Genomic DNA, 56229 nt, shown 5'->3' on the forward strand with positions numbered 1-56229 from the left:
TGCGCGATGGTGCTCAACGCGACCGACAACACGTTCGTCGCGATCGTCGCCGCGGTCGCGGCGGGCGCGGTCATCGGCTTCGTCAACGGCGCGGTGATCGCGTATCTGCGGATCAACGCGCTGATCACGACGCTCGCGACGATGGAGATCGTGCGCGGGCTCGGCTTCATTGTGTCGAAGGGGCAGGCGGTCGGCGTGTCGTCGGAGACGTTCATCGCGCTGGGCGGCCTGTCGTTTCTCGGCGTGTCGCTGCCGATCTGGGTGACGCTCGTGTGCTTCGTCGTGTTCGGCGTGCTGCTCAATCAGACCGTGTATGGCCGCAACACGCTTGCGATCGGCGGCAATCCGGAAGCGTCGCGGCTCGCCGGGATCAACGTCGAGCGCACGCGCGTCTACATCTTCCTGATCCAGGGCGCGGTGACCGCGCTCGCGGGCGTGATCCTCGCGTCGCGGATCACGTCGGGCCAGCCTAACGCAGCGCAGGGCTTCGAGCTGAACGTGATCTCCGCATGCGTGCTGGGCGGCGTGTCGCTCGCGGGCGGACGCGCGTCGATCTCGGGTGTCGTGATCGGCGTGCTGATCATGGGCACCGTCGAGAACGTGATGAACCTGCTCAACATCGACGCGTTCTATCAATACCTTGTGCGCGGCGCGATCCTGCTCGCCGCCGTGCTGCTCGATCAACTGAAGAATCGCGGCGCACGCGATTGATTGCATCGACCGTTTTTTCGGGAATGGACAGATGAGTGAAATTTCTTCGCATCACGAATCGAGCGGCGCGCACGATGCGCAGGACGTGCAGGATATGCGTTACGCATGCTATCCGAGCCTCGCCGGCCGCACGGTGCTGATCACGGGCGGCGCGACCGGCATCGGCGCGTCGTTCGTCGAGCACTTCGCGCGGCAGGATGCGCGCGTCGCGTTCGTCGACCTCGATGCGCGAGCGGGCGAAGCGCTCGCCGCGCGATTGGCCGATGCGACGCACGCGCCCGTGTTCGTCGCGTGCGATCTCACCGACGTCTCGGCGCTGCGTGGCGCGATCGACACGATCCGCGCGCACATCGGCCCGATCGCGGTGCTCGTCAACAATGCGGCGAACGACGTGCGCCATGCGATCGGGGACGTGACGCCCGAATCGTTCGACGCCGGCATCGCGGTGAACCTGCGCCATCAGTTCTTTGCCGCGCAGGCGGTGATCGACGACATGAAGCAGTTGGGCAGCGGCTCGATCGTCAATCTCGGTTCGATCAGCTGGATGCTGAAGAACGCGGGCTATCCGGTCTACGCGACCGCGAAGGCGGCGGTGCAGGGGCTGACGCGCGCGCTTGCGCGCGAGCTCGGGCCGTTCCGCATTCGCGTGAATTCGCTCGTGCCCGGCTGGGTCATGACCGACAAGCAGCGCCGGCTGTGGCTCGACGATGCGGGCCGTGCGGCGATCAAGGCGGGGCAGTGCATCGACGCCGAGCTGCTGCCCGGCGATCTCGCGCGGATGGCGCTCTTTCTCGCCGCGGACGACAGCCGGATGATCACCGCGCAGGACGTCGTCGTAGACGGCGGGTGGGCGTAACAATCATTCGGATGACGAAGTTCGACGCAAGCAGGAGGACTGAATTATGACGGTGACGCACTCTCGCCCCTTGGCTGCCGATACGGTGCAGTCTTTGCAGACGCGCACTGCGCGGCGTGCGGCCGCCGCACATCTGGTGAGCCCGGGACCGCAAACTTCGCAGATCGCGCGCGGCGCGGGCATGGCCGATGCGCAGATCGCGACGCTCGCGAACGACGTGTTGCGGCTCGACGTCGCGCCGCATCTGGGCGGGGGCGTTACGCGCTTCGACTGGCGCGGCGATGGCGTGCTCACGCCGATCTTCCGCCGCTGCGACGCGCCGGGCGCGCGCACCGATCCGAACGAGCTTGCGTGCTATCCGCTGCTGCCGTATTCGAACCGGATCGGCGGCGGGCGCTTCGAGTGCGACGGGCGGCTCGTGCGCGTGCCGCGCAATCGCGCGACCGAGCCGCTGCCGATCCACGGCGACGGCTGGCTCGCGCGCTGGCGGCTCGACGATGCGGCCGACACGCAATTGTGCCTGTCGCTCGATCGCAGCGAAGGCGCGCCGTACGCCTATCGCGCGACGCAGGTCTACGCGCTCGACGGCGCGACGCTGACGATCGCGCTCGCGATCGAGAACATGGGCGCGGCGCGCTTGCCGTTCGGGCTCGGCGTGCATCCGTTCATCGTGCGCGACGCGTCGACCGAGCTCGCGGCGGCCGCGAGCGGGCTGTGGCTGTCGACGCCGGATTGGCTGCCGTCGCGCCATGTCGGCGCGCCGGCGGCGTGGCGCTTCGGCATTGCGTATCCGTTGCCGGACGCGCTCGTCAATCACGCGTTCACCGGCTGGGGCGGCGGCGCGACGATCGCGTGGCCGCGGCGCCGGCTCGCGCTGACGGTCACGTCCGACGCCGATTGCTATGTGCTGTATACGCCGCCCGGCGAGCCGTTCTTCTGCTTCGAGCCCGTCGATCATCCGATCGACGCGGTGAACCTGCCGGGCGGCGGCGCCGCGCACGGGATGACGCTGCTCGCGCCGGGCGAGCGTCTGACGCGGCGTTTCCGTTTCACGGTCGCGCGTACCGATGCGCGTGCGGCGCCCGCGGCGCGCGAGTCGAAGCGGCGTTCGATCGCGTAGAAAAGGCCAATGTTGCCGGCGCACGCGTGTCCGAGAGCGAGGCGAATGCCGCGCGGATCGACGCCGAGCGGGTGGCCGGTTCGGACGTGACCTGATGCGGCAGGGCTTGCGCGACTCGATCGATCGCGCGGAACCCGATCCGCCGCGCATCCGACGTCGATTCAATTTCGTCGGGCTTCGATCCGGTCGCGCGAATCCGCGTCGCGGCGTAGCATGAAGCGCCTGCGTGCGACGCCGGCGCGCCCGGCGCGACCCCGTCCGCACGATTGCCCATCCCGACGCAGGTAAAATACGCGCCTTCCCAACCGCTTAGCCGCGAGTGAGCGCCATGTCTTCCACGCCTACCTTCATCGAATCGCTGCGCGCCGCCTGGCAGCGCACGAATTCGCTGCTGTGCGTCGGTCTCGATCCGGAGCCGACGAAGTTTCCCGTGCGGTTCGAGAACCAGCCCGATGCGATCTTCGATTTCTGCCGCGAGATCGTCGACGCGACCGCGCCGTTCGCGAGCGCGTTCAAGCCGCAGATCGCGTACTTCGCCGCGCATCGCGCGGAAGATCAGCTCGAGCGGCTGATCGCGCACATCCATCTGCAGCATCCCGGCCTGCCCGTGATCCTCGACGCGAAGCGCGGCGACATCGGCAGCACCGCCGAGCAGTATGCGCGCGAGGCGTTCGAGCGCTATCGGGCGGACGCGGTGACGGTCAATCCGTACATGGGCTTCGATTCGATCGAGCCGTATCTCGCCTACGAGGACAAGGGCGTGATCGTGCTGTGCCGCACGTCGAATCCGGGCGGCTCGGACCTGCAGTTCCTCGAGACGGGCGGCCGGCCGCTCTACCAGGTCGTCGCCGATCTCGCGGCGAACAAGTGGAACGCGAAGACGGGCCAGCTCGCGCTCGTCGTCGGTGCGACGTTCCCGAAGGAGATCGAGGCGGTGCGCGGGCTCGTCGGCGACATGCCGCTCCTGATCCCCGGCATCGGCGCGCAGGGCGGCGACGTCGCGGCGACCGTCGCCGCGGGTCGCACGGCCGACGGCACCGGGATGATGATCAACTCGTCGCGCGCGATCCTGTACGCGAGCCGCGACGACGACTTCGCCGACGCGGCCGCGCGCGCCGCGCAACAGACCCGCGACACGATCAACGCGCATCGCTGAGCGTCGCAGCCGCACCTGCCGATGTCCGGCGCGCGATGCCGGGCGTCGGCGCAGGTGCGGCGCGCTTTCACGCCGATACGCATCGCGCGCGGCGCATCCCGCACGGCATGCGCCGCGCGCGAACAAATCGACGCCGCTTCGGGGCATGCCGCGCGCCGGGAAATCGCAAATCCTGCGACAAATTCGTGATCACGCCATTCCTGACGAATCCGATGACGTGGCGCGAAGGCCGGCTCGGCTCGATCGCCGGCTGGATCGCCCCGTGGAAGAAGCCCGTGCTCATCAAGAGCGGCACGCCGAAGTCCGGCGGCGACATGCCGCTCGACGCGACCGACATCGAGCACGGCGGCATGCGCGTGAGGGGCGGCAAGAAGGACCTGCCGTTGAAGGAGACCCGCGCGTGGTCCGACGAATCCGCCGCGCGGCAAGAGGCGCTCGGGCAGCCCGCGCCCGCGAGTGAATCGCAACGGGATCGTCGCCAAGCCGGACGCGATCCGGTGTAATGGCAACGCCCGCCGCGCTGGCGGCGGCGCTTCAGCGCTCCTGTTCGTCGAGCAGCTTGATGAGGCCGCGCAACGCGTGCGTGGCCGCCTGCACGCGGATCTGCTCGCGGTCGCCCTTGAACACGAGCGTTTCGACCGATGTATGCAGCCGGTTGCTCCAGCCGAACGACACGGTGCCGACGGGCTTGTGCTCGGAGCCGCCGCCCGGCCCGGCGATGCCGGTGACGGCGAGCGCGACCTGCGCGCGGCTGTTGCGCAGCGCGCCTTCGACCATCGCGCGCGCGACGGCCTCGCTGACCGCGCCGTGCTTGTCGATCAGATCGGCGGGCACGCCGATCATCTCGGTCTTCGCGAGATTCGAATAGGTGACGAAGCCGCGCTCGAACCAGCCGCTGCTGCCGGAGATGTCGGTGATCGCGGTCGCGATCATGCCGCCCGTGCAGGACTCGGCGGTGGCGAGCGTCAGGTGCCCGTCGCGCAGCTTGTTGCCGACGCGGATCGCGAGCTGATGGACGACGGAATCGGTTGGCATGCGGGAAGATCCGGTGCGAACGGGCGTGAACGAGAGCGGTGCGGCGTCACTGGACGAACGAGCGCCACAGCGCGATCACGAAGAGCGTCATCAGCGCGGCGATCAGGTCATCGAACATGATGCCAAAGCCGCCTTTCAAATTCCGGTCGAAGTAGCGGATGGGCGGCGGTTTCACCATGTCGAAGAAGCGGAACACGACGAACGCCCACAACTGTTCGACGAACGTCGCGGGCGTGACGAACAGCATCACGAGCCAGATCGCGACGATCTCGTCCCAGACCGCGGGGCCCGGGTCGGCGATGCCCATCTTCTTCGCGGTGAAGCCCGTCATCCAGATGCCGGCGACGAAGCCGACGGCGATGAGCGCCCACCATTCGGGCACGGTCAGGTAGCGGTTCAGCGCGACGAACGTGAGCCAGCCGAACAGCGTGCCGAACGTGCCGGGCATGAACGGCGCGAGGCCGCTGCCGAAGCCGAGCGACACGATGTGGACCGGGTGCGAGAACATGAAGCGCACGGTCGCGCGGCGGCGCGCGATCTTCTGCTGATCCTGCTCTTGCTCTTGCTCCTGCTGCGGCGCGGGAGCGGGCGCGAGTGCCGGGCCGGGCTGGCCGGCGGAGTCGGCGGGACGGGGCGTCGGGTCAGTTGGCATGGAAATGATCGAAACCGTGCAGCGTGAGCGAAAGCGGCGCGCCCGACGCGTCGCGCCAGATCACGGCGCGCGCGTCCGTCGGCGCGGACAAGCCGCGTATTGTACCGATCCGCGTGACGGACACGCCCGCGCGCGCGCCGGCGGCCTCGATCGCGGTGCGCGCGGACGGCGCGGCCGTGAAGCACAGTTCATAGTCGTCGCCGCCTTCGAGCATGCAGCGGCGCTGCACGTCGGCGGGCAGCGTCGCGAGCGCGGCCGAGCGCGGCACCGTGTCGACGTTCACGTCCGCGCACACGTTCGAGCGCTCGAGGATGTGCGGCAGATCGCCCGCGAGGCCGTCCGACACGTCGAGCGCCGCGTGCGCGATGCCCGCGAGCGCGACGCCGAGCGCGACGCGCGGCTCCGGCCGCTCGAGCGCCTGGCGGAACGCGGCCGCCTCGCGTTCGCCCGCCCGCCACTCGCCGCGGATCATGCCGAGGCCCGCGCGTGCGTCGCCGAGCGTGCCGGACACCCACACGTCGTCGCCGTCGCGTGCAGCATCGCGACGCAGCGCGGCGTCGGCTTCGACGTCGCCGAACACGGTGACGCACAGGTTGAGCGGCCCGCTCGTCGTGTCGCCGCCGATCAGCTCGCAGCCGTGGCGCTCCGCGAGCGCGAAGAGGCCGTCGGCAAACGCCTCGAGCCAGTCCGCGTCGGCGCGCGGCAACGCGCACGCGAGCGTGAACGCGCGCGGCGCCGCACCCATCGCAGCCAGGTCGGACAAATTGACGGCGAGCGTCTTGTGGCCGAGCGCGCGCGGATCGACGTCGGCGAGAAAATGCCGGCCTTCGACCAACATGTCCGTCGAAATCGCCAGCATCTTGCCCGGTTGTGGTGCAAGCAGCGCGCAATCGTCGCCGATGCCGAGCGCCGCGCGCGCATGCGGACCCTTCGCGCGGCGCGCGAAGAAGCGGTCGATCAGCGAGAATTCCGAAAGGGGGGGATGAGCCACGGGCGCGGGTGTCCGAGCGTTGAGATGACGCCCATTGTAAGGCGCTTCGCGTCGGCGTCCGGCGGGGCGGCGGCCCGCGCGCGGCTGATTCGTGACGTTTCGGTCGCGGCAGTCGAACCCTAATCGGCGATTTTGGCTGTGGGATTGGCGCTACAATGCGTCGAACAGGTATTCTAATCCGCAGCCCCCCGTAGAGACACATGTCCACCACGTCCTCCTCTTCCAAAGAAAAGCTCCGCGAAGCCGCCCTCGACTACCACGAATTCCCGACGCCGGGCAAAGTTGCGATCGCGCCAACCAAGCAGATGATCAACCAGCGCGATCTCGCGCTCGCCTATTCGCCGGGCGTCGCGTTCGCGTGCGAGGAGATCGTCGAGAATCCGCTGAACGCCGCGCGCTTCACCGCGCGCAGCAACCTAGTCGGCGTCGTGACGAACGGCACCGCGGTGCTCGGCCTCGGCAACATCGGCCCGCTCGCGTCGAAGCCGGTGATGGAAGGCAAGGCGGTCCTCTTCAAGAAGTTCGCCGGGATCGACGTGTTCGACATCGAGCTCAACGAGTCCGATCCGCACAAGCTCGTCGACGTGATCGCCGCGCTCGAACCGACGTTCGGCGGCATCAACTTGGAGGACATCAAGGCGCCGGACTGCTTCATCGTCGAGCGCGAATGCCGCAAGCGGATGAAGATTCCCGTGTTCCACGACGACCAGCACGGCACCGCGATCGTCGTCGCGGCGGCGGTCACGAACGGGCTGAAGGTCGTCGGCAAGAGCATCAAGGAAGTGAAGCTCGTCGCGTCGGGCGCGGGCGCCGCGGCGCTCGCGTGTCTCGACCTGCTTGTCGACCTCGGCCTGCCGATCGAGAACATCACGGTCACGGACCTCGCGGGTGTCGTCTACAAGGGCCGCACCGAGCTGATGGATCCGGACAAGGAGCGTTTCGCGCGCGAAACCGAGGGGCGCACGCTGTCGGACGTGGTCGGCGGCGCGGACATCTTCCTCGGCCTGTCGGCGGGCGGCGTGCTGAAGGCCGACATGGTGAAGGTGATGGCCGAGCGGCCGCTGATCCTCGCGCTCGCGAATCCGACCCCGGAAATCCTGCCGGAAGTCGCGCTCGAAGTGCGGCCGGACGCGGTGCTCGCGACGGGCCGAACCGACTATCCGAACCAGGTCAACAATGTCCTGTGCTTCCCGTTCATCTTCCGCGGCGCGCTCGACGTCGGCGCGACGACGATCACGCGCGAGATGGAGATCGCCGCCGTCAATGCGATCGCCGAGCTCGCGCAGCAGGAGCAGAGCGACATCGTCGCGACCGCTTATGGGATCCAGGATCTGTCGTTCGGCCCCGAATATCTGATTCCGAAGCCGTTCGATCCGCGCCTCATCGTGAAGATCGCGCCGGCCGTCGCGCAGGCGGCGATGGACGGCGGCGTCGCGACGCGTCCGATCGAGGACATGGAAGCGTACAAGGTCCACCTGCAGCAGTTCGTCTATCACAGCGGCACGACGATGAAGCCGGTGTTCCAGCTCGCGCGCAGCGTGCCCGCCGAGAAGAAGCGAGTCGTGTTCGCGGAGGGCGAGGAAGAACGCGTGCTGCGCGCGGTGCAGATCGCCGTCGACGAAAAGCTCGCGAAGCCGATCCTGATCGGCCGGCCGACCGTGATCGAGCACCGGATCCAGCGCTACGGCCTGCGTCTCACGCCTGGCGTCGATTTCACGATCGTCAACACCGAGCACGACGAGCGCTACCGCGATTTCTGGCAGACCTACTTCAAGATGATGTCCCGCAAGGGCATCAGCGAGCAGCTCGCGCGCGTCGAAATGCGCCGCCGCACGACGCTGATCGGCTCGATGCTCGTCAAGAAGGGCGAAGCGGACGGGATGATCTGCGGGACGATCAGCACGACGCACCGCCATCTGCACTTCATCGACCAGGTGATCGGCAAGCGCGAGGGCTGCAGCGTGTACGGCGCGATGAATGCGCTCGTGCTGCCGGGTCGCCAGATTTTCCTCGTCGACACGCACGTGAACGTCGATCCGACCCCGGAGCAACTGGCCGAGATCACGATCATGGCGGCGGAAGAAGTGCGCCGGTTCGGCATCGAGCCGAAGGTCGCGCTGCTGTCGCACTCGAACTTCGGCACGAGCAACGCGCCTTCCGCTCAGAAGATGCGCGATACGCTCGCGATCCTGCACGAACGCGCGCCGGAACTGCACGTCGACGGCGAGATGCACGGCGACGTCGCGCTCGACGCGGCGCTGCGCAAGGAAATCCTGCCGGAATCGACGCTCGAGGGCGAAGCGAACCTGCTCGTGCTGCCGAACATCGACGCGGCGAACATCGCGTACAACCTGCTGAAGACGGCCGCCGGCAACAACATCGCAATCGGGCCGATCCTGCTCGGCGCGGCGCAGCCGGTGCACGTGCTGACCGAGTCGGCGACCGTGCGCCGGATCGTCAATATGACAGCGCTGTTGGTTGCCGACGTGAACGCTGCGCGTTGAGCGAAGTTATCGATAGATAAAAAAACGGCGCGCCCATTGCGGGCGCGCCGACGGGCATGGCGGAGATAGCGCCTTCCCGAAGCCGACGACGCCACCCTTGGGCCGCAAGAGGCGGCGAGGAGGCAGAAACCCGCCGCAGCTGACGCCGTCCCGGTGATTTTACCCTATATAAGTTACTTTTATCCCATTAAAGATAAAAATAACGTCAACGAGCGTCATTTCATCCTTTCATCTGCCTAACGAGCATTGATTCCCGCGTGCATTAGCGCTACGCTTACGCCTTTCTTGGTCGTCAACTTATTGATTTAACAGCGGGAACCTTCGTTTATGGCACGCAAGTGGCTCCGCAACGGCGCGCTCGCGTCCGTCTTCGCGATCGTCGCGATAGGCAACTTCGGCGTTTCGCCGGGCAGTCTGGTTTCCGCCGCATATGCACGGGAAGCCGCCGCGGTAAATGGGGCGGCAGCGCAGATCGACACGGTCCCCGCGTCCCGGTTGCCGCGCGAGGCAGCGATCACATTGAGCGTGATCGCCGCAGGCGGCCCCTATCCGTACGAGAAGGACGGTGCGGTATTCGGCAACTACGAACGGATTTTGCCGAAGATGCGGCGCGGCTATTACCACGAGTACACCGTGCCGACACCGAGGGCCCGCAATCGCGGCGCACGGCGCATCGTCTGTGGCGGTCCCTTGAGGCGCGTCGACAATTGTTATTACACCGGCGACCACTACAACAGTTTCAAACGTATCGTTGATTGACTTCGGGATGAGCGGCATGAGCGACAACATCTACGCGCGCGACACGACGGCTGCGGCGGATCTTTTCGCGGCCGGCGACGGCAACCTGTTTCAGCGCGTCATGAAGATGCGCATGGCGGCGCACGCCGGCGGAGCGCCTGACGGCGCGGCCAGCCCCGGGCTTTCATCCATCGAGGAGCCTATGAGCCTTTTTACGACCGTGCGACCGAATCTCGTGCAGTCGATCCGTGCATTTCGCGTGCAGGATCTCGCTGACGAAGCGAATCAGCTCGGCCAGCATTTCCTGTATGCGTACTGCGGGAATGCCCAATCGAAGCAGGAAGTGCTGGAAACGATCGCGACATCGTTCCTGTTCCCGAAGCACTTCGGCAAGAACTACGACGCGCTGTACGACTGCCTGACGGACCTCGTCCACAAGGCGGGCATGCAGCCCGGTTTCGTGATCGTGCTCGAAGCGCTGCCGATCGCGCACAAGTTCGACAAGGAGGGGCGCGAGACGCTGCTCGACGTGTTCCGCGAGGCGGCGGAATTCTGGGCCGAGCGCAAGGTCGCGTTCCGCGTCTTCTACTCGTTCGCCTGAGCCGGCGCTGTAGCCGGCTTCAGCCCGCAAGACGCGAAGGCCCGCATGCAGCGGGCCTTTTCTTTGGGTTTTGTCGTTATCCGATCCGCGACGCGCGGCGGCGGCTTCACATCACCACCCGCCCCAGCGCGCGGCGAGCGCGGCGAGCATCGCGATCCCGGCCGTTTCGGTGCGCAGCACGCGCGGGCCGAGCAGGATGGACGCGAAACCGCGCTCGCGCGCGGCCTCCTCTTCGTCCGGCGCGAGCCCGCCTTCCGGGCCGATCAGCAGCGTGACGCCGCCCACGGGCGGCGTGCCCGGCAGATCGGCGAAGCCGACGCTCGCGCGCGGCGACAGCATCAGGCGCAGTTCGTCGGGCGCCGATGCGGCGGGCAGGGCGGCGAGCCACGCGTGGAAATCGCGGACGGGCGCGACGTTCGGCACGCGATTGCGCCCGCATTGCTCGCACGACGCGCGCACGACGCCCTGCCAATGCGAGACGCGCTTTTGCGCGCGCTCGCCACACAGGCGCACGACGCCACGCGCGGTCGACAGCGGCGCGATCGCCGCCGCGCCCAGCTCGACCGCCTTCTCGATCAACCAATCCATCTTGTCGCCGCCCGCGATGCCCTGCGCGAGCGTAATCCGGTACGGCGCCTCGACATCGGCGGGCGCGAACGCGCCGATGCGCACGAGCGCCGCGCGCTTGTCGAGCTCGACGATTTCCGCCCGATACTGGCCGCCCGCGCCGTTGAAGAGCGTGATCGCATCGCCTGTCGCGAGGCGCAGCACCTGGACGTGACGCGCGACGTCGGCGGGCAGCGCGAGCGTCGCGTCGCTTTGCAGCTTGGCGTCGACGAAAAAGCGCGGAATGGCGGACGTGCTCGCCGTCATGCGGCAATGCGCCGCGCGAGCGCCCAGCGGTACCCGTCGAGATCCTCGATCTGCGCGAAGCGATCGCCCCAGAACTGGTCTTGCGGCGCGGTCAGCGATTTCGCGCCCGCGTCGAGCGCGCGTCCGTAGGTCGCATCGACGTCGTCGACATACAGATAGAACGACTGCGGCGCGGTCGCGCCCGAATTTTTCGGCGTGCGGGCCGTCGAGCCGAACGCGCCCTCGGGCGCGAACATCACGATCAGCTGGCCGCGGTACGACATCTCGACGTGCATGATCGCGCCGTCTTCGTCGATCAAATCGCGCTTTTCGAAGCCGAATGCATCGCTAAAAAATTGAATTGACGCCTGCGCGCTGCGCACCGTCAGATAAGGGGTCAACCATGGCACGTCGGCCGGCCGTGGGTCGGTCATACGGGTTCTCCTGCGGGAAAGGCGGGGCTTCGCCGAACTTAGCGATGCATGCCGAGAGTATCGCGCAGCGCGCGCGGCAGCGTGAAGAGTGCGGGATGCAGCTTCGCGTCGTAAAAGCGCAATCCGTCGATGCGCCGCTCGGCGAGCCGCTCTTCGATGTCGTGCGAGAACAGCGACGCCGCGTCGAGCGTATCGCTCGCGATCGCCATCAGCCACGGCGAGCCGTACAGCGGCACATGCGCGCACAGCGGCGCGACGACCGCGAAGCGCGTGCGAAGCGCGGCGAGCAGCGCCGTGATGCGCGCCCCGTGGAAGAGCGTTGAGCCGAGGTGCAGCGACACCGCGCCTTGCGGCGTCAGGATGCGCTTCAGGTGCGCGTAGAACTCGGGCGTGTAGAGGCTCGCAGCGGGGGAGTCGGGCGGCGTCAGGTCGAACACGGCGAGGTCGAAGTGCTCGCATGCGTGGTCGACGTAGCGTGCGGCGTCGCCGATCACGAGCTCGACGCGCGGATCGTCGAGCGCGCCCTGATGGACGTCGCCGAGAAAGTGGCGCGCCATGTCGACGACGGCCGGATCGAGCTCCGCGACGACGATCCGCTCGATGCACGGATGCTTGAGCAACTGGCGCGCGGCGCCGCCGTCGCCGCCGCCCAGCACGAGCGCTTTCCTGGGCGCCGGGTGCGCGAGCGCGGCCGGGTGCGTCATGCACTCGTGATAGACGAATTCGTCGCCGACCGACGTCATCGGCCGGCCGTCGAGCGTGAAGAGCCGTCCGAGCAGCGACGTTTCCCACACCTCGATTTCCTGATGCTCGGATGCGATGCGCGCGAGCCGCCGGGCGTTCGGAAAGCCGTAGGCGATGTCGGGGGTCGGATGGAAGAGGAGGGTGGAGCTCAAGGCGGCGGGTGCGGGTGGCGGGGCGGTTCGATGGTGAGAATTATAGAGGGTGGGAAGACGGACGAGAAACCGCGCGGACCGGCGGATTCGGACAAGGCCCGCACGGAGGGCATCTGTTAAAATGACGAGCTTTGCAGCCTCGTCCGTTTGCTTGTCCGCTTCGCGTCCTGCCGGCGCCGCACCACGCGCCGGGAACGGTTGGCCCGCGAGCTTTCGGATGCCGCCCGTGCCCCGTTTCCTCGACTCGTTCTCCGGACTCGACATGACGACTTCGTCTCCCGCTCCCACCACTTTGATGGCCAACGCGATCCGTGCGCTCGCGATGGACGCCGTTCAGCAAGCGAACTCCGGCCACCCCGGCATGCCGATGGGCATGGCCGAGATCGGCGTCGCGCTTTGGTCGCGCCATCTGAAACACAATCCGGCGAACCCGCACTGGGCCGACCGCGACCGCTTCGTGCTGTCGAACGGCCACGGCTCGATGCTGCTGTACGCGCTCCTGCACCTGACGGGCTACGCGCTGCCGATCGAGGAGCTCAAGAACTTCCGCCAACTGCACTCGAAGACGCCGGGCCACCCGGAATACGGGATCACGCCGGGCGTCGAGACGACGACGGGCCCGCTCGGCCAGGGTCTCGCGAACGCGGTCGGCATGGCGCTCGGCGAGGCGCTGATGGCGGGCGAATTCAACCGCGACGGCGCGAAGATCGTCGATCACCACACATACGTGTTCCTCGGCGACGGCTGCCTGATGGAAGGCATCTCGCACGAAGCCTGCTCGCTTGCCGGCACGCTGAAGCTGAACAAGCTGATTGCGCTGTACGACGACAACGGAATCTCGATCGACGGCGACGTCGTCAACTGGTTCCACGACGACACGCCGAAGCGCTTCGAGGCGTACGGCTGGAACGTGATTCCTGATGTGAACGGCCATGATGTCGACGCGGTCGACGCGGCGATCGCGAAGGCGAAGCAATCGGACAAGCCGACCCTCATCTGCTGCAAGACGCGCATCGGCAACGGCGCGGCGACGAAGGCGGGCGGCCATGACGTGCACGGCGCGCCGCTCGGCGCGGAGGAAATCGCGAAGACGCGCGAGGCGCTCGGCTGGAAGTGGGCGCCGTTCGTGATTCCGCAGGAAGTCTACGCGGCGTGGGACGCGAAGGAAGCGGGCAAGCGCAGCGAAGGAGACTGGAACGCGGCGTTCGCGCAATATCGCGCGAAGCACCCGCAGGAAGCGGCCGAATTCGAGCGCCGGATGGCGGGCAAGCTGCCCGCCGACTGGGCGGCGAAGGCAGCGGCGATCGTCGCCGGCGCGAACGAGCGCGCCGAGACGGTCGCGACGCGCAAGGCGTCGCAGCAGACGATCGAAGGGCTCGCCGCCGTGCTGCCCGAGCTGCTCGGCGGCTCGGCCGACCTGACGGGCTCGAACCTCACGAACTGGAAGGCGTCGAAAGCGGTGCGCGCGAACCAGGACGGCCCGGGCGTCGCGTGGGGCAACCACATCAACTACGGCGTGCGTGAGTTCGGCATGAGCGCCGCGATCAACGGCCTCGTGCTGCACGGCGGCCACAAGCCGTTCGGCGGCACGTTCCTGACGTTCTCCGACTACAGCCGCAACGCGCTGCGCGTCGCCGCGCTGATGAAGGTGCCGTCGATCTTCGTGTTCACGCACGATTCGATCGGCCTCGGCGAAGACGGCCCGACGCACCAGTCGGTCGAGCACGTCTCGAGCCTGCGCCTGATCCCGAACCTCGACGTCTGGCGTCCGGCCGATACGGTCGAGACGGCCGTTGCGTGGACCCACGCGGTGTCGCACCAGATCCCGTCGTGCCTGATTTTCAGCCGCCAGAACCTGGCGTTCAACGCGCGCACCGACGCGCAGATCGCGAACGTCGAGAAAGGCGGCTACGTGCTGCGCGACTGGAACGAAGAGATCGTCGCGCGCAAGGTCATCCTGATCGCGACGGGCTCCGAAGTCGAGCTCGCGATGAAGGCGGTCGAGCCGCTCGCGCAGCAGGGGATCGCCGCGCGCGTCGTGTCGATGCCGTCGACGACCGTGTTCGACCGGCAGGACGCCGAATACCGCGAGCGCGTGCTGCCGCACGGCGTGCGCCGCGTCGCGATCGAAGCGGGCGTCACCGGATTCTGGCGCAAGTACGTGGGCCTCGAGGGCGGCGTGGTCGGCATCGACACGTTCGGCGAGTCGGCTCCGGCTGGCGTGTTGTTCAAGCATTTCGGCTTCACCGTCGAGCACGTGGTCGAAACGGCGAAGGCGGTGCTCGCGTAATCCATTCCACGCCCGGACGGCCGCGCCCCGCGTCGGCCGGGCGCGCGTGAAGCTGCACGAAGTATTTTTTCAGCCATCAGGAGATACATCATGACGATTCGCGTTGCAATCAACGGTTACGGCCGCATCGGCCGCAACACGCTGCGCGCTTTCTACGAAAACGGCAAGAAGCACGATCTCGAGATCGTTGCGATCAACGATCTGGGCGACGCGAAGACCAACGCGCACCTGACGCAGTACGACACGGCGCATGGCAAGTTCCCGGGCGAAGTGAAGGTCGACGGCGACTACCTCGTCGTCAACGGCGACAAGATCCGCGTGCTCGCGAACCGCAATCCGGCCGAGCTGCCGTGGGGCGAGCTGGGCGTCGACGTCGTGATGGAATGCACGGGCTTCTTCACGACGAAGGAAAAGGCGAGCGCGCACCTGAAGGGCGGCGCGAAGAAGGTGATCATCTCGGCGCCGGGCGGCAAGGACGTCGACGCGACGATCGTCTACGGCGTGAACCACGACGTGCTGAAAGCCGAGCACACGGTGATCTCGAACGCATCGTGCACGACGAACTGCCTGGCTCCGCTCGTCAAGCCGCTGAACGACAAGATCGGCCTCGAAACCGGCCTGATGACGACGATCCACGCGTACACGAACGACCAGGTGCTGACGGACGTCTATCACGAAGACCTGCGCCGCGCGCGCTCGGCGACGCACAGCCAGATCCCGACGAAGACGGGTGCGGCGGCCGCGGTCGGCCTCGTGCTGCCGGAACTGAACGGCAAGCTCGACGGCTACGCGATTCGCGTTCCGACCATCAACGTGTCGATCGTCGACCTGTCGTTCATCGCGAAGCGCGACACGACGGCCGAGGAAGTCAACGCGATCATGAAGGAAGCGTCGGAAGGCGCGCTGAAGGGCATCCTCGGCTACAACGATGCGCCGCTGGTCTCGATCGACTTCAACCACAACCCGGCTTCGTCGACGTTCGACGCGACGCTGACGAAGGTGTCGGGCCGTCTCGTCAAGGTGTCGAGCTGGTACGACAACGAGTGGGGCTTCTCGAACCGCATGCTGGATACGGCGATCGCACTCGCGAACGCGAAGTAAGCCCGTCGAGCGACGCCCGTTTCCGCGCGCCGACGGCGCGCCGGAAGCGGCGGCTCGAACGAACCGCGCCGATCAGTTTTCACCGGCGCGGTTTTTTTTCGTCGAGCGGTGTTGCTGTTCGGCGGCGCTGGGCGTGGCGATCGTCGTCACGCTGTTTCCGGCACGTGCATCGTGTTCCACGCGGGCAACGACAATCCGATGCCAGATGCCTGACGCCCGATGCCCGACGCCCGACGCCCGATGCCCGACGCCCAACGCCCAACGCCCAACGCCCAACGCCCAACGCCCGACGCCCGACGCCAAGTGCTCGGCGTCCGGGCCCGATACCCGGACCCACCCGTCAGCGGGCGGCGCGCCTCACGCGCATGCCATGCGTCACGCACCACAGCGCGACGAGCATGCTCGACAGCGCGCCGCCCGCGGTGCACACGCCGCGCCAGCCGTCGAAGCGGTACGCGGCGCTCGCGACGGCCGACCCGAGCGCGCCGCCGATGAAGTAGCTCGTCAGATAGACGGTCGTGATGCGGCTGCGCGCGTCGGTGGCGAGCGCATAGATGACGCTCTGGTTCGAGATGTGCAGCCCTTGCACGCCGACGTCGAGCAGCAGAATCCCCGCGACGAGCGCGACGAGCGACTGCGCGCCCGCCGCGATGAATGCGAAGGACACGAGCACGGCGGCCGCGAAGAGGCCCGTCGCCGCATGGGCGTGGCCGCGATCGACGAGCCGGCCCGCCGCGCCCGCCGCGAGCGCGCCCATCGCGCCGACGACGCCGAACAGACCGATCGCGCCTTCGCTGAAGCGATAGGGCGGCGCGCTCAAGAGGAACGTGAGGCCCGTCCACAGCAGGCTGAAGCACGCGAACACGAGCGCGCCGTAGGCGGAGCGCAGCGCGAGCGTCGGCTCGCTGCGCACGAGCGTCGCGAGCGAGCCCATCAGCTTTCGATAATCGAGGCGCTCCGTGCGGCGATCCTTCGGCAGTTTCGTCGCGAGCACGCCGGCGAGCGCGAGCACGAGCGCCGCCGCGATCGCATAGACGGCGCGCCAGCCGAGCCAGTCGGCGATCGCGCCCGACACGACGCGCGCGAGCAGGATGCCGAGCAAGAGGCCGCTCATCACGGTGCCGACCGCGCGGCCGCGCGATGCGTCGTCGGCGAGCGATGCGGCGAACGGCACCAGCAACTGCGTCGAGCACGTGACGAAGCCGACACATACGTTCGCCGCGATGAAGAAGCCGTAACTCGTGCTCGACGCGACCGCGACGAGCGCGACGACGTTCGCGCACAGCAGCCGCACGATCAGCGTGTGGCGATTGACGACGTCGCCGAGCGGCACGACGACGAGCAGGCTGCACGCATAGCCGAGCTGAGTCAGCGTGACGAGATAGCCGAGCTCGGCCGGCTTGCGCCCGAAGCTCGATGCGATCGCCGCGAGGAGCGGCTGCGAGTAGTAGAGGTTGCCGATGACGATGCCGCAAGCGCACGCGAACAGCAGCGTCATCCCGCGCGTCAGCGCGGGCGGGGTGGCGGTGACGGAATTCATGGGGCGCGTAGCGAAAAAGGACGGAGTCGGGAGAGACGAACGAAACCGAAGCGAGCGGCGCGCGCGGTGGGCCGCGTGAAGCCGGCCCGCCGCGGCGCGCTGCACATCGGAACGGCGATCAGAACGGCCTCGTCGGCAGATATTTGCCGTCGAGCGTGATGACGGCGCGCGAGCCGCCTTCGGGATCGTCGACCTTCTTGATGTCGAGCTTGAAGTTGATCGCGCTGACGATGCCGTCGCCGAACTGCTCGTGGATCAGCGCCTTCAGCGTCGAGCCGTAGACCTGCACGATCTCGTAGAAGCGGTAGATCGTCGGATCGGTCGGGATGCCGCCCGGGATGCTGCCGCGCACGGGGATCGTCTGCAGCAGGCGCACTGCGTCGTCTTCGAGGCTGAGCTTCGCGGCGACGACGCGCGCGGCGTCGCCGGGCAGCGGATGCTGGCCGAGCAGCGCAGCCGTCGTGAACGCGACGCTCAGGCCGGTGCCTTCGTTGATCTGCTCGAACGTGAGGTTCTTGCGCGTCTTCGCGTCGACGATGCGATCGGTGAGCGCCTGACGCGCGGATTGGCTGTGTTGCGATTGGGTCATGTGGACTCCTTGCGGTGAGGGATCGGTAAGGGGATGGAGAGTGCTGCAGCGGGACGCGACACGTTGCGTGACTTGCGTCACATGCCACATGCCACGCGTCACGCGTCACGCGTCACGCGGCGCGATCGAGCCGCCGCCGCGTCGCACGCACGTCCGGATGGTCGGCGAGCGAGACGAAGCGGCCCGTCGCGCCGTCGAGCGCGTCGATCGAGCCGGTTTCGATGTCGTACACCCAGCCGTGCAGCGCGAGGCGCCCTTGCTCGAGCGCGAGCCGCACGGAAGGGTGCGTGTTGAGATTCGCGAGCTGCGCGACGACGTTTTCGCGCACCATCGAATCGACGCGCGCCTGTTCGCCTGCATGCTCGCGCGCTTCGTTCACGCATTTCGCGGCGTCCGCGTAGCGCAGCCAGCCGCGCACGGCGGGCAGATGGTCGAGGCATGCGCACGACGCGATCGCGGTCATCGCGCCGCAGTCCGAGTGGCCGCACACGACGACGTCGGCGACTTCGAGCACGGCCACTGCGTATTCGACGGACGCCGACACGCCGCCCGGCTCGGGGCCGAACGACGGCACGATGTTGCCCGCGTTGCGGATCACGAACAGGTCGCCCGGTTCGCGCTGCGTGACGAGCTCGGGCACGAGACGGCTGTCCGAGCACGAGATGAACAGCGCGCGCGGCCGCTGGCTCGCGGCGAGGCGCTTGAACAGTGCGGAGCGCTGAGGAAACGCGTCGCGCTGGAACTTCAGAAATCCTTCGATGATGTCCTGCATCGTGTGCTCCTTGATCGATGGCGAGAGCCGTTGACCGAAGGATGAGGTAAACGATTCATAGCGTCCAAGACCGGTTTATTATTGTTCGTATAGGAAAAACCAATACATGGGACGCGATGCTGCTCCGACATATTCGCTATTTCCTCGCCGTCGCCGAGCAGGGGAATTTCACGCGCGCGGCCGAGGCGCTGCACGTGTCGCAGCCGACGCTGTCGCAGCAGATCCGTCAGCTCGAGGACACGCTCGGCGTGCAACTGTTCGACCGCTCGGCGCGCACGGTACGGCTGACCGAGTTCGGCGCCGCGTATGCGCGGCATGCGCGGGCCGCGCTGCAGCAGCTGGAGGCCGGGCGGCGTGCGGTGCATGACGTCGAGAATCTTCAGAGCGGGTTGCTGCGGCTCGCAATGACGCCGACCTTCTCCGCATACCTGATCGGCTGGCTGATCGATGGTTTCAACGCGCGCTATCCGAACCTGAAGCTGACGATCCGCGAGATGCCGCAGGAGCAGATCGAGCCGCTGCTCGCCGACGACGAGCTCGACGTCGGGATCGCGTTCGACCCAACGCAGTCGCCGGAAATCGAAGCGACGCCGCTGTGGATCGAGACGCTCGCGCTCGTCGTCGGCCGCGATCACCGATATGCGCGGCGCCGCAAGCCGCTTTCGCCCGGCGAGGCCGGCGACGAGCCGCTGATTCTACTGAGCCGCGCGTTCGCGACGCGCAGCAAGGTCGATCAGTATTTCCATCGCAACGGCGTGACGCCGCGCGTCGCGATCGAGGTGAACTCGATCAGTGCGATGCTCGAGATGGTGCGCGGCGGCCGGATCGCGACGGTGTTGCCGTCGGCGATCGCCGCGCGTCGTGACGACTTGCGCGCGATCCGGCTCGAGCCGCCGCTGCCGCGGCGCACCGCCGCGCTGCTGACGCGCAAGGGCGGTTATCGAAGCGCGGCGATGCGTGCGTTCATCGACTACGCGCTGGCGAGGCGGCATGAAGTCGGCAAGAACGGCGGCGCGTCCAGGGGCGACGAGGCGTCGGGGGACGACGAATAGGCGCGAAGCGCACCGAGCCTCGCGCGTGCCCCCTTCTTGCGGCACGTTCAATCAGAGAGGCGGTAACGAGGGGTGAAGCGGTTTCGATACGCGATTCGCCACGAAAACATGAGGAATCCGAGGCATCGCGCAATGCGTGCATCGTTGTTGCCGACCGCCGACCGCCGACCGCCGACCGCCGCGCCGAACCGTCGAAGACGGCGCGCGAAGCCGAGCGATCCGTGGAGAGAGAGGCAGCGGAAAGCGTGTGCGTTGAGCGCGCCGCCGCACGTTTCGACGACGCGAAACGCACGAACTGCCGGCGCGCCGCGCGTCAGCCCTTCGGCGTCGGAAAGAACACGCCGGCGCGCCGCGCGGCGTTCGAGATGTGCGCTTCGATCGCCGCGCCCGCCGCGGCGGGGTTCCTCGCGATCAGCGCGTCGAGAATCGCGCGATGCTCGTGATACGTCGACAGCACGAGCTCGCGCCGATAGAACGGCATCCGCTGGCTTTCCTTCATGATGTCCGCGCTGCCGCGCAAGATCGACTCGATCGCCGCGTTCCCGGCAAGATTGACGATCCGCATGTGGAAGTCGAAGTCGAGCTGCGACGCGTAGTCGAGCTCGTCGTTCGCGAGCGCTTCCTGCAGCGCGGCGACGTTCTCCTCGAACCACGCGAGATCCTGCTCGCTGACGGCGAGCGCGGCCATCCGCGCGGCGAAGCCTTCGAGCGCGTAGCGCATCTGATAGGTGTCGGGCAGCGACGATTGCTCGGCGAAGCGCCAGGCGTGCGCGGCGTTCGCCTGCGCGCTCTCGACGTACACGCCCTTGCCCGGACGGATGCGCAGCATCCCGAGCGCTTCGAGCGTCGACAGCGCCTCGCGCAGCGACGCGCGGCTGATCTCCAGTTCTTCCGACAATTGACGTTGCGCGGGCAACAGGCTGCCGACGGGATAGAAGCCGCTTTCGATCCGGTCGCGGATCGTGGCGATGGCAGCGTCGGTGACGGTGTGCGGAACGTTCTTCATGCGATTGTTCGATTGCGCGGTCTGACCGGCATTGTAAACCGCCCCCGGCGCGCGCGCTCCCGCTTCGGGAAAGCGATGATCCGGCGTGCGCCGCTGCATCGAAACCGCAGCCGAAAAGCGCGGGTAATCCCTATTTCTGGCGTTCTTGACTCGACTATATCGGCTTCCTACTATCGTCCATAACAGTACTGGTCGGACCAGTATGAACAGACGAATCCGCAACCGTTGTGCCGGGAGAGCGCCGTGTCGAAGTTTCTCAATTCGCTATTTGGTCGAGTGGTCATCGCGCTTTTGATCGGCGTGGCGCTCGGCGCCTTTTTTCCGCACTTCGCGCAGTCGCTGCGACCGTTGGGTGACGGATTCCTGAAGTTGATCAAGATGGTGATCGGGCCGATTGTGTTTTGCGTCGTCGTGAGCGGCATGGCGAACGCGGGCGATCTGAAGAAGGTCGGCCGCGTCGGCCTGAAGGCCATCGTCTACTTCGAAGCGATGACGACGCTCGCGCTCGGCATCGGCCTCGTGCTCGCGTATCTGACGAAGCCGGGCGTCGGGATGAACGTCGATCTGCACACGCTCGATCCCGCGTCGCTCGCCGATTACGCGAAGAACGCGCAGAGCCTGAAGGATACGGCCGGCTATCTGCTGAAGATCATCCCCGAGACCGCGTTCGACGCGTTCGCGAAGGGCGACATCCTGCAGATCCTCGTGTTCTCGGTGTTGTTCGGCTCCGCGCTGTCCCTCCTCGGCGACAAGGCGAAGCGCGTGAACACGCTGATCGACGAATTCACGCAAGTGTTCTTCCGCGTGATGGGCTTCATCATCAAGCTTGCGCCGCTCGGCGTGCTCGGCGCGATCGCGTTCACGACCGGCAAGTACGGCGTCGCGTCGCTCAAGCAGCTCGGGCTCCTCGTGATCGTGTTCTACGTGAGCTGCGCCGCGTTCGTCGCGATCGTGCTCGGCGCGGTGATGAAGCTCGCGGGCTTCTCGGTGTTCAAGCTGATCCGCTACCTGCGCGAAGAGCTGCTGATCGTGCTCGGCACCGCGTCGTCGGACGCCGTGCTGCCGCAGGTGATGCGCAAGCTCGAATGGCTCGGCGTGAAGGATTCGACGGTCGGCCTCGTGATCCCGACCGGCTACTCGTTCAACCTCGACGGCTTCTCGATCTACCTGACGCTCGCCGTGCTCTTCATCGCGCAGGCGACCAACACGCCGCTGTCGATGCACGACCTGATCGTCGTGCTGCTTGTATCGCTCATCACGTCGAAGGGCGCGCACGGAATCCCCGGCTCGGCGATCGTGATTCTCGCCGCGACGCTGTCGGCGATCCCCGCGCTGCCCGTGCTCGGCCTCGTGCTGATCCTGCCCGTCGACTGGTTCGTCGGCATCGCCCGCGCGCTCACGAACCTGCTCGGCAACTGCGTCGCGACGATCGTCGTCGCCGTGTGGGAGAACGACATCGACAAGGTCCGCGCGAAGCGCGTGCTGAACGAGGAACTGCGCTACGTGCCGGCGGGCGAGGAAGGCGCGAGCGGCGCGAGCGGCGCGATCGCGGACGGCGGCGCGCGCGCGCTCTGACGCCGGCCGCCCGGCATCGCGCGCAGGCGCGGCGGTTCGCGCCGGCGCTTTATTTTTTCCGGTTTTCCGGTTTTCGGCTTTTCGGATGCACACCCAACAATAGGAGACGACATGGCCGCCCCGATTCTCGATCCGAACGCGCCAGCGTTCACGCGCCGCTACATGAATCTCGCCGATCCGCGCCTGGGCGCGAAGGCGCTCTTCGCGAGCGACGAATTCTTCGCGCCGAAGGAGCGGATGCTCGATCCGGAGCCCGCCGTGTTCATCCCCGGCAAGTACGACGACCACGGCAAGTGGATGGACGGCTGGGAGACGCGCAGAAAGCGCACGACGGGCCACGACTTCTGCGTAGTGAGGCTTGCGCGGCCGGGCGTCGTGCACGGCGTCGATCTCGACACGAGCCACTTCACCGGTAATTTTCCGCCCGCCGCGTCGATCGACGCGTGCGTGTCGGATACGGCCACGCCGCCCGACGACGCCGACTGGCAGGCGCTCGTGTCCGCGACGACGCTGTCGGGCAACCAGCATCACTACGTCGAGGTGAGCAATCCGCAGGCTTATACGCACCTGCGCGTCAACCTGTATCCGGACGGCGGGCTCGCGCGGCTGCGCGTGTACGGCCAGCCGCAGCGCGACTGGCGCCGCGCGTCGAGCGGCGAGCGCGTCGATCTCGCCGCGATCGAGAACGGCGCGTACCTCGTCGCCGCGAACAACGAGCACTTCGGGCCGGCGTCGCGGATGCTGATGCCCGGGCGCGGCGTGAACATGGGCGACGGCTGGGAGACCCGCCGCCGCCGCGAGCCCGGCAACGACTGGGCGATCGTCGCGCTCGCGCGGCCGGGCGTGATTCGCACGGTCGAAGTCGATACCGCGCACTTCAAGGGCAATTTTCCGGACCGCTGCTCGCTGCAGGCGGCGCGCGTCGCGGGCGGCACCGACGCGTCGCTCGTCACGCAAGCGATGTTCTGGCCGGCGCTGCTTCCCGAGCAGCCGCTCAAGATGGACAGCGTGCACACGTTCGAGGCGGAGCTCGCCGCGCTCGGTCCCGTCACGCACGTGCGCTTCAACATCCATCCGGACGGCGGCGTGTCACGGCTGCGCCTCTGGGGCGAGCTCGCGTAACGGAGGATGCGCATGGAAATGGTGCATACCCTGCGCCTCGAGCGCCTGACGCGGGAAGCGTTCGCGCCGTTCGGCGACGTGATCGAGCTGGCCGGCGCGCGCCGCATCCTGATCAACGGCGGGACGACCGAGCGCTTTCACGATCTCGCGTCGATCGACGTTGCCGAAGCGGGCGGGCGGCCGCTCGTCAGCCTATTTCGCGCGCAGCCGCGCGCGTGGCCGATCGAGATCGACATGATGGAGCGCCATCCGCTCGGCAGCCAGGCGTTCGTGCCGCTCGCGGCGGTCGCGCGCTACGCGATCGTCGTCGCGCCGGCCGGCGAATTCGATCCGACCCGGATGCGTGCGTTTCTTGCGCAAGGCTGGCAAGGCATCAATTACGCGAAGGGCGTGTGGCACCATCCGCTCCTCGCGCTCGACGCGCTCAGCGACTTCGTCGTGGTCGACCGCGGCGGCGCGCAGCCGAACTGCGACGAGATCGCGCTCGATGCGCGCTGGCGGCTCGTCGCGGGCGACGCGCACGCGAACGCCGCCTGACGCGCACGCTGCGTGCGACGCAAAAAGGCCCGGTCAGGCTTGCGCCGGCCGGGCCTTTCGCATGCGCGGCGGGCATGCCGCGCCGCAAGCGTTCAGGTTGCGCTCAGTGCTTGCGATACGGGCAGTTTTCCGTCGTGCACGAGCCGTACATCGCGAGCGAATGCTCCTGCAGCTTGAAGCCGCGTTCCTTTGCGATCGATTGTTGACGGGTTTCGATCTCGGCGTCGAAGAACTCTTCGACGCGGCCGCAGTCGAGGCACACGAGGTGGTCGTGGTGCGAGCCTTCGTTCAGCTCGAACACGGCCTTGCCGGATTCGAAGTTGCTGCGCGACAGCAGACCCGCCTGCTCGAACTGGGTGAGCACGCGGTAGACGGTCGCGAGGCCGATGTCGAGTTCCTCGTGCAGCAGGTTGCGATAGACGTCTTCAGCCGTCAGGTGGCGCACCGGGCTCTGCTGGAAAATTTCGAGAATCTTGAGGCGCGGTAGGGTGGCCTTGAGCCCGATGTTTTTGAGATCGGTGGGATTGGTCATGGCTAGGCGTCCCTAGAGTACAATGCAGGGCTTCAATAGTACCGGCTTTTCGCCTTTTCAGTCATCTGTGACATTCTCGCGCGGCCTCGGACAAGGGCCAGCACGGTGAGGGAAATGATTCCAAGATCTCTTTTGCAACTTCAGAGGAGCCGCATGCGGAGCACCGTCATCGCAGCTGTCGCCGTGGTCGGACTGGCCGCCTGTTCGTCGTACGACAGCGTGACTCAGCGGATCGCTCAGAGCATCACGCCATATCGGATCACCGTCGTCCAGGGCAATTTCGTGTCGCAGGAAAAGGCCTCGCAGCTACAGGCCGGCATGTCGCGGGACCAGGTGCGCACGCTCCTCGGCACGCCGCTTCTGACCGACATGTTCCATGCGGATCGCTGGGATTACATCTTCTACTTCAAGCGCGGCTCGACGTCGGTCGTCCAGCAGCGCGATCTCGTGCTGAACTTCTCGGGCGACCGCCTCGCGAGCTGGTCGGGCGCCGACAACCTGCCGTCCGAGCTCGATCTGCTCGCCGACATCGACGGCGATCGCCGCGGCAAGAAGGCGAAGAAGGCGGCAGCCGCCGTGGCCGCGAGCGCCGCCGCGTCGGAAGTCGCCGCGGCCGCTCCGGCTCCCGAAGCCGAGCAGGCGGCGGACCAGAACGACGCGAACGCGCAGGCGGCGCGCGCGGCGAACCGCGCGACCGCGCAGGTGTCGGGCCAGGGCGGCGCAGCAGGCCGCTTCTCGCCGTCCGCGCAGGCTGCGCTGAACGCGCCGACCCCGGGCGGCCTGCCGCCCGGCGCGGCGCCCGCGATCCAGCCGCAGTTCCAGTTCCATCGTCCGCCTCCGCCGCCGACGCCCGGCGGCGCGAGCCAGCCGGTCGGCCCGCAGGGCGCCGACAGCCTGCCGAACCAGCCGCTCACGGCGCCGGCGCCCGCATCCGGCGTGCCGGGAACGGGCGGTTGATCCGGCGTCCGAATCAAACCGGGGCGGCACGCGCCGCCCGTCTTTCATTCGTAGCAGGTAGCGCATGTCGTCCATGAAGATTGCGATTGCTGGTGCATCGGGCCGGATGGGCCGGATGCTGATCGAGGCGGTGCTCGCCGCACCCGACGCGACGCTCGTCGGCGCGCTCGACCGCGCGGGTTCGCCGCAGCTCGGCCAGGACGCGGGCGCGTTCCTCGGCACGCAAACCGGCGTCGCGCTCACCGACGATATCGAGCGCGTGTGCGCCGAGGCCGACTACCTGATCGATTTCACCCGCCCCGAAGGCACGCTCGTCCACCTGGACGCGGCGCTGCGCCACGACGTGAAGCTCGTGATCGGCACGACGGGCTTCAGCGAGCCGCAGAAGGAGAGTCTGCGCGCGGCGGGCGAGAAGATCGCGCTCGTGTTCTCGGCGAACATGAGCGTCGGCGTGAACGTCACGACAAAGCTGCTCGAATTCGCGGCGAAGCAGTTCGCGCAGGGCTACGACATCGAGATCATCGAGGCGCACCATCGGCACAAGGTCGACGCGCCGTCCGGCACCGCGCTGATGATGGGCGAGACGATCGCGACCGCGCTCGGCCGCTCGCTCGACGATTGCGCGGTCTACGGCCGCCACGGCGTGACGGGCGAGCGCGATCCTTCGACGATCGGCTTCTCGGCGATCCGCGGCGGCGACATCGTCGGCGACCACACGGTGCTTTTCGCCGGCATCGGCGAGCGCATCGAGATCACGCACAAGTCGGCGAGCCGCGTGTCGTATGCGCAGGGCTCGCTGCGCGCGGCGCGCTTCCTCGCCGGCCACGCGACCGGCTTCTTCGACATGCAGGACGTGCTCGGCCTGCGCTGAGCGTCACTCCGCGGGCACCGATGGCGACCCCGACCGGCATCCTCCATTACCTCGAGAGCGGCGACGCGGTCACGCACGCGGTCGCGTACGTGCTCCTCGCGATGTCGGTCGCGAGCTGGTGCTTCCTGCTCGTGAAGGCGTGGGTGCTCGTGCGCGCGAAGCGCCAGGGGCCTGCCGCGCTCGCCGCGTTCTGGCGGGCGGCGACGCTCGACGACGGGATCGCCGCACTGCGCGCGACCGACAAGGAGCGTGTGTTCGCGCCGCTCGCGGAAGCCGCGCGCGACGCCGACATCGCGTCGCGCACCGAGCCGCAGGCGCTCGCCGCCCGCGTCGAGCGCGGCGAGCGGGTGCTGCGCGCGCTGCGCCACGCGCTGCGCACGTCGCAGCGGCGGCTCGAGTTCGGCCAGGTGCTGCTCGCGTCGATCGGCAGTACCGCGCCGTTCGTCGGCCTGCTCGGCACGGTCTGGGGGATCTATCACGCGCTCGGCAGCATCGCGGCGAGCGGGCAGGCGCAGATCGAGAACGTCGCCGGCCCGGTCGGCGAGGCGCTCATCATGACCGCGTTCGGCCTCGTCGTCGCGATTCCGGCGGTGCTCGCGTACAACATTCTCGGGCGGCTCGTGCGCCAGCTCGTCGAGGAGCTCGACGGCTTCGCGCGCGATCTGCACGTATTCGTCTGCGGCGAGCCGGCCGCCACCCCGGCCGCCGACTCGGCCGCCACCGCTTAGGCGGCGTTTCGATCCCGATCCAGCGAGGAGGGCGGCATGGCGTTCGGCGGACTCGATCACCAGCACACATCGCAGCCGATGGCGGACATCAACATGACGCCGCTCATCGACGTGATGCTCGTCCTGCTCGTCATCTTCATCATCACGGCGCCGCTCCTCACGCACGCGATCCGGCTCGATTTGCCGAAGGTCGCGGCGGCGCCTGCGCGCGAGACGCCAGAGACGATCACGGTGTCGATCGATGCGGCGGGCAAGCTGTACTGGGACGACGCGCCCGTCGCGTCCGACGCGCTCGCCGCACGGCTGCGCGACGCGGCGGCGGGCGGCAAGGACCCGGAGCTGCATCTGCGCGCCGCACGCGACACCCGCTACGACACGATCGCGCAAGTGATGGGCGCGGCGCAGCGGGCGGGCATCGCACGGATCGGCTTCGTCACCGACGCGTCCGCGCGGCCGTCGCCGCAGCCGCAATCGCCGCTCGCGCCGTCCGCGCCGCGCTGATCACCGCCCCCCGCTGCGCGGACGGCCTTGCCGGCCGGCTCGGACGGTATAATCGACGTTTTCCCCGCGCCGCCCCCGGCCGCCGGGGAAGCGCGACTTTCGATCCACTCGAGCGCGCGTGCGCTCGGCTCATCGCGTCGCGCGCCGCTCAACGCCCAGCCCGAACCATAACCATGCACGAAAGATACGTACCCGCCGACGTCGAAGCCGCCGCCCAGAGCGACTGGCGCGCAGCCGATGTCTACCGTTCGAAAGAGGACACGGAGCGCAAGAAGTTCTACTGCGTGTCGATGCTGCCTTATCCGTCCGGCAAGCTGCACATGGGTCACGTGCGCAACTACACGATCAACGACGTGATGTACCGCTATCTGCGGATGAACGGCTACAACACGCTGATGCCGATGGGTTGGGACGCGTTCGGGATGCCGGCCGAGAACGCCGCGATGGCGAATGGCGTGCCGCCCGCGCAGTGGACGTACGACAACATCGCGTACATGAAGAAGCAGATGCAGTCGATGGGTCTCGCGATCGACTGGTCGCGCGAGGTCACGACCTGCAAGCCCGACTACTACAAATGGAACCAGTGGCTGTTCCTGAAGATGCTCGAGAAGGGCATTGCGTACAAGAAGACGGGCACCGTGAACTGGGACCCGGTCGACCAGACCGTGCTCGCGAACGAGCAGGTGATCGACGGGCGCGGCTGGCGCTCGGGCGCGCTCGTCGAGAAGCGCGAGATCCCGATGTACTACATGCGGATCACGCAGTACGCGGACGAGCTGCTGAACGATCTCGACGGCCTCGGCTGGCCCGAGCGCGTGAAGATCATGCAGCAGAACTGGATCGGCAAGAGCTTCGGCGTGAACTTCGGCTTCCCGTACGAGCTCGACGGCGAGAAGAAGCTGCTGCGCGTGTTCACGACGCGCGCCGACACGATCATGGGCGTCACGTTCTGCGCGATCGCGGCCGAGCATCCGCTCGCGTCGCATCTCGCGCGGGATTTGCCCGAGCTGCAGGCGTTCATCGACGAATGCAAGCGCGGCGGCGTCGCCGAGGCCGACATCGCGACGATGGAGAAGAAGGGCGTCGCAACGGGCTTTACGGTATCGCATCCGCTGACGGGGGAGTCCGTCGAGGTGTGGGTCGGCAACTACGTGTTGATGAGCTACGGCGAAGGCGCGGTGATGGGCGTGCCCGCGCACGACGAGCGCGACTTCGCGTTCGCGAAGAAGTACGGTCTGCCGATCAAGCAGGTGATCGAGGTCACCGGCGAGGCGTACTCGACCGACGCCTGGCAGGAATGGTACGGCGACAAGACGCGCGCCGTCTGCGTGAACAGCGGCAAGTACAACGGCCTCGCATACGAAGCGGCCGTCGACGCGATCGCGGCCGACCTGAAGGCGGGCGGCTTCGGCGACAAGCAGGTCACGTATCGCCTGCGCGACTGGGGCATTTCGCGCCAACGCTACTGGGGCACGCCGATTCCGATCATCCACTGCCCGTCGTGCGGCGACGTGCCGGTGCCGGAGCAGGATCTGCCCGTCGTGCTGCCGGAAGACCTCGTGCCGGACGGCACGGGCAACCCGCTCGCGAAGTCCGAAGCGTTCGTGAACTGCACGTGCCCGGCATGCGGCGCGGCCGCGAAGCGCGAAACCGACACGATGGACACGTTCGTCGATTCGTCGTGGTACTTCTCGCGCTACGCGGCGCCGGACGCCGAGACGATGGTCGATGCGCGCACCGACTACTGGATGCCGATGGATCAATACATCGGCGGCATCGAGCACGCGATCCTGCATCTCTTGTACTCGCGCTTCTGGGCGAAGGTGATGCGCGACCTCGGCCTCGTGAAATTCGGCGAGCCGGCGAAGAACCTGCTCACGCAAGGGATGGTGCTCAACGAGACGTTCTATCGCGAGGACGCGTCGGGCAAGAAGACCTGGTACAACCCGGCCGACGTCACCGTGTCGTTCGACGACAAGGGCCGGCCTATCGGCGCGGTGCTGAAGTCGGACGACCAGCCGGTGGTGCTCGGCGGCATCGAGAAGATGTCGAAGTCGAAGAACAACGGCGTCGATCCGCAGATGCTGATCGATCATTACGGCGCCGACACCGCACGTCTTTTCACGATGTTCGCGGCGCCGCCCGAGCAGCAGCTCGAATGGTCGGGCGCGGGCGTCGAAGGCGCGAGCCGCTTCCTGCGCCGCGCGTGGGGCTTCGGCCATGCGAACGGCGACGCGCTCGCCGCGCGCGCGACATTCGACGCCGCGCAGCTCGGCGAAGCTGACAAGACGCTGCGCCGCGAGATCCACGGCGTGCTGAAGCAAGCCGACTTCGACTACCAGCGTCTGCAGTACAACACGGTCGTGTCGGCCGCGATGAAGATGCTGAACGCGCTCGAAGCCGCGAAGGGCGCGACGCCCGCCGTGCTGCGCGAAACTTACGGCGTGCTGCTGCGCGTGCTGTATCCGGTCGTGCCGCACATCACGTTCGAGCTGTGGAAGGTGCTCGCCTACGCGGACGAATTCGGTCCGATCCTCGACGCGCCGTGGCCGAAGGTCGACGAAGCCGCGCTCGAGCAGGCCGAGATCGAGCTCGTGCTGCAGGTGAACGGCAAGGTGCGCGGCGCACTGAAGGTCGCGAAGGACGCGACCCGCGACGCGATCGAGGCGGCGGCGGTCGCCGACGAGATGTTCGCGAAGTTCGCCGAAGGCAAGCCGGCGAAGAAGATCATTGTCGTGCCCGGTCGTCTCGTGAACGTCGTCGTCTGACGGCGCACGGCGGCGCAGGCACGCATCAGCAAGGAGCGAAGGTGATCCGCAGATCGTTTTTGATGCTCGTGGGCAGCGCGGTGCTGTTGTCCGCGTGCGGTTTCAAGCTGCGCGGGCAGCAGGACTACGCGTTCAAGCGCCTGTTCATCGCCGGTGCGCCGCCCGCCGCGGCGGCGCGGCTCACGCGCCTCGTCGAGGCCGGCAGCGACACGAAGCTCGTCAAGACGGCCGACGAGGCGGACGCGGTGCTGAACGTGTCCGAGTCGCGCGGGCAGGGCACGCTGACGCTCGACCGGTTCGGCACGGTCCAGGAGTACCAGCTCAACTACTCGCTGAACTACACGCTGTTCGGCAAGGACGGCACCGCGCTGATCCCGCCGAGCACGATCGCGCTCAACCGCGCGATGACGTACAGCGCGCAGTACACGAACGCGAAGGCGCAGGAGTCCGAGATCCTGTTCGCGGACATGCAGAACGACGCGATCGATCAGCTGATGCGCCGTCTCGCGATCGTGCGCTCGCTGCATCCGGAGCCGGGCCAGGGCGTGCCGGCTGTCGCGCCGCGCGCGCCGCTGCCGCCGCCGCCGCTGTGATCGCCGCGTTTTCCATGTCTTGTTCAACGATGAGCGCAGGAACCGATGCAACTGCGACTTGACGCGCTGGAGCCGCATCTCGCGAAAGGGCTCGCCGGACTGTACGTCGTCTATGGCGACGAGCCGCTGCTCGCGCAGGAGGCGTGCGACCGGATCCGCGCGGCCGCGCGCGCGGCGGGCTTCACCGAGCGCTCGGTGCATACCGTCGAGCGCGGCTTCGACTGGAGCACGCTGATCGGCGCGAGCCAGGCGATGTCGCTGTTCGGCGACCGGCAACTGGTCGAGCTGCGGATTCCGTCCGGCAAGCCCGGCAAGGACGGCGCCGACGCGCTGAAGACGCTCGCCGGCGCGGACAATCCGGACGTGCTGATGCTCGTCACGCTGCCGCGGCTCGATTCGGCGACGCAGAAATCCGCGTGGTTCACCGCGCTCCTGAACGCGGGCGTTGCACTCAAGGTCGATCCGGTCGACCGCGCACAATTGCCGAACTGGATCGGCCAGCGGCTCGCATTGCAGGGCCAGCGGGTCGCGCCGGGCGAGGACGGACGGCGCGCGCTCGCGTTCGTCGCCGAGCGCGTCGAGGGCAATCTGCTCGCCGCGCACCAGGAGATTCAGAAGCTCGGCCTGCTGTATCCGGCCGGCACGCTGAGGTTCGAGCAGATCCAGGATGCGGTGCTGAACGTCGCGCGCTACGACGTGTTCAAGCTCAATGAAGCGATGCTCGCGGGCGACGCCGCGCGGCTCGCGCGGATGATCGACGGCCTGAAAGGCGAGGGCGAGGCGCTCGTGCTCGTGCTGTGGGCGGTCGTCGACGAACTGCGCACGCTGCTCAAGATCAAGCGCGGCGTCGCGGCCGGCAAGCCGCTTGCCGTGCTCGTGCGCGAGAACCGCGTGTGGGGGCCGCGCGAGCGGCTCGTCGGGCCCGCGCTCTCGCGCGTGTCCGAAGCGGAGCTCGAGCACGCGCTCGCATTCGCCGCGCGGCTCGACCGGCAGGTCAAGGGGCTCGCCGCGGTGTCGCGCGGCCCGGCGCGCGGCGAGCCGCCGCCTGACCCGTGGGACGGCCTGTTCCAGCTCGCGATGACGGTCGCGCGCACGGCCGGACCAGGCGGCGACATGCCGCGCCGGCCAGCCTGAGCGCGCTTTCGCGCCGGCGCTTACAATCCGGCATGGGGCGGCTGCGCGTCGCCGCGCGGTTGCCGGCGCGGTGCACGGCGCCCGGCCTGCGGCCGGTATTCCGACAATCGTTTTTCCGCCGCTCGACGCGGCTTGCATTGCGAGTCTCACGATGGATATCGATCAGTACATGACGGACGTCGGCCGCCGCGCGCGGCGTGCCTCGCGCGCAATCGCGCGCGCGTCCACCGCTGCGAAGAACGCCGCGCTCGAAGCGGTCGCGCGGGCGATCGAGCGCGACGCCGACGCACTGAAGGCGGCCAACGCGCGCGACGTCGCACGTGCGAAGGAGAAGGGCCTCGACGCGGCGTTCGTCGATCGCCTGACGCTGTCCGACAAGGCGCTGAAGACGATGATCGAAGGATTGCGCCAGGTCGCGACGCTGCCGGATCCGATCGGCGAGATCAGCAACCTCAAGTACCGGCCGAGCGGCATCCAGGTCGGCCAGATGCGCGTGCCGCTCGGCGTGATCGGGATCATTTACGAATCGCGGCCGAACGTGACGATCGACGCGGCCGCGCTGTGTCTCAAGTCCGGCAACGCGACGATCCTGCGCGGCGGCTCAGAAGCGCTCGAGTCGAACACCGCGCTCGCGAAGCTGATCGGCGAGGGGCTCGAGGCCGCGGGGCTGCCGCAGGACGCGGTGCAGGTCGTCGAGACCGCCGATCGCGCGGCGGTCGGCAAGCTGATCACGATGATCGAGTACGTCGACGTGATCGTGCCGCGCGGCGGCAAGAGCCTGATCGAGCGCCTGATCAACGAGGCGCGCGTGCCGATGATCAAGCATCTCGACGGCATCTGCCATGTGTACGTCGACGATCGCGCGAACCTGACGAAGGCGCTCACCGTCTGCGACAACGCGAAGACGCACCGCTACGGCACGTGCAACACGATGGAGACGCTGCTCGTCGCGCGCGGGATCGCGCCCGCCGTGCTGTCGCCGCTCGGCCGGCTGTATCGCGACAAGGACGTCGAGCTGCGCGTCGATCCGGACGCGCGCGCGGTGCTCGAGGCGGCGGGCGTCGGCCCGCTCGTCGACGCGACCGAGGAGGATTGGCGCACCGAATATCTTGCGCCCGTGCTCGCGATCAAGATCGTCGACGGCATCGATGCGGCAATCGAGCACATCAATCATTACGGCTCCCATCACACCGACGCGATCGTCACCGAAGATCACGACCGCGCGATGCGCTTCCTGCGCGAAGTCGATTCGGCGAGCGTGATGGTGAACGCGTCGACGCGCTTCGCCGACGGCTTCGAGTTCGGCCTCGGCGCGGAGATCGGCATCTCGAACGACAAACTACACGCGCGCGGCCCGGTTGGGCTCGAAGGGCTCACGTCGCTGAAGTACGTGGTGCTCGGGCACGGCGAAGGGCGTCAGTGACGGAGGCGACCGATCGATGGCTATGCTCTGGGTCAAGACTTTCCATATCGTGCTGATCGCGTCGTGGTTCGCGGGGCTCTTCTATCTGCCGCGCATCTATGTGAACCTTGCGATGGAGACCGATCCCGCCGCGGTCCGGCGTCTGCTCGCGATGGCGCGCAAGCTGTTCCGCTTCATGACGATCATCGCGGTGCCGGCGCTCGCGTGCGGCCTGTGGCTGTGGCTCGTGATCGGCATCGGACAGGGGCAGGGATGGATACACGCGAAGCTCGCGGTCGTGCTGCTGCTCATCGTGTATCACGCGTACTGCGGGCATCTGCTGAAGGTGTTCGAGCGCGGCGAGAACCGCCGCTCGGACAAGTGGTATCGCGTGTTCAACGAACTGCCGGTGCTCGGGATGCTCGCGGCCGTCGCGCTCGCGGTGATCAAGCCGTTCTGAGCGCGGGCGGCGGGCGGCGTGGCCGCTGTCGCTGACCTGTCACGGTTTCGGCGGATTCGCCGTCTAGAAAGCCCCGGTCCCTGCGGCCGGGGTTTTTCGTTGGGAAATCGCGTCGGGCGAAGTGGCGGTGGCGCGCGTCGCATGGCTGTCGGGCTGTTGGCTCCGGCTCTGGCTCTGGCTCTGGCTCTGGCTCTGGCTCTGGCTCTGGCTCTGGCTCTGGCTCTGGCTCCGGCTCCGGCTCCGGCTCCGGCTCCGGCTCACGGCTCACGGCTCACGGCTCACGGCTCACAGCTCACAGCTCACAGCCGCGCGTCGGAATCGTTCTCGCGTGTGCGCCGCCTAGCCTTTCACGCCCTCGACGTCTCGCGCGATCTTTACCGCGTTCTTCGCCGCTTCCTTGGGCGCATCCTTCGCCGCTTTCGCATCGACGCCGATCCGCCGCCGCGTGATCGCCTCCTTCGCGCGGCCGAGCCGGTCGACGAGTTCGGGGCCGCGCCGCAGCGCGACGCCGACCGCGAGGATGTCGCCGATCGCGAGATGCGACATCCGCGAAGTCATCGGCGAGAACACGTCGGTTTCCTCGGCGACGTTCGACGCGAGGCTCACTGTCGAGAGCTGCGCGAGCGGCGAGTGGCTGTGCGTGATTGAAATCACTTTCGCGCCGCACGCGAGCGCCGCGCGCGCGGCGTCGACGATGTCGCGCGTGCGCCCGGTGTTCGAGATCGCGACGACGACGTCGTTCGCGCCGAGGAGCGCCGCCGACATCGAGAACGTGTGCGGATCCGAATACGCGACGCTCGGCACGCCGAGCCGGAAGAACTTGTGCTGGATGTCCTGCGCGGCGATGCCGGAGCCGCCCGCCCCATAGAACTCGATCCGCGACGCGCGCGACAGCAGCTCGATCGCATCGGCGACGCTCGTCGCCGACAGGCTGTTGCGCACCTCGATCAGCGCGCCGATCGTGCGATCGAACACCTTGCCGATGATGCCGGGCGCGCGCTCGTCGGGCTCGACGTCGCGATAGACTGACGCGACGCCCGGCGCGACGCTTTGCGCGAGCCGGATCTTGAACTCGCGAAAGCCGCTGCAGCCGAGCGCCTGGCAAAAGCGCGCGATCGTCGGCTGGCTCGCGCCCGCGAAGGCGGCCAGCTCGGTCATCGACAGATCAAGCACCTCGCGCGGCGCGGCGAGCACGAAGTCGGCAAGCTTGCGCTCGGACGGGCGGAGCTGGGCGCGGATTGCCTCGATACGGGGGAGCATGGTGCGAAAGGGCGCGTGGAATGACGGAATGGGCGCTAGTATCGCGATAGTTTTGTAGAAAATCTACAAGAATTTTCTAGCGATTCAAGTGGCGAAAGTTGCGATGGATCAGGGTTAACGCTAACAAATTATCCGGTATTTATAGGCCATAGCGTTTCGTTATCGATTCTCTTGCTGCGTTGCGAGATTGCGGGCATGTAGTTTTTCTACTAAACTCGCGCCGTTCGTCCGCCGAATCGGACGTCCCCACGATTCCAGCTTGCCGGCCTCGCCCGGCTCATGTGAGGAGCGCCCAGCATGGCCACGCTGCACCCCACTCTTGCGTCCGTCACCGAGCGCGTGATCGCGCGCAGCCGACCGACCCGCCAAGCCTATCTCGCTCGCATCGACGCCGCGCAAGGCCGCTTTCCGGCGCGCGGCGCGCTGTCGTGCGCGAACCTCGCGCACGGCTTCGCGGGCCTCGAAGGCAACGACAAGTTTGCGATCAAGGCGATCCGCGAGCCGAACATCGGCATCGTGTCGGCGTACAACGAGATGCTGTCCGCGCACGCGCCGTACAAGAACTTTCCCGACATCATCAAGGCGGCCGCACGCGAGCGCGGCGGCGTCGCGCAGTTCGCGGGCGGCGTGCCGGCGATGTGCGACGGCGTCACGCAGGGCAATCCGGGGATGGAGCTGTCGCTCTTCTCGCGCGAAGTGATCGCGATGAGCACGGCGGTCGCGCTCACGCACAACATGTTCGATGCGGCCCTTTGTCTCGGCATCTGCGACAAGATCGTGCCGGGCCTCTTGATCGGCGCGCTGCAGTTCGGCCATCTGCCGACGATCTTCGTGCCGGCGGGCCCGATGACGAGCGGCCTCTCGAACGACGACAAGGCGAAGATCCGCCAGCAGTTCGCGACCGGCCAGGTCGGCCGCGACGCGCTGCTCGAAGCGGAATCGGCCGCGTATCACGGCCACGGCACCTGCACGTTCTACGGCACCGCGAACAGCAACCAGATGCTGATGGAAGTGATGGGGCTGCATCTGCCGGGCGCCGCGTTCATTCATCCGCACACGCCGCTGCGCGACGCGCTGACGGCCGAAGCCGCGCGCCGCGCGCTCGATCTGACGGTCGAGCGCGGCAACTACACGCCGATCGGCCACGTGATCGACGAGAAGGCGATCGTCAACGGGATCGTCGCGCTGCTCGCGACGGGCGGCTCGACGAACCACACGCTGCACCTCGTCGCGATCGCGCGCGCGGCGGGCATCCTGATCGACTGGGACGACTTCGACGCGCTGTCGGCCGCGGTGCCGCTCCTCGCGAAGATCTATCCGAACGGCAAGGCCGACGTGAACCATTTCCACGCGGCGGGCGGCATCGCGTTCCTCGTGCGCAACCTGCTCGAAGGCGGGCTGCTGCACGAAGACGTGACGACGGTCGCGGGCAAGGGTCTCGCGCACTATACGCACGAGCCGCGCCTCATCGACGGCAAGCTGACGTGGGTGCCGGGCGTCGACGCGAGCGCCGACGACAAGGTGCTGCGGCCGATTGACGCACCGTTCCAGCCGGACGGCGGGCTGCGCCTGATGCAGGGGCGTCTCGGCCGCGGCGTGATCAAGATTTCGGCGGTCGCGCCCGAGCACCGCCAGGTGAAGGCCCCGGCGATCGTGTTCGATTCGCAGGAAGCGGTGCAGGCCGCGTTCGACGCGGGCGAATTGACGCGCGATTTCGTCGCGGTGGTGCGCTTCCAGGGCGCGCGCGCGAACGGGATGCCGGAGCTGCACCGGCTCACGCCGCTGCTCGGCGTGCTGCAGGACCAGGGCTTTCGCGTCGCGCTCGTGACGGACGGCCGGATGTCCGGCGCGTCGGGCAAGGTGCCGGCCGTGATCCACGTGTCGCCCGAGGCGCTCTTGAGCGGCCCGCTCGGCAAGGTGCAAACCGGCGATACGATCATGATCGACGCGGCAGCCGGCATACTCGACGTCGCCATCGACGACGCGCAGTGGGCGGCGCGCGCGGTCGCGCAGCCCGCGCATCAGGCGGAAAACGAAGTCGGCTTCGGCCGCGAGTTGTTCGGCGTGTTCCGCGCGGCGGCCGCGCCGGCGGAACAGGGCGCGTCGGTGTTCGGCGCGTTGGTGGGCGAAGCGGCCCACGTCACCGTATAAGCGAAAAGGAGTCGCATTGATGAAGACGATTAGCGAGATCGTGAAGCTGGGCCCGGTGATTCCGGTGCTCGCGTTCGATTCAGCCGAACAGGGCGAACACGTGTCGCGCGCGCTCCACGCGGGCGGCGTGAAGGTGCTCGAGATCACGCTGCGCACGGCAGCCGGCCTCGAAGCGATCCGGCGCGCGAGCGAGCTTGCCGACGACATCGTCGTCGGCGTCGGCACGATCACGAAGCCCGAGCAGTGCGCGCTCGCGAAGCAGGCGGGCGCGAAGTTCGGCGTGTCGCCGGGCCTCACGAAGGAGATGCACCAGGCGGCCGTCGACGCCGGGCTGCCGCTGTTGCCCGGCGTGATGACGCCGACTGACATCATCGTCGCGCTCGAACTCGGCTACGAGATCGTCAAGTTCTTCCCCGCGCAGCAGGCGGGCGGCGTGCCGATGCTGCAAGCGTTCCACGGCCCGTTCCCGACGCTCGGGTTCTGCCCGACGGGCGGCATCACCGCCGAGACCGCGCCCAACTTCCTGAAGCTGCCGAACGTCGTGTGCGTCGGCGGCTCGTGGCTGACGCCGAAGGCGGCGCTCGCCGCGCAGGACTGGGCGGCGGTCACGCGCCTCGCGCAGGCCGCGAGCCGCCTTGCACGCTGAACGCAATCGAGTGGGCGCACGCGGAAAACCCTCGAATGAAACAATCGATCTGGTTGTTTTCGAGGGTTTTTGCTTATGGAACCGGTTCTATCGCAGCCCGTTAAACAAAAGTAAAATTCAGCGTCCTGACGGGCGGGCGACCGCCTCGTTTCGGAGACCTGCATAGTCGGACGGCGGCTCGCCGCGTCCGGCCCGATAATCCCAAGGAGGAGTGCTACATGGGGGCTGTCCAAGGCAGCATGCTGCTGATTTACACCGTGATCGCGATCGCGGTGCTGATCCTGATGATCGCGCGCTACAAGGTCTATCCGTTCCTCGTGCTCATCATCGTGTCGCTCGGTCTCGGCCTCGCGGTCGGCATGCCGATGGACAAGATCGTGAAATCATTCGAAGCGGGGACGGGCGGCACGCTCGGCCATATCGCGATCGTCGTCGGTCTCGGCACGATGCTCGGCAAGATGATGGCCGAGTCGGGCGGCGCCGAGCGGATCGCGACCACGCTGATCGACTGGTTCGGCGAGAAGAACATTCACTGGGCGATGATGTTCGTCGCGATCATCGTCGGCCTGCCGGTCTTCTTCGAAGTCGGCTTCGTGCTGCTGATCCCGATCGCGTTCAACGTCGCGAAGCGCACCGGCAAGTCGCTCCTCGTCGTCGGCCTGCCGATGGTCGCGGGCCTGTCCGTCGTGCACGGCCTGATTCCGCCGCATCCGGCGGCGCTCCTCGCCGTCCAGCAATACGGCGCCGATATCGGCAAGACGATCGCGTACGGCCTCATCGTCGGCGTGCCGACCGCGATCGTCGCCGGTCCGCTTTTCGCGCTCACGATCTCGAAATTCGTGAAGCTGCCGGAAAACAACCCGCTCGCCGCGCAATTCGTCGAGACGCGCGCGCCGGGCGAGCAGCGCGAGCTGCCGGGCTTCGGCATCACGCTGTTCACGATCCTGCTGCCCGTCGCGCTGATGCTCGTCGGCAGCTGGGCCGATCTCGTCTTCGCGCCGAAGTCGCTGCCGAACAATCTGCTGCGCTTCGCCGGCAACTCGGACGTCGCGCTCCTGATCGCCGTGCTCGTGAGCTTCTTCACGTTCGGCAAGCTGCAGGGCTTCAAGCGCGACCAGATCCAGAAGTTCTGCGGCGAATGCCTCGCGCCGATCGCGGGCATCACGCTGATCGTCGGCGCGGGCGGCGGCTTTGGCGGTATCCTGCGCGACAGCGGCATCTCGCAGCAGATCGTCGCGACCGCGACGCACGCGAACCTGTCGCCGCTCCTGCTCGGCTGGTTCGTCGCGGCGCTGATCCGTCTCGCGACGGGCTCGGCCACCGTCGCGATGACGACCGCCTGCGGCATCGTCGCGCCGATCGCGGCGGCGTCGGGCGTCACGGTCAAGCCGGAGCTGCTGGTGCTCGCGACGGGATCGGGCTCGCTGATCTTCTCGCACGTGAACGACGGCGGCTTCTGGCTCATCAAGGAATATTTCGGGATGACCGTGGGCCAGACGTTCAAGACCTGGACGCTGCTCGAAACGATCATCTCGCTGCTCGGCCTGACGTTTACGCTGGTGCTGAGCGCGGTTCTGTAACAAGGGGTAGGCAATGATTCTGATCGCAATGGGCGTGTCGGGCGCGGGCAAGTCGCGGATCGGCGAGATGCTCGCGGAACGCCTGTCGTGCAGCTATACCGACGGCGACGCGTTTCACAGCGCCGCCAACAAGGAAAAGATGCACCACGGGATTCCGCTCACCGACGAGGACCGCCGGCCGTGGCTCCAGTCGATCCGCGACGCCATCGAGGCGAAGCAGCGCGCGGGAGAGACGGCCGTGTTCACGTGCTCGTCGCTCAAGCGCGCGTATCGCGACATCCTGCGCGGCAACGATCGCGATGTGCGCTTCGTCTATCTGAAGGGCTCGTTCGACATGCTGCGCGAGCGGCTGAAGTCGCGCACCGGACACTTCTTCGATCCGTCACTGCTGCAAAGCCAGCTCGACACGCTCGAGGAGCCGGGCCCGGACGAGGCGATCGAGGTCGGCATCGAGCTCACGCCCGACGAGATCGTCGATCGCGTGATGAGCCAGCTCGGCGGCGAGCGGCAGCAACAGCAACAACAGCAGCAGTGACGGCGTGCGGCCGCATCGCGGCCGCCGCTGCCGATCGCTGCAGCCGCAGCAACAAGAAAGGCGCCCCGCGGGGCGCCTTTCTCATGGCGTCGTCGACGCGCGTGACGCGTTATGCGATGCGCTTCGCGAGCTCGACCGCCTTGCCGATGTACGACGCGGGCGTCATCGCGAGCAGGCGTTCCTTCGCCTCCTGCGGGATCGCGAGCGTGCCGACGAACTGCTGCAGCGCGTCGCGCGTGATGCCCTTGCCGCGCGTCAGCTCCTTCAACTGCTCGTACGGGTTCTCGATGCCGTAGCGGCGCATCACCGTCTGCACCGGCTCGGCGAGCACTTCCCAGCAGTTGTCGAGGTCTTCGTTCAGGCGCTGTGGGTTCACCTCGAGCTTGTCGAGGCCGCGGATCAGCGAGTCATACGCGAGCAGCGAATAGCCGAGCGCGACGCCCATGTTGCGCAGCACCGTCGAATCGGTGAGGTCGCGCTGCCAGCGCGACACCGGCAGCTTGTCGGCGAGGTGGCGCAGCGTCGCGTTCGCGAGGCCGAGGTTGCCTTCCGAATTCTCGAAGTCGATCGGGTTGACCTTGTGCGGCATCGTCGACGAGCCGATTTCGCCCGCCTTCGTCTTCTGCTTGAAGTAGCCGACCGAGATGTAGCCCCATACGTCGCGGTCGAGGTCGAGCAGGATCGTGTTCGCGCGCGAGACGGCGTCGAACAGCTCGGCCATGTAATCGTGCGGCTCGATCTGAATCGTGTACGGATTGAACGTGAGCTTCAGGCGGTTCTCGATCACGTCGCGCGAGAACGCTTCCCAGTCGAACTCCGGATACGCGGACAGGTGCGCGTTGAAGTTGCCGACCGCGCCGTTCATCTTGCCGAGGATCTCGACTTTCTCGATCCGCTCGATCGCGCGCGCGAGACGCGCGGCGACGTTCGCGATTTCCTTGCCGAGCGTCGTCGGGCTGGCCGGCTGGCCGTGCGTGCGCGACAGCATCGGCTGCTCGGCGTGCGCGTGCGCGAGCGCGACGAGGCGGCCGTGGACCGTGCGCAGCGCGGGCAGGATCACATGCTGGCGCGCGCCGGCGAGCATCATCCCGTGCGACGTGTTGTTGATGTCTTCCGACGTGCACGCGAAGTGGATGAACTCGCTTGCCTTCTCGAGCTCGGCCTGGCCTTTGACCGATTCCTTCAGCCAGTACTCGACGGCTTTCACGTCGTGATTCGTCACGCGCTCGATTTCCTTGATGCGCGCGGCATCGTGCGCGGTGAAGCGCTCGACGAGTTGCAGCAGGAACTGCTCGGCGGCTTCCGAGAAGCGCGGCACTTCGGCGAAGCCGGCGCGCGACAGCGCGATCAGCCAGTGCGCTTCGACGGTGACGCGGTGGCGCATGAAGGCGGCCTCGGAGAGCCAGTCGCGCAGCGCTTCGGTCTTGCTGGCGTAGCGGCCGTCGATGGGCGAGAGCGCGGTGAGGGCGAAAAGGGTATCGGGACGGGTGTCGGACATGATCGGGCTTAGGCTCGCGGCCGCGGTTCAAACGTGAAGGGGAGAACCGCGAATTTTACCATCGGCGCGCGGCCGCCCGGCCGCCGCGCGCCGTCATCGAAAAAGCTCAGTCGCCGACGCGTGCCGCGCCGCCGATCGGCATCCCGGTTCCGGCCGCCGGCTCGGCGGCCGCCGCGAGCTCGGGCGACGCCCAGCGCAGCCACTGCGCGCGCAGCATGGCGAGCGCGACGAGCGCGCAGGTCGACAGCGCGCCGAACGTCGCGAAGCCGAGCTGATAGCTGCCCGTGCTTTCCTTCGCGATGCCCATCACGACGGGCAGATAGAAGCCGCCGACGCCACCCGCCGCGCCGACGATGCCGGACAGCAGGCCCGTCTTGCCTTTCCAGCGGTGCGGGACGAGCTGGAACGTCGAGCCGTTGCCGAGGCCGAACGCGATGTACAGGCACACGAGGAGCGCGATTCCGCCCGCGAGCGGCGGCATCACGGCCGCGAACGCGAAGTCGGCGGCGGCGATCGCCGCGAGGATAACCATCAGCGCGCGCACGCCGGTGACGCGGTCGGCGAGGTGGCCGCCGAACGGGCGCACGATCGCGCCCAGGAACGCGAGCAGCGACATGAAGAGGCCCGCTTCGATCTTCGGCATCTGGTAGAGCGTCGTGAGGAGCAGCGTCACGTACGACGACATCCCGACGAAGCCGCCGAACGTGATGCTGTAGATCAGCATGATGACCCACGTGTCGCGCTCGGCGAGCACCGAGCGGTAGCGGCCGGGCAGCACGGCGATCGCGAGGAGCGCGCCCATCACGGGGAGCAGCAGCACGCCCGTCTTGCCTGCGCCGAACACGCCTTCGTGCACGGCGAGCACGAGCGCGATCAGCCCGACGAGCGTGAGCGCGAACGCGCCGAACGCGCGCTTCGCGCTGCCCGATTTCTCGCCGCGGTCGTCGGCCCACGCGAAGAGCGCGAAGCCGGCGATCGCGAGCAGCGGCAGCGCGGCCGCCGTCGAGAACTTCCAGCCGAGCGCGGCCGCGATGTGCGGGAACATGAAGCCGTCGAGCACCGCGCCGATGTTGCCTGCCGCGGCGAGGCCGAGCACGAGGCCCTGCACCTTCGGCGGATAGCTGCTGCCCGCCATCGGCAGCGCGACCGCGAAGCTCGCGCCGCCGATCCCGAGGAACACGCCGAGCACGAGGAGCAGCGTGTACGACGGCGTGCCGGGCAGGAGCGGCAGCACGACGGCGGGCACGGCGGACAGCAGCACGCCCATCAGCGAGATGCGCCGGCCGTCGGCGGACTGATACAGGTTGCCGAGCGTGACGCGCAGGATGGCCGCCGCGAGCACCGGCACCGCGACGAGGAAGCCCTGTTGCGCGGCCGTCATCGTGATGTCCTTGCTGATGAACGGCGCGAGCGGGCCGTACAGCACCCAGACGGTGAAGCCCGTATCGAAGTAGAGGAAGCACGCCAGAAGCGAGCGCCAGTTGCCGCTCCGGAGGGAGGTGCGCAAAGTATCCATCGGTGAAGCCTCGCGTATGCCGGTCGACGGCGGATGGTGGAAAGGGGCGAAAAGCCGCTTCGCGATGCGCGAAACAGGCCGGCACGCTGTTCCGCAAGCTTTATGCCAATGAAATGCATGTTTCGATCCAAATGGCGCGATCGCGCGCCCGGCAAGGCTCGCGGGAAACACGGCGAAGCCGGGAGGCGGGCCGCCGAATGCGAGGGCGCCGCGTTCGCGCGCACCGGCGGCAGGCGCGCGCGATGGCCCGCGGCACCGCGCCTGTGCGCGCGGCGCGGCGTTGGTGCGGCGCGGAAAGTGTGAAGAATCGGGAGCGTGGCGACGCGGCCGGGCGCCGCCGGATCGCTCGTTGGGGCGAAAGGCGCCGCCGGCTTCGACCTGCGAGCGCCGCACGCCCGCGCGTGGAGCGGCCGACGCCCCCGGCCGTTAGAATGCGAGCTTCCACTCCCGCACTCGCTTCCCGCAGCAAAGGCACGCATGGAACTCAAATGGCTCGAAGACTTCGTGTCGCTCGCGGAAACGCGCAGCTTCAGCCGCTCGGCCGAGCTGCGGCACGTGTCGCAACCCGCGTTTTCGCGCCGGATCCAGGCGCTCGAAGCGTGGCTCGCGACGGAACTGATCGATCGTTCGGTTTATCCGACCCGCCTCACGCAGGCGGGCCAGGTGTTCTACGAGCAGGCGCTCGTGATGCTGTCGCAGGCGCACGAGGCGCGTACGCTGCTGCGCGGCCACGTCGGCGCGCCGGTGCCGACGATCGAGTTCGCGGTGCCGCACACGCTGTCGCTCACGTACTTTCCGCGCTGGCTTCAGCGGATCGAGGCGAAGATGGGGCCGATCCACACGCGGCTGCGCGCGCTGAACGTGCACGACGCGGTGCTGTCGCTCGTCGAGGGCGGCTGCGATCTCGTGATGGGCTATCACCATCCGAGCCATCCCGTTGCGCTCGATCCGGCCCGCTACGACATGCTGACGCTCGGCGCCGAGCCGATCAGCCCGTTCTCGGCGCCCGGGCGCGGCGGCCGCGCGCGCTATTCGCTGCCCGGCACGGCCGACGCGCCCGTGCCGTATCTGTCGTACACGCCGAACGCTTACCTCGGCCGGATGACCGAGGTGATCATTGCGAACGCTCGTGCGCCGCTCTATCTCGACAAGGTCTACGAGACCGACATGGCCGAGGCGCTGAAGGCGATGGCGCTCGCCGGCCACGGCGTCGCGTTCCTGCCGCACAGCGCGGTCGAGGACGCGGTCGCGGGCGGGCGCCTCGTCCGGCTCGGCCGCGCGGCGAAGGGCGGCGCGGAGCCGTTTACGCTGACGATGGAAATCCGGCTCTATCGCGACAAGCTCGCCGTACAGGGCGACGAGTCGCGCCAGAAGCTCGTGCGCGAGCTTTGGGATGTCGTGCGCGAGGAGCTCGGCGCGGCGTGACGAGGCCGCGGCGCGAGCCGGCGCGGATTGGACCACCGCGTCGCACGGGCGGTGCGGCGCGCACTTCGCGCCCGCTCGGCGCGTGCGCGTGAGGGCGCGCACGAAAGTTGCGCCGACGAATCGCATCGGGATTGCCGCCGTTCGAACGGCGAACGTACGGTTTTTCGCGCAAAAGCCCGATCATGCACGAAACGCATAATCGAATAAGCAAACGGCATTGGATTTCGAAATTCGCTTTTTCGACAATGTGCGCATTCTTCGACCGTTGGAGATTCCATGTCTTCGCAATCGCAGTCCCCGTCCGCGGTGCAAACCATTCCGTCTTACCTGCACGCGGACGACCTCGGCCCCTGGGGCAACTATCTGCAGCAAGTCGACCGCGTCGCGCCGTACCTCGGCTCGCTGTCGCGGTGGCTCGAAACGCTGAAGCGCCCGAAGCGCATCCTGATCGTCGACGTGCCGATCGAGCTCGACAACGGCACCGTCGCGCACTTCGAGGGCTATCGCGTGCAGCACAACGTGTCGCGGGGCCCGGGCAAGGGCGGCGTGCGCTATCACCAGGACGTGACGCTCTCCGAGGTCATGGCGCTGTCCGCTTGGATGTCGGTGAAGAACGCAGCCGTGAACGTGCCGTACGGCGGCGCGAAAGGCGGCATCCGTGTCGACCCGCGCAAGCTGTCGCGCGGCGAGCTCGAGCGCGTCACGCGCCGCTACACGAGCGAAATCGGCATCATCATCGGCCCGAACACCGATATTCCGGCGCCTGACGTCAACACCAACGAACAGGTGATGGCGTGGATGATGGACACGTATTCGATGAACCAGGGCCAGACCGCGACGGGCGTCGTGACCGGCAAGCCGATCTCCCTCGGCGGTTCGCTCGGCCGCAAGGAAGCGACAGGGCGCGGCGTGTTCGTCGTCGGCTGCGAAGCCGCGAAGAAGAAGGGTGTTGAGATCGAAGGCGCGCGCATTGCGGTGCAAGGCTTCGGCAACGTCGGCGGGATCGCCGCGCGTCTGTTCCAGGAAGCAGGCGCGAAGGTGATCGTGGTTCAGGATCACACGGGCACGATCTACCGGCCGGCGGGCATCGATACGATGAAGCTGCTCGAGCACGTGGCGAACACGGGCGGCGTCGCCGGTTTCGAAGGCGCGGAACCGATGCCGAACGACGAGTTCTGGACGGTCGAAACTGAGATTGTGATCCCGGCTGCGCTCGAAAACCAGATCACCGAGAAGAACGCATCGAAGATCCGCACGAAGATCATTGTCGAAGGCGCGAACGGCCCGACGACGACGGCGGCGGACGACATCCTGAACGCAAACGGCGTGCTCGTGATTCCCGACGTGATTGCGAACGCGGGCGGCGTGACCGTGTCGTACTTCGAGTGGGTGCAGGACTTCTCGAGCTTCTTCTGGACGGAAGACGAGATCAACCATCGTCTCGAGCGCGTGATGCGCGAAGCGTTCGCCGGCGTGTGGGCGGTCGCGGAAGAGCACAAGGTGTCGGTGCGTACCGCGGCGTTCATCGTTGCGTGCAAGCGTATCCTGATGGCGCGCGAAATGCGCGGCCTGTACCCCTGATCGATCGGTTTTGATCGATCGACGGCGCGGCTCGACGAACCGCGCCGTGATTTACCCGCGGGCGGCACCGGAACCGGTGCCGCCCGCGCGCGCATGCGGACGCGACACGCGTTCGGCGATGCGCGCGCCACCCGGTCAAAAGTGTGGTTAACAACCATTACTTTCATAAAAATTACTTTGCTAAACTGGCGCGGGTTTTCGCCAAGGAGATGACAACGATGAAATTCCCGAAAGCAATGCTGATGGTCGCGGCGCTGAGCACGTTTGCCGGCGGCGCCATCGCTCAAGAAACGGGCACGCTGAAGAAAATCAAGGACACGGGCGTGATCGCGCTGGGGCACCGCGAATCGTCGATTCCGTTCTCGTACTATGACCAGAACCAGCAGGTCGTCGGCTACTCGCGCGACTTCCAGATGAAGATCGTCGACGCGGTCAAGAAGAAGCTGAACCTGCCGAACCTGCAGGTGAAGAACCTTCCGGTGACGTCGCAGAACCGCATTCCGCTCGTGCAGAACGGCACGGTCGACATCGAGTGCGGCTCGACGACGAACAACCTCGATCGCCAGAAGCAGGCGGCGTTCTCGAACACGATCTTCGTGATCGGCACGCGTCTGATGACGAAGAAGGATTCGGGCGTCAAGGACTTCGCCGACCTGAAGGGCAAGACCGTCGTGACGACGGCGGGCACGACGTCCGAGCGTCTGCTGCGCGAGATGAACAACAAGAATCAGATGGGGATGAACATCGTCAGCGCGAAGGATCACGGCGATTCGTTCCAGACGCTCGAGACGGGCCGCGCGGTCGCGTTCATGATGGACGACGCGCTGCTCGCGGGCGAGCGCGCGAAGGCGAAGCAGCCGGGCGAATGGGTGATCGTCGGCAAGCCGCAATCGCAGGAGGCGTACGGCTGCATGATGCGCAAGGACGATCCGGCGTTCAAGAAGGTCGTCGACGACGCGATCACCCAGGTCGAGAAGTCGGGCGAAGCGGCGAAGATCTACTCGAAGTGGTTCGAGAATCCGATTCCGCCGAAGGGCCTGAATCTGAACTTCCCGCTCTCCGACGAGATGAAGAAGCTCTACGCGAACCCGAACGACAAGGCGCTCGACTGAGCGCGCGGCGGTTCGAGCTAACAAGCGCTGACGAAACGGAAGAGGCACGGCTTCTTCCGTTTCTTTTTGTTGGAGTCTGGCTATGTCTTACCACTGGAACTGGGGCATCTTCCTGAGCCCCGTTTCGACGGGCGAACCGACGACCTATCTCGGCTGGCTGATGTCGGGATTCTGGGTGACGGTCAAGGTGTCGCTCGTCGCGTGGCTGATCGCGCTCGTCGTCGGTTCGCTGTTCGGCGTGCTGCGCACCGTCCCGAACAAGTGGCTCTCGGCGATCGGCACCGTCTACGTATCGATCTTCCGCAACATCCCGCTCATCGTGCAGTTCTTCGTCTGGTACCTCGTCGTACCCGAATTGCTGCCCGTGTCGATCGGCACCTGGATCAAGCAGTTGCCGCCCGGCACGCAGTTCTTCACGGCGTCGATCGTCTGTCTCGGCCTCTTCACCGGCGCGCGCGTCTGCGAGCAGGTGCGCTCCGGCATCAATGCGTTGCCGAAGGGCCAGCGCGCCGCCGGCCTCGCGATGGGCTTCACGCAATGGCAGACGTATCGATACGTGCTGCTGCCGGTCGCCTACCGGATCATCGTGCCGCCGCTCACGTCGGAATTCCTGAACATCTTCAAGAACTCCGCGGTCGCGTCGACGATCGGCCTGCTCGACCTGTCCGCGCAGGCGCGCCAGCTCGTCGACTACACCGCGCAGACCTACGAGTCGTTCATCGCCGTCACGCTTGCGTACGTGATCATCAACCTCGTCGTCATGTCGTTCATGCGCTGGGTCGAGAGCAAGTCCCGGCTGCCCGGCTACATCGGAGGCAAGTGATGCATCAGTTCGACTGGAGTAGTATTCCCGGCGCGCTGCCGACGCTCTGGACCGGCGCGATCATCACGCTGCAGATCACGCTGCTCGCGATCGTGGTCGGGATCGTCTGGGGCACGCTGCTTGCGCTGATGCGGCTGTCGGGCGTCAAGCCGCTCGCGTGGTTCGCGCAGGGCTACGTGACCGTGTTCCGCTCGATCCCGCTCGTGATGGTGCTCTTGTGGTTCTTCCTGATCGTGCCGCAGGTGCTGCAGGGCGTGCTCGGCCTGTCGCCGACGATCGACATCCGGCTCGCGTCGGCGATGGTCGCGTTCTCGCTGTTCGAGGCCGCGTATTATTCGGAGATCATTCGGGCCGGCATTCAGTCGGTGCCGCGCGGGCAGGTCAATGCGTCGTTCGCGCTCGGCATGAACTACGCGCAGGCGATGCGCCTCGTGATCCTGCCGCAGGCGTTTCGCGCGATGGTGCCGCTGTTGCTCACGCAGGCGATCGTGCTGTTCCAGGACACGTCGCTCGTCTACGTGATCAGCCTGGCGGACTTCTTCCGCACGGCCGCGAACATCGGCGATCGCGACGGCACGAGCGTCGAGATGATCCTGTTCGCGGGCGCATGCTATTTCGTCGTGTGCTCGGTCGCATCCGCGTTGGTCAAAGGTCTCCAGAAAAAGGTCACAAGATGATTTCCATTAAGAACGTGTCGAAGTGGTACGGCCAGTTCCAGGTGCTGACCAACTGCACGACGGAAGTGAAGAAAGGCGAAGTGGTGGTCGTGTGCGGGCCGTCGGGCTCGGGCAAGTCGACGCTGATCAAGACGGTCAACGGCCTCGAGCCGTTCCAGGAAGGCGAGATTCTCGTCAACGGGCAGTCGGTCGGCGACAAGAAGACGAACCTGTCGAAGCTGCGCTCGAAGGTCGGAATGGTGTTTCAGCACTTCGAACTGTTTCCGCACCTGTCGATTACCGAGAACCTGACGCTCGCGCAGATCAAGGTGCTCGGCCGCAGCAAGGACGAGGCGACCGAGAAGGGATTGAAGCTGCTCGATCGCGTCGGGCTGAAGGCGCATGCGCACAAGTATCCGGGGCAGTTGTCGGGCGGCCAGCAGCAGCGCGTCGCGATCGCGCGCGCGTTGTCGATGGATCCGATCGCGATGCTGTTCGACGAGCCGACGTCGGCGCTCGATCCGGAGATGATCAACGAGGTGCTCGACGTGATGGTCGAGCTCGCGAAGGAAGGCATGACGATGATGGTCGTCACGCACGAGATGGGCTTCGCGAAGAAGGTCGCCCATCGCGTGATCTTCATGGACCAGGGCTTGATCGTCGAGGACGACCGCAAGGAAGATTTCTTCGCGAATCCGAAGTCGGATCGCGCGAAGGATTTTCTGGCGAAGATCCTGCATTGATCGCGTGGGCGGCGCGGCGCGCCGCTCGCGATGCGAAGGCCGTCCGGCGAGAGCCGGGCGGCTTTTTTGTTGGCTGGATGGCAGCGCGTGGCCGAGCTGAATCGGCGGGCCGGTCTTGCTGTGGGTCGAGCAGAATGATCTCTATGCGGCAGCAGGCGGCGGAGCAAGAAGTGGGGCGGGGAGGCGCATGCGGCGTCGTTGGCGTGTTCGGCTTGCTATCGCTATCGCTATCGCTATCGCTATCGCTATCGCTATCGCTATCGCCATCGACGTGACATTCCGCGTGCGAGATAAGAGGGAATTGGCAGTCGCTTCGCAGCCTTCATTCGAACGAATGCGCGTCGCGCGCCGCCGCGATACGCTCACCAACGCTGATGCTCGACGCCGCCGCCTGCAAGTCGGCATCATGGCATCACATTCGTGTTGTGCGCATCGCTCGACGACGCTGCGTGCAGCAGCCCGGACGTTTCAACAGCGAATGCGCCGCCGCTGATGCGTCCAACCGAGCGATGTGGAATCAGAAATCGACCGGATCGTCGCCGAGATCGCCGCCCGCCGCGAGCGCCGCCGTCTGGCGCGGCGCCGACGCGGACGCGTCGAGCTCCGGATTCCTGAGCTTGTCGAGCACGGCCTCCGGCACCGGGATGCGCATCGTCGCCGCGACGTCCCCGCACTGGAACATCACGAGTTCGCCCGGCTCGATCGCGGTCCACACTTCGTCGTCGGTGAGCGGCTGCGTCGCGATCACCGCGACGCGGTCTTCCGGCGTCGTGTATTTCGCGAAATCGATCGAAACGTCCTCGTCGATCAGGTGCGCGGTCGAGAACGGCCAGCGCCGCACGAGGTAATGCAGGCGCGTCGAGCAGTGCGCGAACAGCGCCTGCCCGTTCGACATCAGGAAGTTGAAGACCCCGTGTCGCGTGATGTCGCGCGTGAGCTCGCCGACCTGCTCGAACAACTCGGGCAGCGGCGGCTGCGCGCCGGGGAACGCGTCGCGCAGGCCCTGCATCAGCTTGCAGAACGCCTTCTCGCTGTCGGTCGTGCCGACCGGCTGATAGACGCCGCCTTCGAGATCGGGCGCGTAGCCCCGCAGATCGCCGTTGTGCGCGAAGATCCAGTGGCGGCCCCACAGCTCGCGCATGAACGGATGGCAGTTCTCGAGCAGGATGTGCCCCTGCGTCGCCTTGCGGATGTGCGCGATCGTGTTCTTCGACTTGATCGGGTAGCGCTTGACCATCTCGGCGATGGGCGACGTCGCGGACGACTGCTGGTCGATGAAGAGGCGGCACGCCTTGTCCTCGAAGAACGCGATGCCCCAGCCGTCCGCATGGTGGTCGGTGAGCCCGCCGCGGGCCGCAAAGCCGGTAAACGAGAACGTCACGTCCGTCGGCTCGGCGCAGTTCATTCCGAAGAGTTGGCACATATCGCGGGTGCGGCTGGGGCTGGCGAGGAGTACACCGGACAGAACCGGTACAATGTCGGCTTCAAGCATATCACCGAGCCCGAAGCGGCAAAAGGCGAAAACCGCGCGCAAGCGGTTCCGTGTTGCGGTTTGCCGTCAATCGGCGCCGCGCGCGGCCGGCGCGCCGCGCATCGCCCGTCGCCGCGCGCCATTCCCACGACATCATGAATGCTTTTGCTCCCGCCACGCTGACCCTCGCACGCCCCGACGACTGGCACTTGCACGTGCGCGACGGCGCGATGCTCGCGGCCGTCCTGCCGCACACCGCCCGCCAGTTCGGGCGCGCGATCATCATGCCGAACCTGAAGCCGCCCGTCACGACGACCGCCCAGGCGCAGGCGTACCGCGAGCGCATCCTGGCCGCGCTGCCGGCCGGCATGACGTTCGAGCCGCTGATGACGCTGTACCTGACCGACAACACGCCCGCCGACGAGATCCGCCGCGCGCGCGAAAGCGGCTTCGTGCACGGCGTGAAGCTGTATCCGGCGGGCGCGACGACGAACTCGGACGCCGGCGTGACCGATCTGCTCGGCAAATGCGCGAAGACGCTGGAAGCGATGCAGGCAGTCGGGATGCCGCTCCTCGTGCACGGCGAGGTGACGGACGCGTCGATCGACCTGTTCGATCGCGAAAAGGTGTTCATCGACCGCGTGATGGAACCGCTGCGCCGCGCGCTGCCGGGGCTCAAGGTGGTGTTCGAGCACATCACGACGAAGGACGCGGCCGACTACGTGCGCGACGCCGACGCGGCGCCGGGCCTCCTCGGCGCGACGATCACCGCGCACCATCTGCTGTACAACCGCAACGCGATGTTCGTTGGCGGGATACGGCCGCATTACTACTGCCTGCCGGTGCTTAAGCGCGAGACGCACCGGGTCGCGCTCATCGCCGCGGCGACGTCGGGCAATCCGCGCTTCTTCCTCGGCACCGACAGCGCGCCGCACGTGAAGGGCGCGAAAGAGGCCGCGTGCGGCTGCGCGGGCTGCTACACGGCGCTGCACGCGCTCGAGCTGTATGCGGAGGCGTTCGACCAGGCGGGCGCGCTCGACAAGCTCGAAGGCTTCGCGAGCTACTTCGGCGCGGATTTCTACGGGTTGCCGCGCAGCGGCGAGGCGGTGACGCTGCGCCGCGAGACGTGGGAGCTGCCGCGCGAGATCGGCGCGGGCGACGCGTCTGTCGTGCCGCTGCGCGGCGGCGAGCCGATCGGCTGGCGGCTCATCTGACGCACGGAACGCGGCGGTCGGCACGGTTGCCGCGCTCGGCGGATTCGGTGCGAACGAGATGGGCGATGCGGACGGCATGAACGATGCGGGCCTGCCGCGTTCGGGTGAGACGGGTGCCGCCGGCCGCGCAAGCGATTCGCGCGGCGCCGGCGAGCCGCCGGCTGCGGCGCGCCCGGCCGCCGTGGGCGCAACGGAAATCGCGGGCGAATCGTGCGCTTCGGGCGACCGAGGCGCGCCGGATTCGGTCCCCACATGCTCCGTTTTCGAACGAATCGACTGGTCCGCGCCGTGGCTCGCGCCGTTCGCCGCGCGCGGCAGGCGATGGACGCACGCCGCACAGCGAGGCGAAGCGGCGTGGCTGCGCATGTTGAACGACGACGCGCAAGCCGAGCGAATCGCGACGGGCCGCGGCCTGCCGCTGCGCTTCATCGAACAGGCGGCACTGCCGGCGGGCGTCGCGTACGAGACGCACATTGCCGAGACGGGCGCCGTCCCGACCCGCCACAACCTGCACGATTTCTTCAACGCGCTCGTCTGGTTCGCGTATCCGCGCATCAAGGCGACGCTCAACGCGCGCCAGGCCGCGGCGATCGACGCGACGGGCGTCGGCCCCGTGCGTGGTGCTGTCCGCGATGCGCTCACGCTGTTCGACGAGAACGCGGCGCTTTTCGCGACATCGAATCCGGCGCTCGCGGTCGCGCTGCGCGGCTTCGACTGGCCGACGCTGATGCGCGCGTCGCGCGCCGCATGGGGGGCGGGCTGCGAAGCGCGGATCGTCGGCCATGCGCTGCTCGAAAAGCTCGTCGATCCATACAAGGGCTGCACCGCGCACACGTGGATCGTCGACGCGCCAGCCGCATATTTCGAGTGGGCCGATGCCGAGCGTTGCGCGTGGCTCGACGAACGCGTCGCGGCGGCGCTCGCCGGGGCCGAGCCGGCGAGCCGCGCGTTCGCGCCGTTGCCGGTGCTCGGCGTACCGGGCTGGTGGCCGGCGAACGAGTCGCCGTCGTTCTACGACGATCCGCAGGTGTTCCGCAGCGGCCGCCGCTCCCGTGCCGACTGAGACGAAGGCGCGCTGAGCGGTTGTCCAATCAAGCGGTCAACCGATCATTTGCCAGCGCCAAGCGCCACCGCAAAACAGCGAGTCCCGAGCGAGCGCCGCCCCACAGTGCTAGAATCCCGCTCGCAAAGCGGGCCAGGCAGTCGCGGCCTTTGCGGTTCGCCGCGAAGGGCGAGGAAAGTCCGGACTCCGACAGGGCAGGGTGATGGCTAACGGCCATCCGTGGCGACACGCGGAACAGGGCAACAGAAAGCAAACCGCCGATGGCCCGGCGCAAGCCGGGATCAGGTAAGGGTGAAACGGTGCGGTAAGAGCGCACCGCGGCTGCGGCGACGCAGACCGGCACGGTAACCTCCACCCGGAGCAATTCCAAGTAGGCAGACGCGCATCCTCGGATGCAGGGCGGTGCCCCCGCCTCGTCTGCGGGTAGGAAGCTTGAGCGCGTCAGCAATGGCGCGCCTAGAGGAATGGCTGCCACGGGCCGCGCGTCTTCGGGCGCGCGGCGCGCACAAAATCCGGCTTATCGGCCCGCTTTGCCGCACGATGACGAAAGGCCGGCGCCGCATGCGGCGCCGGCCTTTTCCTTTCGGGCCCTGCATGGCCTTGCGGTCGCGCTCGCGCCGCGAGCGGCGCGTTACGCGGCGATGATTTCGAACGAGTGCGACAGCTCAGCCGTCTTCGCGATCATGATCGACGCCGAGCAGTATTTGTCGTGCGACAGATTGATCGCGCGCTCGACAGTCGCGGGATTCAGGTTGCGGCCCGTCACCGTGAAATGGAAGCGGATCTTCGTGAACACCTTCGGGTCTTCGCTCGCGCGCTCCGCGTGCAGCGTCACCGAGCAGCCCGTCACTTCCTGGCGGCTCTTCTTGAGGATCAGCACGACGTCATAGGCCGTGCAGCCGCCCGTGCCGACGAGGACCATCTCCATCGGACGCGGCGCGAGATTGTGTCCGCCGCCTTCGGGCGCGCCGTCCATCGTGACGAGGTGGCCGCTGCCCGTTTGGGCGGCGAATGCCATGCCATCCTGTCCCATCCAGCTTACTTTGCATTCCATGCACGAGCTCCAGCGTTGCTTGATTCGATTGTGAACCGGCATTGTAGCCCCGCCCGAAACAGTCGGCTGATGCACTGCAAGACGGGCAAAAGCGGTGCCCGGCGGAGCTTCGCATGTGATCAGGACAGCACCGAATGCCCTCTGATCTTTAGGGGTTTTACTCTAGACGAAAAAGATATTTCTTCAGGTGAATTCATGTATCTTTTTGATTATAAAGGGAAAATTGATTTTCTGGTAGGCTGGGTAACTTTCCGTATTATGAGGGTGCATTTCTCTATGCGGTTTTTCTTGTGCTGACGAGACCGGGTTCGTATAATGGCAATCATTGGTTGTCGCGCTGCGGCGACCTCCGCATGTCTCCTCCACCCTCCTCCTTTGGTGGATTAAGCCCGAACCAGCGGTTCGGGCTTTTTTTCGTCCAATGCAAGCTTCGGCGGTCTCTCGCCAGCGATTTCGCGCCCGCGATGCGCGCTTCACGTCGGGGTGTGGTGGCGAATGTCGGATTCTTTTGACCTGCCGGCTCGAATTCCTTTATAATTCAGGGCTTTTCCGCAATCATGCCCACGGAAAAAGAACAGGGAGAGCCTGCATCGCGCCACGAAGCGCCTGCCAAGAGCAGACAAGCAGGGAAGAACGCTTGGGCATAAGCAATCAATTTTGGATCGATCATGAAGACGTTTTCCGCAAAAGCCCATGAGGTGACGCGCGAATGGTACGTGATTGACGCGACGGATAAGGTTCTCGGCCGTGTCGCCAGCGAAGTGGCACGCCGTCTGCGCGGCAAGCACAAGCCCGAGTTCACCCCGCACGTCGACACCGGTGATTTCATCATCGTTATCAACGCGAGCAAGCTGAAGGTCACGGGCAACAAGACGCTGGACAAGAAGTACTACCGTCACTCGGGCTACCCGGGCGGCATCTATGAAACGACGTTCGGCAAGATGCAAGAGCGCTTCCCGGGCCGCGCGCTCGAGAAGGCGGTCAAGGGCATGCTGCCGAAGGGCCCGCTCGGCTACGCGATGATCAAGAAGCTGAAGGTCTACGCTGAAGCCACGCATCCGCATTCGGCGCAACAGCCGAAGGCGCTCGAGATCTAAGGGGAGCCCACATGATCGGTAACTGGAATTACGGTACGGGCCGCCGCAAGAGCGCAGTCGCTCGTGTCTTCATCAAGGCTGGCAAGGGCGACATCATCGTCAACGGTAAGCCCATCGCTGACTACTTCTCGCGCGAAACGTCGCTGATGATCGTGCGTCAGCCGCTGGAGCTCACGAGCCACAGCCAGACGTTCGACATCAAGGTGAACGTGTCGGGCGGCGGCGAAACGGGTCAAGCGGGCGCAGTGCGTCACGGCATCACCCGCGCGCTGATCGATTACGATGCGACGCTGAAGCCGACGCTGTCGAGCGCGGGCTTCGTCACGCGTGACGCGCGTGAAGTGGAGCGTAAGAAGGTTGGTCTCCACAAGGCACGCCGCGCCAAGCAGTTCTCGAAGCGTTAATCGCTCGTGCTGCGCGCCGCTTTCGGGCGGCGCCGCTGCAAGAAAAACCGCCAGCTTTCGCGCTGGCGGTTTTTTTATGTGCGCGCGGCTTGCGTCTGCGCAACGAATGTGCGAAAAACGCCGGCGCGCCACTTGATTTCGCCTGCGCCAGCACGATCTAAGGATCGGCCCTACAATAGCAGGCAATGGCTTTTTGGAGAGTTCGCATGAACGCTGTCACCGAATCCGCGGCAACCACCGAGATGCCGGCTCCGTTCGTCTTCACCGACGCGGCGGCCGATAAGGTCAAGCAATTGATCGACGAAGAAGGCAACCCTGAGCTCA

54 protein-coding genes, 1 other RNA gene and 1 pseudogene (2 of these 56 cut by a window edge) are annotated in these 56229 nt (G+C 67.0%); 39 read left to right on the plus strand and 17 right to left on the minus strand.

Translation table 11 applies throughout. The features are described 5' to 3' along the window. The 5 genes from araH to WS62_RS28655 all read left to right on the plus strand — a co-directional run. Nucleotides 1-711, plus strand: the 3' portion of a protein-coding gene (araH, locus tag WS62_RS28630; protein ID WP_066578143.1) for an L-arabinose ABC transporter permease AraH. The gene continues 294 nt to the left of window position 1, outside the view; the window shows 711 of its 1005 coding nt (coding positions 295-1005); its start codon lies beyond the left edge, outside the window; it ends in the stop codon at nt 709-711. A gap of 40 nt (nt 712-751) precedes the next feature. Next, a complete protein-coding gene (locus tag WS62_RS28635) occupies nt 752-1567 on the plus strand; it encodes an SDR family NAD(P)-dependent oxidoreductase (protein ID WP_082721378.1) in 816 nt (271 codons plus the stop codon). A 46-nt stretch (nt 1568-1613) separates the two neighbouring features. Continuing rightward, entirely contained in the window at nt 1614-2687 is a 1074-nt protein-coding gene (locus tag WS62_RS28640) for an aldose 1-epimerase (RefSeq protein WP_066578145.1), read from the plus strand. A 328-nt stretch (nt 2688-3015) separates the two neighbouring features. Continuing rightward, complete coding sequence (gene pyrF / locus WS62_RS28645; RefSeq protein WP_066578148.1) at nt 3016-3843, plus strand: orotidine-5'-phosphate decarboxylase; 828 nt, start codon at nt 3016-3018, stop codon at nt 3841-3843. A gap of 185 nt (nt 3844-4028) precedes the next feature. Beyond that, nucleotides 4029-4346, plus strand: coding sequence for a hypothetical protein (locus tag WS62_RS28655; protein WP_197422943.1), 318 nt, complete (start codon nt 4029-4031; stop codon nt 4344-4346). Nucleotides 4347-4377: 31 nt separating this feature from the next. Here WS62_RS28655 and WS62_RS28660 read toward each other — a convergent pair whose 3' ends face one another. Genes WS62_RS28660 through thiL form a run of 3 tightly spaced genes read right to left on the minus strand, consistent with a single transcriptional unit; the run spans nt 4378 to nt 6521 of the window. After that, nucleotides 4378-4878, minus strand: coding sequence for a CinA family protein (locus WS62_RS28660; protein WP_066578152.1), 501 nt, complete (start codon nt 4876-4878; stop codon nt 4378-4380). 46 nt (nt 4879-4924) lie between these two features. After that, entirely contained in the window at nt 4925-5530 is a 606-nt protein-coding gene (locus WS62_RS28665) for a phosphatidylglycerophosphatase A family protein (RefSeq protein WP_066578160.1), read from the minus strand. After that, the gene (thiL, locus tag WS62_RS28670; protein WP_066578163.1) at nt 5520-6521 is read right to left on the minus strand and encodes a thiamine-phosphate kinase; all 1002 of its coding nucleotides are present in this window, start codon (nt 6519-6521) and stop codon (nt 5520-5522) included. Before thiL ends, WS62_RS28665 begins: the two co-directional genes overlap by 11 nt. Nucleotides 6522-6721: 200 nt before the next feature. Here thiL and WS62_RS28675 point away from each other — a divergent pair, with 200 nt between their 5' ends. The 3 genes from WS62_RS28675 to WS62_RS28685 all read left to right on the plus strand — a co-directional run bounded on the left by WS62_RS28675 (nt 6722) and on the right by WS62_RS28685 (nt 10364). Then, the gene (locus tag WS62_RS28675) at nt 6722-9025 is read left to right on the plus strand and encodes an NADP-dependent malic enzyme (protein WP_066578169.1); all 2304 of its coding nucleotides are present in this window, start codon (nt 6722-6724) and stop codon (nt 9023-9025) included. A 327-nt stretch (nt 9026-9352) separates the two neighbouring features. Then, nucleotides 9353-9784, plus strand: coding sequence for a ribonuclease (locus tag WS62_RS28680; protein ID WP_066578171.1), 432 nt, complete (start codon nt 9353-9355; stop codon nt 9782-9784). Nucleotides 9785-9800: 16 nt separating this feature from the next. Further along, nucleotides 9801-10364, plus strand: coding sequence for a barstar family protein (locus tag WS62_RS28685; RefSeq protein WP_066487826.1), 564 nt, complete (start codon nt 9801-9803; stop codon nt 10362-10364). Nucleotides 10365-10475: 111 nt separating this feature from the next. Here WS62_RS28685 and WS62_RS28690 read toward each other — a convergent pair whose 3' ends face one another. From WS62_RS28690 to speE, 3 genes are read right to left on the minus strand one after another with little or no spacing between them, the layout of a single operon-like run. Beyond that, on the minus strand, nt 10476-11237 hold the full coding sequence (locus WS62_RS28690; protein WP_066578173.1) for a 16S rRNA (uracil(1498)-N(3))-methyltransferase: 762 nt from the start codon (nt 11235-11237) through the stop codon (nt 10476-10478). Beyond that, a complete protein-coding gene (locus tag WS62_RS28695) occupies nt 11234-11650 on the minus strand; it encodes a VOC family protein (RefSeq protein WP_066578175.1) in 417 nt (138 codons plus the stop codon). Before WS62_RS28695 ends, WS62_RS28690 begins: the two co-directional genes overlap by 4 nt. Before the next feature lie 38 nt (nt 11651-11688). Beyond that, nucleotides 11689-12546 (minus strand): polyamine aminopropyltransferase, encoded by an 858-nt coding sequence (gene speE / locus WS62_RS28700; RefSeq protein ID WP_066578178.1) that lies wholly within the window; start codon nt 12544-12546, stop codon nt 11689-11691. A gap of 217 nt (nt 12547-12763) precedes the next feature. Here speE and tkt point away from each other — a divergent pair, with 217 nt between their 5' ends. Both tkt and gap read left to right on the plus strand, forming a co-directional pair. Further along, nucleotides 12764-14836, plus strand: a complete 2073-nt coding sequence (gene tkt, locus WS62_RS28705; RefSeq protein ID WP_066578181.1) for a transketolase — start codon at nt 12764-12766, stop codon at nt 14834-14836. A 90-nt stretch (nt 14837-14926) separates the two neighbouring features. Next, nucleotides 14927-15937: a type I glyceraldehyde-3-phosphate dehydrogenase gene (gene gap / locus WS62_RS28710; RefSeq protein ID WP_066578184.1), complete on the plus strand. Its 1011-nt coding sequence runs from the start codon at nt 14927-14929 to the stop codon at nt 15935-15937. A gap of 340 nt (nt 15938-16277) precedes the next feature. Here gap and WS62_RS28715 read toward each other — a convergent pair whose 3' ends face one another. The 3 genes from WS62_RS28715 to WS62_RS28725 form a co-directional block, all read right to left on the minus strand. After that, the gene (locus WS62_RS28715) at nt 16278-17477 is read right to left on the minus strand and encodes an MFS transporter (protein ID WP_066578185.1); all 1200 of its coding nucleotides are present in this window, start codon (nt 17475-17477) and stop codon (nt 16278-16280) included. A 118-nt stretch (nt 17478-17595) separates the two neighbouring features. Continuing rightward, nucleotides 17596-18066 carry a cyanase gene (gene cynS / locus WS62_RS28720; RefSeq protein WP_066578187.1) on the minus strand — a complete coding sequence of 157 codons (471 nt, stop codon included), beginning with the start codon at nt 18064-18066 and terminating at the stop codon, nt 17596-17598. 112 nt (nt 18067-18178) lie between these two features. After that, on the minus strand, nt 18179-18838 hold the full coding sequence (locus WS62_RS28725; RefSeq protein ID WP_066578188.1) for a carbonic anhydrase: 660 nt from the start codon (nt 18836-18838) through the stop codon (nt 18179-18181). Between the two features lie 116 nt (nt 18839-18954). Here WS62_RS28725 and cynR point away from each other — a divergent pair, with 116 nt between their 5' ends. Beyond that, nucleotides 18955-19890: a transcriptional regulator CynR gene (cynR, locus tag WS62_RS28730; protein ID WP_066578190.1), complete on the plus strand. Its 936-nt coding sequence runs from the start codon at nt 18955-18957 to the stop codon at nt 19888-19890. Nucleotides 19891-20203: 313 nt separating this feature from the next. Here cynR and WS62_RS28735 read toward each other — a convergent pair whose 3' ends face one another. After that, nucleotides 20204-20896, minus strand: a complete 693-nt coding sequence (locus WS62_RS28735) for a FadR/GntR family transcriptional regulator (RefSeq protein ID WP_066487824.1) — start codon at nt 20894-20896, stop codon at nt 20204-20206. A 243-nt stretch (nt 20897-21139) separates the two neighbouring features. Between WS62_RS28735 and WS62_RS28740 the strand changes: the two genes are divergently transcribed. From WS62_RS28740 to WS62_RS28750, 3 genes are all read left to right on the plus strand, one after another. Beyond that, nucleotides 21140-22471: a C4-dicarboxylate transporter DctA gene (locus WS62_RS28740; protein ID WP_066578290.1), complete on the plus strand. Its 1332-nt coding sequence runs from the start codon at nt 21140-21142 to the stop codon at nt 22469-22471. Nucleotides 22472-22582: 111 nt separating this feature from the next. Then, a complete protein-coding gene (gene alc / locus WS62_RS28745; RefSeq protein WP_066578192.1) occupies nt 22583-23593 on the plus strand; it encodes an allantoicase in 1011 nt (336 codons plus the stop codon). Between the two features lie 12 nt (nt 23594-23605). Beyond that, nucleotides 23606-24130 (plus strand): ureidoglycolate lyase, encoded by a 525-nt coding sequence (locus WS62_RS28750; protein WP_066578195.1) that lies wholly within the window; start codon nt 23606-23608, stop codon nt 24128-24130. 103 nt (nt 24131-24233) lie between these two features. Here WS62_RS28750 and fur read toward each other — a convergent pair whose 3' ends face one another. Then, nucleotides 24234-24662, minus strand: coding sequence for a ferric iron uptake transcriptional regulator (gene fur, locus WS62_RS28755; RefSeq protein WP_010106437.1), 429 nt, complete (start codon nt 24660-24662; stop codon nt 24234-24236). A 153-nt stretch (nt 24663-24815) separates the two neighbouring features. Between fur and WS62_RS28760 the strand changes: the two genes are divergently transcribed. From WS62_RS28760 to WS62_RS28800, 9 genes and pseudogenes are all read left to right on the plus strand, one after another. Further along, entirely contained in the window at nt 24816-25619 is an 804-nt protein-coding gene (locus WS62_RS28760) for an outer membrane protein assembly factor BamE (protein ID WP_066578200.1), read from the plus strand. Nucleotides 25620-25692: 73 nt separating this feature from the next. Next, a complete protein-coding gene (gene dapB, locus WS62_RS28765; protein WP_066578293.1) occupies nt 25693-26490 on the plus strand; it encodes a 4-hydroxy-tetrahydrodipicolinate reductase in 798 nt (265 codons plus the stop codon). 20 nt (nt 26491-26510) lie between these two features. Continuing rightward, nucleotides 26511-27218 carry a MotA/TolQ/ExbB proton channel family protein gene (locus tag WS62_RS28770; protein ID WP_066578203.1) on the plus strand — a complete coding sequence of 236 codons (708 nt, stop codon included), beginning with the start codon at nt 26511-26513 and terminating at the stop codon, nt 27216-27218. Between the two features lie 36 nt (nt 27219-27254). Further along, nucleotides 27255-27716 (plus strand): annotated as a pseudogene (locus WS62_RS28775) (ExbD/TolR family protein); the annotation flags it as partial. Nucleotides 27717-27892: 176 nt separating this feature from the next. Continuing rightward, complete coding sequence (leuS, locus tag WS62_RS28780; RefSeq protein WP_066578207.1) at nt 27893-30487, plus strand: leucine--tRNA ligase; 2595 nt, start codon at nt 27893-27895, stop codon at nt 30485-30487. Nucleotides 30488-30528: 41 nt separating this feature from the next. After that, nucleotides 30529-31080: an LPS-assembly lipoprotein LptE gene (locus WS62_RS28785; RefSeq protein WP_059470753.1), complete on the plus strand. Its 552-nt coding sequence runs from the start codon at nt 30529-30531 to the stop codon at nt 31078-31080. A gap of 45 nt (nt 31081-31125) precedes the next feature. Further along, a complete protein-coding gene (gene holA / locus WS62_RS28790) occupies nt 31126-32214 on the plus strand; it encodes a DNA polymerase III subunit delta (protein ID WP_066578213.1) in 1089 nt (362 codons plus the stop codon). Between the two features lie 151 nt (nt 32215-32365). Next, complete coding sequence (locus tag WS62_RS28795; protein WP_066578216.1) at nt 32366-33637, plus strand: glutamate-5-semialdehyde dehydrogenase; 1272 nt, start codon at nt 32366-32368, stop codon at nt 33635-33637. A 16-nt stretch (nt 33638-33653) separates the two neighbouring features. After that, nucleotides 33654-34076 (plus strand): CopD family protein, encoded by a 423-nt coding sequence (locus tag WS62_RS28800; RefSeq protein WP_082716100.1) that lies wholly within the window; start codon nt 33654-33656, stop codon nt 34074-34076. A gap of 339 nt (nt 34077-34415) precedes the next feature. Here the strand turns inward: WS62_RS28800 and WS62_RS28810 are convergent, their stop codons facing one another. After that, nucleotides 34416-35336 carry a MurR/RpiR family transcriptional regulator gene (locus tag WS62_RS28810; RefSeq protein ID WP_066578222.1) on the minus strand — a complete coding sequence of 307 codons (921 nt, stop codon included), beginning with the start codon at nt 35334-35336 and terminating at the stop codon, nt 34416-34418. Nucleotides 35337-35633: 297 nt separating this feature from the next. On the opposite strand from WS62_RS28810, the gene edd reads away from it, so the two are divergent. The 4 genes from edd (at nt 35634) to WS62_RS28830 (ending at nt 40248) form a co-directional block, all read left to right on the plus strand. Further along, on the plus strand, nt 35634-37487 hold the full coding sequence (gene edd / locus WS62_RS28815) for a phosphogluconate dehydratase (protein ID WP_066578225.1): 1854 nt from the start codon (nt 35634-35636) through the stop codon (nt 37485-37487). A gap of 19 nt (nt 37488-37506) precedes the next feature. Beyond that, the gene (eda, locus tag WS62_RS28820) at nt 37507-38133 is read left to right on the plus strand and encodes a bifunctional 4-hydroxy-2-oxoglutarate aldolase/2-dehydro-3-deoxy-phosphogluconate aldolase (protein ID WP_066578228.1); all 627 of its coding nucleotides are present in this window, start codon (nt 37507-37509) and stop codon (nt 38131-38133) included. A gap of 218 nt (nt 38134-38351) precedes the next feature. Next, nucleotides 38352-39713: a GntP family permease gene (locus WS62_RS28825; RefSeq protein ID WP_066578231.1), complete on the plus strand. Its 1362-nt coding sequence runs from the start codon at nt 38352-38354 to the stop codon at nt 39711-39713. 13 nt (nt 39714-39726) lie between these two features. Beyond that, a complete protein-coding gene (locus WS62_RS28830; RefSeq protein WP_066578233.1) occupies nt 39727-40248 on the plus strand; it encodes a gluconokinase in 522 nt (173 codons plus the stop codon). A 109-nt stretch (nt 40249-40357) separates the two neighbouring features. Here WS62_RS28830 and purB read toward each other — a convergent pair whose 3' ends face one another. Beyond that, nucleotides 40358-41746 (minus strand): adenylosuccinate lyase, encoded by a 1389-nt coding sequence (purB, locus tag WS62_RS28835; RefSeq protein WP_066578236.1) that lies wholly within the window; start codon nt 41744-41746, stop codon nt 40358-40360. Between the two features lie 106 nt (nt 41747-41852). Continuing rightward, a complete protein-coding gene (locus WS62_RS28840) occupies nt 41853-43262 on the minus strand; it encodes an MFS transporter (protein ID WP_066578243.1) in 1410 nt (469 codons plus the stop codon). A gap of 477 nt (nt 43263-43739) precedes the next feature. On the opposite strand from WS62_RS28840, the gene WS62_RS28845 reads away from it, so the two are divergent. From WS62_RS28845 to WS62_RS28870, 6 genes are all read left to right on the plus strand, one after another. After that, complete coding sequence (locus WS62_RS28845) at nt 43740-44687, plus strand: LysR substrate-binding domain-containing protein (RefSeq protein WP_066578246.1); 948 nt, start codon at nt 43740-43742, stop codon at nt 44685-44687. A gap of 276 nt (nt 44688-44963) precedes the next feature. Beyond that, nucleotides 44964-46268, plus strand: coding sequence for a Glu/Leu/Phe/Val family dehydrogenase (locus tag WS62_RS28850; protein ID WP_066578249.1), 1305 nt, complete (start codon nt 44964-44966; stop codon nt 46266-46268). 218 nt (nt 46269-46486) lie between these two features. Further along, nucleotides 46487-47380, plus strand: coding sequence for a glutamate/aspartate ABC transporter substrate-binding protein (locus tag WS62_RS28855; protein ID WP_066578296.1), 894 nt, complete (start codon nt 46487-46489; stop codon nt 47378-47380). An 82-nt stretch (nt 47381-47462) separates the two neighbouring features. Next, a complete protein-coding gene (locus tag WS62_RS28860; RefSeq protein WP_066578251.1) occupies nt 47463-48203 on the plus strand; it encodes an amino acid ABC transporter permease in 741 nt (246 codons plus the stop codon). Further along, complete coding sequence (gene gltK / locus WS62_RS28865) at nt 48203-48880, plus strand: glutamate/aspartate ABC transporter permease GltK (protein ID WP_059470766.1); 678 nt, start codon at nt 48203-48205, stop codon at nt 48878-48880. The genes WS62_RS28860 and gltK overlap by 1 nt, the downstream gene beginning before the upstream one ends. Beyond that, nucleotides 48877-49602 (plus strand): amino acid ABC transporter ATP-binding protein, encoded by a 726-nt coding sequence (locus WS62_RS28870; protein WP_059470767.1) that lies wholly within the window; start codon nt 48877-48879, stop codon nt 49600-49602. Before gltK ends, WS62_RS28870 begins: the two co-directional genes overlap by 4 nt. Before the next feature lie 517 nt (nt 49603-50119). Here WS62_RS28870 and WS62_RS28875 read toward each other — a convergent pair. Continuing rightward, the gene (locus tag WS62_RS28875; RefSeq protein ID WP_082721372.1) at nt 50120-51025 is read right to left on the minus strand and encodes a class II glutamine amidotransferase; all 906 of its coding nucleotides are present in this window, start codon (nt 51023-51025) and stop codon (nt 50120-50122) included. 203 nt (nt 51026-51228) lie between these two features. Here WS62_RS28875 and pyrC point away from each other — a divergent pair, with 203 nt between their 5' ends. The 3 genes from pyrC (at nt 51229) to rnpB (ending at nt 53886) form a co-directional block, all read left to right on the plus strand. Next, nucleotides 51229-52287, plus strand: coding sequence for a dihydroorotase (gene pyrC, locus WS62_RS28880; RefSeq protein ID WP_066578302.1), 1059 nt, complete (start codon nt 51229-51231; stop codon nt 52285-52287). Nucleotides 52288-52345: 58 nt separating this feature from the next. After that, nucleotides 52346-53350 carry a DUF3025 domain-containing protein gene (locus WS62_RS28885; protein ID WP_231748441.1) on the plus strand — a complete coding sequence of 335 codons (1005 nt, stop codon included), beginning with the start codon at nt 52346-52348 and terminating at the stop codon, nt 53348-53350. A 124-nt stretch (nt 53351-53474) separates the two neighbouring features. Next, an RNA gene (rnpB, locus tag WS62_RS28890) (RNase P RNA component class A) lies at nt 53475-53886 on the plus strand. A gap of 95 nt (nt 53887-53981) precedes the next feature. Here rnpB and WS62_RS28895 read toward each other — a convergent pair. Next, nucleotides 53982-54404, minus strand: coding sequence for an OsmC family protein (locus WS62_RS28895; RefSeq protein ID WP_066578256.1), 423 nt, complete (start codon nt 54402-54404; stop codon nt 53982-53984). 538 nt (nt 54405-54942) lie between these two features. After that, a complete protein-coding gene (locus WS62_RS38710) occupies nt 54943-55074 on the minus strand; it encodes a hypothetical protein (protein ID WP_257791889.1) in 132 nt (43 codons plus the stop codon). Between WS62_RS38710 and rplM the strand changes: the two genes are divergently transcribed. The 3 genes from rplM to erpA all read left to right on the plus strand — a co-directional run. Next, nucleotides 55073-55501 (plus strand): 50S ribosomal protein L13, encoded by a 429-nt coding sequence (gene rplM / locus WS62_RS28900; protein WP_004522094.1) that lies wholly within the window; start codon nt 55073-55075, stop codon nt 55499-55501. The genes WS62_RS38710 and rplM overlap by 2 nt on opposite strands. Nucleotides 55502-55512: 11 nt before the next feature. Then, nucleotides 55513-55905, plus strand: a complete 393-nt coding sequence (gene rpsI, locus WS62_RS28905) for a 30S ribosomal protein S9 (protein WP_010106367.1) — start codon at nt 55513-55515, stop codon at nt 55903-55905. Nucleotides 55906-56111: 206 nt separating this feature from the next. Beyond that, a protein-coding gene (gene erpA, locus WS62_RS28910) for an iron-sulfur cluster insertion protein ErpA (RefSeq protein WP_059470770.1) crosses the window boundary here: on the plus strand, nt 56112-56229 show its 5' end (the start). The gene runs 251 nt beyond the window's last position; 118 of the gene's 369 nt are visible here — the first part of the coding sequence; the start codon lies at nt 56112-56114; the stop codon falls past the right edge of the window.

Origin of the sequence: Burkholderia sp. ABCPW 14 (assembly GCF_001523835.1) — a bacterium.
In the GTDB taxonomy this organism is placed as follows: domain Bacteria; phylum Pseudomonadota; class Gammaproteobacteria; order Burkholderiales; family Burkholderiaceae; genus Burkholderia; species Burkholderia mayonis.

Bases quoted from the DNA above. Each gene is read 5' to 3' on its own strand.
- WS62_RS28640 (WP_066578145.1), top strand. From the start codon at position 1,614: ATGACGGTGACGCACTCTCGCCCCTTGGCTGCCGATACGGTGCAGTCT.
- pyrF (WP_066578148.1), top strand. From the start codon at position 3,016: ATGTCTTCCACGCCTACCTTCATCGAATCGCTGCGCGCCGCCTGGCAG.
- WS62_RS28660 (WP_066578152.1), bottom strand. From the start codon at position 4,878: ATGCCAACCGATTCCGTCGTCCATCAGCTCGCGATCCGCGTCGGCAAC.
- WS62_RS28665 (WP_066578160.1), bottom strand. From the start codon at position 5,530: ATGCCAACTGACCCGACGCCCCGTCCCGCCGACTCCGCCGGCCAGCCC.
- WS62_RS28675 (WP_066578169.1), top strand. From the start codon at position 6,722: ATGTCCACCACGTCCTCCTCTTCCAAAGAAAAGCTCCGCGAAGCCGCC.
- WS62_RS28680 (WP_066578171.1), top strand. From the start codon at position 9,353: ATGGCACGCAAGTGGCTCCGCAACGGCGCGCTCGCGTCCGTCTTCGCG.
- WS62_RS28685 (WP_066487826.1), top strand. From the start codon at position 9,801: ATGAGCGACAACATCTACGCGCGCGACACGACGGCTGCGGCGGATCTT.
- WS62_RS28690 (WP_066578173.1), bottom strand. From the start codon at position 11,237: ATGACGGCGAGCACGTCCGCCATTCCGCGCTTTTTCGTCGACGCCAAG.
- WS62_RS28695 (WP_066578175.1), bottom strand. From the start codon at position 11,650: ATGACCGACCCACGGCCGGCCGACGTGCCATGGTTGACCCCTTATCTG.
- tkt (WP_066578181.1), top strand. From the start codon at position 12,764: ATGCCGCCCGTGCCCCGTTTCCTCGACTCGTTCTCCGGACTCGACATG.
- gap (WP_066578184.1), top strand. From the start codon at position 14,927: ATGACGATTCGCGTTGCAATCAACGGTTACGGCCGCATCGGCCGCAAC.
- WS62_RS28715 (WP_066578185.1), bottom strand. From the start codon at position 17,477: ATGAATTCCGTCACCGCCACCCCGCCCGCGCTGACGCGCGGGATGACG.
- cynS (WP_066578187.1), bottom strand. From the start codon at position 18,066: ATGACCCAATCGCAACACAGCCAATCCGCGCGTCAGGCGCTCACCGAT.
- WS62_RS28725 (WP_066578188.1), bottom strand. From the start codon at position 18,838: ATGCAGGACATCATCGAAGGATTTCTGAAGTTCCAGCGCGACGCGTTT.
- cynR (WP_066578190.1), top strand. From the start codon at position 18,955: ATGCTGCTCCGACATATTCGCTATTTCCTCGCCGTCGCCGAGCAGGGG.
- WS62_RS28735 (WP_066487824.1), bottom strand. From the start codon at position 20,896: ATGAAGAACGTTCCGCACACCGTCACCGACGCTGCCATCGCCACGATC.
- alc (WP_066578192.1), top strand. From the start codon at position 22,583: ATGGCCGCCCCGATTCTCGATCCGAACGCGCCAGCGTTCACGCGCCGC.
- WS62_RS28750 (WP_066578195.1), top strand. From the start codon at position 23,606: ATGGAAATGGTGCATACCCTGCGCCTCGAGCGCCTGACGCGGGAAGCG.
- fur (WP_010106437.1), bottom strand. From the start codon at position 24,662: ATGACCAATCCCACCGATCTCAAAAACATCGGGCTCAAGGCCACCCTA.
- WS62_RS28760 (WP_066578200.1), top strand. From the start codon at position 24,816: ATGCGGAGCACCGTCATCGCAGCTGTCGCCGTGGTCGGACTGGCCGCC.
- dapB (WP_066578293.1), top strand. From the start codon at position 25,693: ATGAAGATTGCGATTGCTGGTGCATCGGGCCGGATGGGCCGGATGCTG.
- WS62_RS28770 (WP_066578203.1), top strand. From the start codon at position 26,511: ATGGCGACCCCGACCGGCATCCTCCATTACCTCGAGAGCGGCGACGCG.
- leuS (WP_066578207.1), top strand. From the start codon at position 27,893: ATGCACGAAAGATACGTACCCGCCGACGTCGAAGCCGCCGCCCAGAGC.
- holA (WP_066578213.1), top strand. From the start codon at position 31,126: ATGCAACTGCGACTTGACGCGCTGGAGCCGCATCTCGCGAAAGGGCTC.
- WS62_RS28795 (WP_066578216.1), top strand. From the start codon at position 32,366: ATGGATATCGATCAGTACATGACGGACGTCGGCCGCCGCGCGCGGCGT.
- WS62_RS28800 (WP_082716100.1), top strand. From the start codon at position 33,654: ATGGCTATGCTCTGGGTCAAGACTTTCCATATCGTGCTGATCGCGTCG.
- WS62_RS28810 (WP_066578222.1), bottom strand. From the start codon at position 35,336: ATGCTCCCCCGTATCGAGGCAATCCGCGCCCAGCTCCGCCCGTCCGAG.
- edd (WP_066578225.1), top strand. From the start codon at position 35,634: ATGGCCACGCTGCACCCCACTCTTGCGTCCGTCACCGAGCGCGTGATC.
- eda (WP_066578228.1), top strand. From the start codon at position 37,507: ATGAAGACGATTAGCGAGATCGTGAAGCTGGGCCCGGTGATTCCGGTG.
- WS62_RS28825 (WP_066578231.1), top strand. From the start codon at position 38,352: ATGGGGGCTGTCCAAGGCAGCATGCTGCTGATTTACACCGTGATCGCG.
- WS62_RS28830 (WP_066578233.1), top strand. From the start codon at position 39,727: ATGATTCTGATCGCAATGGGCGTGTCGGGCGCGGGCAAGTCGCGGATC.
- purB (WP_066578236.1), bottom strand. From the start codon at position 41,746: ATGTCCGACACCCGTCCCGATACCCTTTTCGCCCTCACCGCGCTCTCG.
- WS62_RS28840 (WP_066578243.1), bottom strand. From the start codon at position 43,262: ATGGATACTTTGCGCACCTCCCTCCGGAGCGGCAACTGGCGCTCGCTT.
- WS62_RS28845 (WP_066578246.1), top strand. From the start codon at position 43,740: ATGGAACTCAAATGGCTCGAAGACTTCGTGTCGCTCGCGGAAACGCGC.
- WS62_RS28850 (WP_066578249.1), top strand. From the start codon at position 44,964: ATGTCTTCGCAATCGCAGTCCCCGTCCGCGGTGCAAACCATTCCGTCT.
- WS62_RS28855 (WP_066578296.1), top strand. From the start codon at position 46,487: ATGAAATTCCCGAAAGCAATGCTGATGGTCGCGGCGCTGAGCACGTTT.
- WS62_RS28860 (WP_066578251.1), top strand. From the start codon at position 47,463: ATGTCTTACCACTGGAACTGGGGCATCTTCCTGAGCCCCGTTTCGACG.
- gltK (WP_059470766.1), top strand. From the start codon at position 48,203: ATGCATCAGTTCGACTGGAGTAGTATTCCCGGCGCGCTGCCGACGCTC.
- WS62_RS28870 (WP_059470767.1), top strand. From the start codon at position 48,877: ATGATTTCCATTAAGAACGTGTCGAAGTGGTACGGCCAGTTCCAGGTG.
- WS62_RS28875 (WP_082721372.1), bottom strand. From the start codon at position 51,025: ATGTGCCAACTCTTCGGAATGAACTGCGCCGAGCCGACGGACGTGACG.
- pyrC (WP_066578302.1), top strand. From the start codon at position 51,229: ATGAATGCTTTTGCTCCCGCCACGCTGACCCTCGCACGCCCCGACGAC.
- WS62_RS28885 (WP_231748441.1), top strand. From the start codon at position 52,346: ATGGGCGATGCGGACGGCATGAACGATGCGGGCCTGCCGCGTTCGGGT.
- WS62_RS28895 (WP_066578256.1), bottom strand. From the start codon at position 54,404: ATGGAATGCAAAGTAAGCTGGATGGGACAGGATGGCATGGCATTCGCC.
- rplM (WP_004522094.1), top strand. From the start codon at position 55,073: ATGAAGACGTTTTCCGCAAAAGCCCATGAGGTGACGCGCGAATGGTAC.
- WS62_RS38710 (WP_257791889.1), bottom strand. From the start codon at position 55,074: ATGATCGATCCAAAATTGATTGCTTATGCCCAAGCGTTCTTCCCTGCT.
- rpsI (WP_010106367.1), top strand. From the start codon at position 55,513: ATGATCGGTAACTGGAATTACGGTACGGGCCGCCGCAAGAGCGCAGTC.